The sequence below is a fragment of the Actinomadura sp. NBRC 104412 genome, assembly GCF_030269515.1.
In the GTDB taxonomy this organism is placed as follows: Bacteria; Actinomycetota; Actinomycetes; order Streptosporangiales; family Streptosporangiaceae; genus Spirillospora.
The window spans coordinates 1-57,671 of the sequence record NZ_BSTM01000012.1 but is presented as its reverse complement, the minus strand read 5'-3'; the positions used below and the strand labels follow the sequence as shown (position 1 = coordinate 57,671).

General features: G+C 71.2%; 47 protein-coding genes and 1 rRNA gene. 25 read left to right on the top strand and 23 right to left on the bottom strand.

Features of this window, described 5'->3' with window-relative positions; translation table 11 throughout:
* Positions 1–808: 808 nt before the first annotated feature.
* Positions 809–2,833: an acyl-CoA dehydrogenase family protein gene (locus QSK21_RS16980; RefSeq protein WP_285696878.1), complete on the bottom strand. Its 2,025-nt coding sequence runs from the start codon at positions 2,831–2,833 to the stop codon at positions 809–811.
* A 174-nt stretch (positions 2,834–3,007) separates the two neighbouring features.
* Between QSK21_RS16980 and QSK21_RS16975 the strand changes: the two genes are divergently transcribed.
* Entirely contained in the window at positions 3,008–3,766 is a 759-nt protein-coding gene (locus tag QSK21_RS16975; protein ID WP_285696877.1) for an IclR family transcriptional regulator, read from the top strand.
* Here the strand turns inward: QSK21_RS16975 and QSK21_RS16970 are convergent.
* Both QSK21_RS16970 and QSK21_RS16965 read right to left on the bottom strand, forming a co-directional pair.
* Positions 3,763–4,557 (bottom strand): enoyl-CoA hydratase-related protein, encoded by a 795-nt coding sequence (locus QSK21_RS16970; RefSeq protein WP_285696876.1) that lies wholly within the window; start codon positions 4,555–4,557, stop codon positions 3,763–3,765. The genes QSK21_RS16975 and QSK21_RS16970 overlap by 4 nt on opposite strands.
* Positions 4,558–4,669: 112 nt before the next feature.
* A complete protein-coding gene (locus QSK21_RS16965) occupies positions 4,670–5,815 on the bottom strand; it encodes an acetyl-CoA C-acetyltransferase (RefSeq protein WP_285696875.1) in 1,146 nt (381 codons plus the stop codon).
* Between the two features lie 454 nt (positions 5,816–6,269).
* Between QSK21_RS16965 and QSK21_RS16960 the strand changes: the two genes are divergently transcribed.
* The 4 genes from QSK21_RS16960 (at position 6,270) to QSK21_RS16945 (ending at position 14,820) form a co-directional block, all read left to right on the top strand.
* Positions 6,270–8,354: an AIPR family protein gene (locus QSK21_RS16960; protein WP_285696874.1), complete on the top strand. Its 2,085-nt coding sequence runs from the start codon at positions 6,270–6,272 to the stop codon at positions 8,352–8,354.
* A gap of 81 nt (positions 8,355–8,435) precedes the next feature.
* Complete coding sequence (locus QSK21_RS16955) at positions 8,436–11,945, top strand: DEAD/DEAH box helicase family protein (protein WP_285696873.1); 3,510 nt, start codon at positions 8,436–8,438, stop codon at positions 11,943–11,945.
* The gene (locus QSK21_RS16950; protein WP_285696871.1) at positions 11,942–13,318 is read left to right on the top strand and encodes a restriction endonuclease subunit S; all 1,377 of its coding nucleotides are present in this window, start codon (positions 11,942–11,944) and stop codon (positions 13,316–13,318) included. The genes QSK21_RS16955 and QSK21_RS16950 overlap by 4 nt, the downstream gene beginning before the upstream one ends.
* A complete protein-coding gene (locus tag QSK21_RS16945; protein WP_285696869.1) occupies positions 13,315–14,820 on the top strand; it encodes a class I SAM-dependent DNA methyltransferase in 1,506 nt (501 codons plus the stop codon). Before QSK21_RS16950 ends, QSK21_RS16945 begins: the two co-directional genes overlap by 4 nt.
* Before the next feature lie 20 nt (positions 14,821–14,840).
* On the opposite strand, the gene QSK21_RS16940 is transcribed toward QSK21_RS16945, so the two are convergent.
* Complete coding sequence (locus tag QSK21_RS16940) at positions 14,841–15,230, bottom strand: ATP-binding protein (protein ID WP_285696867.1); 390 nt, start codon at positions 15,228–15,230, stop codon at positions 14,841–14,843.
* A gap of 136 nt (positions 15,231–15,366) precedes the next feature.
* Between QSK21_RS16940 and QSK21_RS16935 the strand changes: the two genes are divergently transcribed.
* The 3 genes from QSK21_RS16935 to QSK21_RS16920 all read left to right on the top strand — a co-directional run bounded on the left by QSK21_RS16935 (position 15,367) and on the right by QSK21_RS16920 (position 16,826).
* Complete coding sequence (locus QSK21_RS16935; protein WP_285696866.1) at positions 15,367–16,167, top strand: helix-turn-helix domain-containing protein; 801 nt, start codon at positions 15,367–15,369, stop codon at positions 16,165–16,167.
* Positions 16,158–16,349 carry a DUF397 domain-containing protein gene (locus QSK21_RS16930; protein WP_285696865.1) on the top strand — a complete coding sequence of 64 codons (192 nt, stop codon included), beginning with the start codon at positions 16,158–16,160 and terminating at the stop codon, positions 16,347–16,349. The genes QSK21_RS16935 and QSK21_RS16930 overlap by 10 nt, the downstream gene beginning before the upstream one ends.
* A 192-nt stretch (positions 16,350–16,541) precedes the next feature.
* Complete coding sequence (locus QSK21_RS16920) at positions 16,542–16,826, top strand: DUF397 domain-containing protein (RefSeq protein ID WP_352231287.1); 285 nt, start codon at positions 16,542–16,544, stop codon at positions 16,824–16,826.
* 198 nt (positions 16,827–17,024) lie between these two features.
* Here QSK21_RS16920 and QSK21_RS16915 read toward each other — a convergent pair whose 3' ends face one another.
* On the bottom strand, positions 17,025–17,636 hold the full coding sequence (locus QSK21_RS16915; protein WP_285696864.1) for a hypothetical protein: 612 nt from the start codon (positions 17,634–17,636) through the stop codon (positions 17,025–17,027).
* A 19-nt stretch (positions 17,637–17,655) separates the two neighbouring features.
* Positions 17,656–18,978 carry a histidine--tRNA ligase gene (hisS, locus tag QSK21_RS16910; RefSeq protein WP_285696863.1) on the bottom strand — a complete coding sequence of 441 codons (1,323 nt, stop codon included), beginning with the start codon at positions 18,976–18,978 and terminating at the stop codon, positions 17,656–17,658.
* A 556-nt stretch (positions 18,979–19,534) separates the two neighbouring features.
* On the opposite strand from hisS, the gene QSK21_RS16905 reads away from it, so the two are divergent.
* Entirely contained in the window at positions 19,535–19,780 is a 246-nt protein-coding gene (locus tag QSK21_RS16905) for a hypothetical protein (RefSeq protein WP_285696862.1), read from the top strand.
* Between the two features lie 194 nt (positions 19,781–19,974).
* On the opposite strand, the gene QSK21_RS16900 is transcribed toward QSK21_RS16905, so the two are convergent.
* Positions 19,975–22,002, bottom strand: a complete 2,028-nt coding sequence (locus tag QSK21_RS16900) for an MFS transporter (protein ID WP_285696861.1) — start codon at positions 22,000–22,002, stop codon at positions 19,975–19,977.
* A 62-nt stretch (positions 22,003–22,064) separates the two neighbouring features.
* A complete protein-coding gene (locus QSK21_RS16895) occupies positions 22,065–22,460 on the bottom strand; it encodes a hypothetical protein (protein ID WP_285696859.1) in 396 nt (131 codons plus the stop codon).
* A 53-nt stretch (positions 22,461–22,513) separates the two neighbouring features.
* Here QSK21_RS16895 and QSK21_RS16890 point away from each other — a divergent pair, with 53 nt between their 5' ends.
* From QSK21_RS16890 to QSK21_RS16880, 3 genes are all read left to right on the top strand, one after another.
* Positions 22,514–22,672, top strand: a complete 159-nt coding sequence (locus QSK21_RS16890; protein WP_285696856.1) for a hypothetical protein — start codon at positions 22,514–22,516, stop codon at positions 22,670–22,672.
* 149 nt (positions 22,673–22,821) lie between these two features.
* A complete protein-coding gene (locus tag QSK21_RS16885) occupies positions 22,822–23,718 on the top strand; it encodes a class I SAM-dependent methyltransferase (RefSeq protein ID WP_285696854.1) in 897 nt (298 codons plus the stop codon).
* 46 nt (positions 23,719–23,764) lie between these two features.
* Positions 23,765–24,760 carry a zinc-dependent alcohol dehydrogenase family protein gene (locus QSK21_RS16880; RefSeq protein WP_285696853.1) on the top strand — a complete coding sequence of 332 codons (996 nt, stop codon included), beginning with the start codon at positions 23,765–23,767 and terminating at the stop codon, positions 24,758–24,760.
* 33 nt (positions 24,761–24,793) lie between these two features.
* On the opposite strand, the gene QSK21_RS16875 is transcribed toward QSK21_RS16880, so the two are convergent.
* Positions 24,794–27,091 carry an ATP-binding SpoIIE family protein phosphatase gene (locus QSK21_RS16875; protein WP_285696851.1) on the bottom strand — a complete coding sequence of 766 codons (2,298 nt, stop codon included), beginning with the start codon at positions 27,089–27,091 and terminating at the stop codon, positions 24,794–24,796.
* Between the two features lie 335 nt (positions 27,092–27,426).
* Positions 27,427–28,125: an iron-dependent transcriptional repressor DtxR gene (locus QSK21_RS16870; protein ID WP_285696849.1), complete on the bottom strand. Its 699-nt coding sequence runs from the start codon at positions 28,123–28,125 to the stop codon at positions 27,427–27,429.
* 100 nt (positions 28,126–28,225) lie between these two features.
* Between QSK21_RS16870 and QSK21_RS16865 the strand changes: the two genes are divergently transcribed.
* Positions 28,226–28,966: a UdgX family uracil-DNA binding protein gene (locus QSK21_RS16865; RefSeq protein WP_285696848.1), complete on the top strand. Its 741-nt coding sequence runs from the start codon at positions 28,226–28,228 to the stop codon at positions 28,964–28,966.
* Here the strand turns inward: QSK21_RS16865 and QSK21_RS16860 are convergent.
* Positions 28,963–30,300, bottom strand: coding sequence for an MFS transporter (locus QSK21_RS16860; RefSeq protein ID WP_285696846.1), 1,338 nt, complete (start codon positions 30,298–30,300; stop codon positions 28,963–28,965). The two genes, QSK21_RS16865 and QSK21_RS16860, sit on opposite strands and share 4 nt — an antisense overlap.
* A complete protein-coding gene (gene pdxH / locus QSK21_RS16855; protein WP_285696845.1) occupies positions 30,297–31,019 on the bottom strand; it encodes a pyridoxamine 5'-phosphate oxidase in 723 nt (240 codons plus the stop codon). Before pdxH ends, QSK21_RS16860 begins: the two co-directional genes overlap by 4 nt.
* Positions 31,020–31,141: 122 nt before the next feature.
* On the opposite strand from pdxH, the gene QSK21_RS16850 reads away from it, so the two are divergent.
* The 3 genes from QSK21_RS16850 to serC all read left to right on the top strand — a co-directional run bounded on the left by QSK21_RS16850 (position 31,142) and on the right by serC (position 33,909).
* Positions 31,142–32,245: a citrate synthase 2 gene (locus tag QSK21_RS16850; RefSeq protein ID WP_285696844.1), complete on the top strand. Its 1,104-nt coding sequence runs from the start codon at positions 31,142–31,144 to the stop codon at positions 32,243–32,245.
* A gap of 82 nt (positions 32,246–32,327) precedes the next feature.
* Positions 32,328–32,672 carry a hypothetical protein gene (locus QSK21_RS16845; RefSeq protein ID WP_285696841.1) on the top strand — a complete coding sequence of 115 codons (345 nt, stop codon included), beginning with the start codon at positions 32,328–32,330 and terminating at the stop codon, positions 32,670–32,672.
* Positions 32,673–32,772: 100 nt separating this feature from the next.
* Positions 32,773–33,909 carry a phosphoserine transaminase gene (gene serC / locus QSK21_RS16840; RefSeq protein WP_285696839.1) on the top strand — a complete coding sequence of 379 codons (1,137 nt, stop codon included), beginning with the start codon at positions 32,773–32,775 and terminating at the stop codon, positions 33,907–33,909.
* Here serC and QSK21_RS16835 read toward each other — a convergent pair.
* Positions 33,906–34,859, bottom strand: coding sequence for a class II glutamine amidotransferase (locus tag QSK21_RS16835; RefSeq protein ID WP_285696838.1), 954 nt, complete (start codon positions 34,857–34,859; stop codon positions 33,906–33,908). The genes serC and QSK21_RS16835 overlap by 4 nt on opposite strands.
* Before the next feature lie 289 nt (positions 34,860–35,148).
* Here QSK21_RS16835 and QSK21_RS16830 point away from each other — a divergent pair, with 289 nt between their 5' ends.
* Positions 35,149–36,231, top strand: coding sequence for a hypothetical protein (locus QSK21_RS16830; RefSeq protein WP_285696835.1), 1,083 nt, complete (start codon positions 35,149–35,151; stop codon positions 36,229–36,231).
* A 108-nt stretch (positions 36,232–36,339) separates the two neighbouring features.
* Positions 36,340–38,502, top strand: a complete 2,163-nt coding sequence (locus QSK21_RS16825) for a hypothetical protein (protein ID WP_285696834.1) — start codon at positions 36,340–36,342, stop codon at positions 38,500–38,502.
* On the opposite strand, the gene thpR is transcribed toward QSK21_RS16825, so the two are convergent.
* From thpR to QSK21_RS16805, 4 genes are all read right to left on the bottom strand, one after another.
* A complete protein-coding gene (gene thpR, locus QSK21_RS16820; RefSeq protein ID WP_285696833.1) occupies positions 38,503–39,081 on the bottom strand; it encodes an RNA 2',3'-cyclic phosphodiesterase in 579 nt (192 codons plus the stop codon).
* Between the two features lie 12 nt (positions 39,082–39,093).
* Positions 39,094–40,344: an MFS transporter gene (locus QSK21_RS16815; protein ID WP_285696832.1), complete on the bottom strand. Its 1,251-nt coding sequence runs from the start codon at positions 40,342–40,344 to the stop codon at positions 39,094–39,096.
* A gap of 38 nt (positions 40,345–40,382) precedes the next feature.
* On the bottom strand, positions 40,383–40,847 hold the full coding sequence (locus QSK21_RS16810; RefSeq protein WP_285696831.1) for a MarR family transcriptional regulator: 465 nt from the start codon (positions 40,845–40,847) through the stop codon (positions 40,383–40,385).
* Positions 40,848–41,035: 188 nt separating this feature from the next.
* A complete protein-coding gene (locus tag QSK21_RS16805; RefSeq protein WP_285696829.1) occupies positions 41,036–42,553 on the bottom strand; it encodes an NCS2 family permease in 1,518 nt (505 codons plus the stop codon).
* A gap of 166 nt (positions 42,554–42,719) precedes the next feature.
* Here QSK21_RS16805 and QSK21_RS16800 point away from each other — a divergent pair, with 166 nt between their 5' ends.
* Entirely contained in the window at positions 42,720–42,995 is a 276-nt protein-coding gene (locus QSK21_RS16800) for a DUF2530 domain-containing protein (RefSeq protein ID WP_285696828.1), read from the top strand.
* Between the two features lie 37 nt (positions 42,996–43,032).
* On the opposite strand, the gene QSK21_RS16795 is transcribed toward QSK21_RS16800, so the two are convergent.
* Positions 43,033–46,170, bottom strand: a complete 3,138-nt coding sequence (locus QSK21_RS16795) for a sacsin N-terminal ATP-binding-like domain-containing protein (protein WP_285696827.1) — start codon at positions 46,168–46,170, stop codon at positions 43,033–43,035.
* A 73-nt stretch (positions 46,171–46,243) separates the two neighbouring features.
* Positions 46,244–47,074 carry a DUF3027 domain-containing protein gene (locus tag QSK21_RS16790; protein WP_285697081.1) on the bottom strand — a complete coding sequence of 277 codons (831 nt, stop codon included), beginning with the start codon at positions 47,072–47,074 and terminating at the stop codon, positions 46,244–46,246.
* A gap of 258 nt (positions 47,075–47,332) precedes the next feature.
* On the opposite strand from QSK21_RS16790, the gene QSK21_RS16785 reads away from it, so the two are divergent.
* A complete protein-coding gene (locus QSK21_RS16785; RefSeq protein WP_285696826.1) occupies positions 47,333–48,892 on the top strand; it encodes an MFS transporter in 1,560 nt (519 codons plus the stop codon).
* A gap of 36 nt (positions 48,893–48,928) precedes the next feature.
* On the opposite strand, the gene QSK21_RS16780 is transcribed toward QSK21_RS16785, so the two are convergent.
* On the bottom strand, positions 48,929–49,324 hold the full coding sequence (locus QSK21_RS16780) for a cold-shock protein (protein ID WP_285696824.1): 396 nt from the start codon (positions 49,322–49,324) through the stop codon (positions 48,929–48,931).
* Positions 49,325–49,491: 167 nt separating this feature from the next.
* Positions 49,492–50,175 carry an HAD family hydrolase gene (locus tag QSK21_RS16775; protein ID WP_285696823.1) on the bottom strand — a complete coding sequence of 228 codons (684 nt, stop codon included), beginning with the start codon at positions 50,173–50,175 and terminating at the stop codon, positions 49,492–49,494.
* A 378-nt stretch (positions 50,176–50,553) separates the two neighbouring features.
* Between QSK21_RS16775 and QSK21_RS16770 the strand changes: the two genes are divergently transcribed.
* Complete coding sequence (locus tag QSK21_RS16770) at positions 50,554–51,033, top strand: hypothetical protein (protein WP_285696821.1); 480 nt, start codon at positions 50,554–50,556, stop codon at positions 51,031–51,033.
* 33 nt (positions 51,034–51,066) lie between these two features.
* Here QSK21_RS16770 and QSK21_RS16765 read toward each other — a convergent pair whose 3' ends face one another.
* On the bottom strand, positions 51,067–51,558 hold the full coding sequence (locus QSK21_RS16765) for a GNAT family N-acetyltransferase (protein WP_285696820.1): 492 nt from the start codon (positions 51,556–51,558) through the stop codon (positions 51,067–51,069).
* 169 nt (positions 51,559–51,727) lie between these two features.
* Here QSK21_RS16765 and QSK21_RS16760 point away from each other — a divergent pair, with 169 nt between their 5' ends.
* The 4 genes from QSK21_RS16760 (at position 51,728) to QSK21_RS16745 (ending at position 57,402) form a co-directional block, all read left to right on the top strand.
* Positions 51,728–52,363 (top strand): TetR/AcrR family transcriptional regulator, encoded by a 636-nt coding sequence (locus QSK21_RS16760; protein WP_285696819.1) that lies wholly within the window; start codon positions 51,728–51,730, stop codon positions 52,361–52,363.
* A gap of 248 nt (positions 52,364–52,611) precedes the next feature.
* Positions 52,612–55,005: a helicase-associated domain-containing protein gene (locus QSK21_RS16755; protein ID WP_285696817.1), complete on the top strand. Its 2,394-nt coding sequence runs from the start codon at positions 52,612–52,614 to the stop codon at positions 55,003–55,005.
* A 141-nt stretch (positions 55,006–55,146) separates the two neighbouring features.
* Positions 55,147–55,575, top strand: a complete 429-nt coding sequence (locus QSK21_RS16750) for a hypothetical protein (protein WP_285696816.1) — start codon at positions 55,147–55,149, stop codon at positions 55,573–55,575.
* 174 nt (positions 55,576–55,749) lie between these two features.
* Positions 55,750–57,402 carry a DNA repair helicase XPB gene (locus tag QSK21_RS16745; RefSeq protein ID WP_285696815.1) on the top strand — a complete coding sequence of 551 codons (1,653 nt, stop codon included), beginning with the start codon at positions 55,750–55,752 and terminating at the stop codon, positions 57,400–57,402.
* Positions 57,403–57,583: 181 nt separating this feature from the next.
* Here QSK21_RS16745 and rrf read toward each other — a convergent pair.
* Positions 57,584–57,671: ribosomal RNA gene (gene rrf, locus QSK21_RS16740) — 5S ribosomal RNA — on the bottom strand; the annotation flags it as partial.

Sequence of the window (57,671 nt, the reverse complement as noted above, 5' to 3'; positions counted from 1 at the left end):
GACAAGCGACAAGCCCCCAGGCGAGAAGCACAGCTCGTGCTTGCAATAAACACAGCCGCACCCACCCCAGCCCCCAACCCCAGCCCCGGACGGCGCCCAAGCGCTGCGATCGCGACCGAAGGCAGGGACGAGCGCCAGCGAGACCCTGATCGCGCAGCGAGCCCCCAGGGCGAGTCGAAGCGATGCAGCGATCGCACGCAAGCACGACAAGCGACGAGCCGTCAAGGCGAGGAGCGCAGCTCGCGCCTGCAAATGAACACAGCCGCACCCACCCCAGCCCCTCACCCCAGCCCCGAACGGCGCCCAGGCGTTGCGATCGCGACCGAAGGCAGGGGCGAGCGCCAGCGAGACCCTGATCGCGAAGCGAGCCCCCAGGGCGAGTCGAAGCGATGCAGCGATCGCACGCAAGCACGACAAGCGAGGAGCGCCAGCGACGAGCGCAGCTCGTGCTTGCCAATAAAACACAGCACCCACCCCAGCCCCCAACCCCAACCCCGAACGGTCGCCCAAGCGCTGCGATCGCGACCGAAGGCAGGGACGAGCGCCAGCGAGACCCTGATCGCGCAGCGAGCCCCTGGGCGAGTCGGAGCGATGCAGCGATCGCCGCAAGCACGACAAGCGACGAGCCGCCAGGCGAGGAGCGCAGCTCGTGCTTGCCAATAAAAACAGTCACGGGGCGCGCCACGGGGTAGCCGAGCCGGGCTCGGTTCACGCGCCCCGCTCCCGTTTTCGGCAGGTCGCCGGACGTGCCGAAATTTACCTAGCAATCACGAGCAGCACAGGAAGACCGTTTTCATACTGTGAACTGTCACGCTCCGGTGGTGGGCGTGTGCGCGGCGCCGGCGGGGATGCGGCGGTGTACGTTGTCGCGTTTGCTGGGTCCTGGTTCGGCTTCGGCGATCCAGGGGCCGGGGATGGACGGATCCAGCACGCCTTCCTCAAGCCAGGTGAACTCGCCGTCCAGGACCTGCTTGGCCAGTTTGGAGTCCAGTGCGTCGGTGTTGCGCCAGAGCCCGTCGAACAGTTCCTCGACGCGGACTCGTGCCTGGCGGCAGAACGCGTCCGCCAGCCTGATCGCCGAGGGGCCCGGGAGGGTGGCGGTCTCACCCGCCAGGGGTGTGCCGCCGCTCTGCCCGTCGGCGTGGGCGCGGACGCACACGGCGCTCATCGCGAACAGTTCGGCCCCGATGTCGACCATGCGGCCGAGGAAGCCTTGCTTGTATTCCAGGCGCCCTTGCCAGCGTCCGGCCGCATAGAACGTGGAACGGGCCAGCTTGCGGGAGGCGCGTTCGACGTAGCGGAGGTGTTTGGCCAGCGGGCCGAACTCTCCGTACGCGCCGGGCCGCTGCCCCGCGCCCGTCACGAGGGTCGGCAGCCAGCGGGCGTAGAAGCCACCGGCGCGGGCCGCGGCGCGTGCCTTCCGGGCGCGGGACGCCTCCGGGTCGATGATGTCCCCGGCCACGGACAGGTGCGCGTCCACGGCCTCCCGCGCGATCAGCAGGTGCATGATCTCGGTGGAGCCCTCGAAGATCCGGTTGATCCGCAGGTCGCGCAGGAGCTGTTCGGCCGGTACGCCGCGTTCGCCCCGGGCGGCCAGCGACTCGGCGGTCTCGAAGCCGCGGCCGCCGCGGATCTGCACGAGTTCGTCGACGACCCGGTAGGCCATCTCCGACGCCCACAGTTTGGCCAGCGCCGCCTCGATCCTGATGTCGTTGCGCTCGTCGTCGGCGAGCTGCGCGGACAGGTCGTGCATGGCCTCCAGCGCGTACGAGGTGGCGGCGATGAACGCGATCTTCTTCGCGATCGCCTCGTGCCGCCCGATCGGCCGGCCCCACTGGACGCGTTCCCGGCTCCACTCCCGGGCGATCTTGGTGGCCCACTTGGCGGACGCGGCGCAGATCGCGGGCAGCGACAGCCGCCCGGTGTTGAGCGTGGTGAGCGCGACCTTCAGCCCGGCGCCCTCGGCCCCGATCAGGTTGGCCTTCGGGACCCGCACCTGGTGGAACCGGGTGACGCCGTTCTCGATGCCGCGCAGCCCCATGAACGCGTTGCGGTTCTCGACGGTGATCCCGGGGCTGTCCATGTCGACAACGAACGCGGAGATGCCACCCCGGTGCTGCTCCCCCTGGGAGGGCACGGACTTGGGGACCCGGGCCATCACCACGACCAGGTCGGCGACGACGCCGTTGGTCGTCCACAGTTTCACGCCGTCCAGGATGTAGCCGTCGCCGTCGGGCACGGCGGTGGCGCGCAACCGCGCCGGGTCGGAGCCCACGTCGGGCTCGGTGAGCAGGAACGCGCTGATCTCCTTGGCGCAGCGCGGCAGCCAGGTCTCCTTCTGCTCGGCCGTGCCGAACAGCTTGATCGGCTGCGGTACGCCGATGGACTGGTGCGCCGACAGCAGCGCCGCCAGCGCCGGGTTCACCGAGCCGACCACCATCAGCGCGCGGCCGTAGTGGAGCTGGCCGAGTCCGAGCCCGCCGTAGCGTTCCGGGATCTTCATCCCGAGCGCGCCCAGCTCGCGCAGGCCGTCGATCACCTCGTCGGGGATGCGCGCCTCCCGTTCGATCCGCGCGGGATCGATCCGAGTCGCGCAGAACTCCTTGAGCCTGGCCAGGAACCGCTCACCCCGCTCGGCGGCGGCCTTGTCGGGGCGTGGGTGGGGATGGACGAGATCCAGCCGGAAGTCCCCGAGGAAGAGCTGTTTGCCGAAGCTCGGCAGGCGCCATTCGGCGTCGCGCGCCTCCTCGGCGACCTTCCTGGCGGTGCGCTCGTTCACGGTGGGCTTGGGCTGCTGGGCGTCTCCGGTGGCCGCGCCGCTCGTCTGGCTCATACCGGCTCCCTGGATCCGGGGCGTTGGTCCGGGCCTCTCTCGTAAGTTACTCCCGAGTCGTACCCCTGAGTAGACCCCATCATTCGGTTCCTGCCGACGGGCGCGGGCGGCCCGATGTGGCGAGTGTCGGCAAAGACCTTGACCTGGGCTTTGCGGAAGGGTTCGCTGTCCGTGATGGACGAGACACGGAAACCGACCCTCATCGCCTCGGTGCAGCGGGCGCTGCGCCTGATGGAGGCGGTCGCTTCGCATCCCAACGGCGCCCCGGCCAAGCAGCTCGCCCGCGAGGCCGGCCTTCCGCTCGCCACCGCGTACCACCTGCTGCGCACCCTGGCCCACGAGGGGTACGCGATGCGGCTGTCCGACGGCGTGTGGGTCCTCGGCGACCGCGTCCAATCCCTGCACGGGCGGAGCAAGGCCCAGCAGACCCTCGCCCGGATCCGCCCCACGCTGATCGCGCTGCGCGACGAGCTCGGCGTGGCGACGTACTTCAGCATGCACGTGGACGACGAGATCCGCGTCGTCGACATCGCCGACGGCCCTCGCGCGCCCCGGGTCGACCTGTGGGTGGGCTTCGACGAGGCGGCGCACGCCACCGCGATCGGCAAGTGCGTGCTGCGCCAGCTCAGCGAGGATCGCCGCCGCGACTACGTGGCCAGGCACCCGCTGGTCGACCTGACCCCCAACACCATCACCGACGAGCGGCGCCTGCTGGAGCTGCTGGCCGAGCCCGCCACGGTGTCCCTGGACCACGAGGAGTACGCGCTCGGCACCGGCTGCGCCGCCGTGCCCGTCGCCGACGCCGCCGGCACGGTCGTGGGCGCCCTCGCCGTCTCCTGCCGCGCCGGCCGGCTCCCGAAGATCCAGGCGTCCGCGCACCGCATCCAGGCCACAGCCGACCGCATCCAGCGGGCCCTCAGCCTGGCCGTCTAGCGGTCCTTGAAGTCGGGGATCCGCTTCTCCAGGAACGCGGCAACGCCTTCCTTGGCGTCCTCACTGGCGGCCAGGGCCACCAGTTCGCCCAGCAGGTACTCCACCTGCTCGTCCAGCGGACGGCCCTCGATGGCGAAGAACGCGTCGCGTCCCTTGCGCAGCCCGAGCGGGCTCTTGGCGGCGATCGCCGTGGCCAGCTCGTCCACGCGGGCGTCCAGTCCGGCGCGCGGGACGACCTCGGTGACCAGGCCGATCTCGCGGCCCTCGGCCGCGCTGATCCGTTGCCCCGTGTAGTACAGCTTGAACGCGTGCTTGGGCGGCACGTTCCGGTTGACGATCGCCATGATCATCATCGGCCAGAGCCCGACGTTCACCTCCGGCGTCCCGAGCGTGACGTCGTCCGCCGCGACCACCAGATCGCAGGACGCGGCGAGCCCGAGCCCGCCCGCGACCGCGTGCCCGGCCAGCCGCGCGATGATCGGCTTGCCGAGCGCGGGGAACGCCGTGAACAGCCGGTAGGGGGCGCTGCGCCGGATCGCGTCGGGGTCGGCGACCGGCCGCCCGTCCGCCTGGGCCTCGCCGAGCCCGCCGAGGTCCGCCCCGGCGCAGAAGGCCTGGTCGCCCGCCCCGGTGAGAACGATCACCCGCACGCCGTCGTCGTCCCTCGCGCGGGCGAACGCGTCCAGCAGTTCGTCGATCATCCGGTCGCTGAGCGCGTTGCGCGCCTCCGGCCGGTTGAGGGTGATCCGAGCGACCCGCTCGGCGACCTCGTAAAGGATCGTCTCGTACATGGCCCAGCCCGCTTCCCAGCCGTCCGACGACATCGGCCACCGCGAGACGATGGCGCGTCCGCGCGCTCCGGCGGCCGGTCCGCGAGCCGCCGGAGAGCGCGGGCAGGGGCCGCTAGATCCGCTCGATGATAGTGGCGTTGGCCTGGCCGCCGCCCTCGCACATGGTCTGGAGGCCGTACCGGCCGCCGGTGCGCTCGAGCTCGTGCAGCAGCTTGGTCATCAGGACGCCGCCGGTGGCGCCGAGCGGGTGGCCCAGGGCGATCGCGCCGCCGTTGGGGTTGGTCTTCTCCAGCGACGCGCCGGTGTCCTTGGCCCAGGCCATCGGGACGGGGGCGAACGCCTCGTTGACCTCGAATACGTCGATGTCGTCGATCTTCAGGCCGCTTCTGGCCAGCGCCTTCTCGGTGGCGGGGATCGGGCCGGTCAGCATGTAGACCGGGTCCGACCCGCACACCGCGAGGGTGTGGATCCGGGCCCGCGGGGTGAGGTTGTGCCGCTTGACGGCGGCCTCGGAGGCGATCAGCAGCGCCGAGGCGCCCACGGAGATCTGCGAGGCGACGGCGGCGGTGATGTCCCAGCCCTCGCGCAGCGGCTTCAGGGCCGCCATCTTCTCCAGCGAGGTGTCGGGACGGGCGCCCTCGTCCTTGGCGAGCCCGGCCAGCGGGGCGATCTCCCGGTCGAAGTACCCGGCCTCGATGGCCTTGCAGGCGCGCCGGTGGCTCTCCAGCGCGTACTCCTCCAGGTCCTGGCGCTTGAAGCCCCACTTCTCGGCCATCAGCTGGGCGCCGCGGAACTGCGAGATCTCCTGCTGGCCGTACCGCTCGGCCCAGCCGTCGCCGTACGGGAAGGGCATCCCCTTCTCCATGGCCATGGCGACCGAGGACCCCATCGGGACGATGGCCATCTGCTCGACGCCGGCGGCGACCACCAGGTCCTGGGTGCCCGACAGCACGCCCTGCGCGGCGAAGTGGACCGCCTGCTGGGACGAGCCGCACTGCCGGTCGATGGTCACGCCCGGCACGCCCTCGGGCAGCCCGGCCGACAGCCACGCGGTGCGCGCGATGTCCAGGGACTGCGGACCGATCTGCATGACGCAGCCCATGATGACGTCCTCGACCGCGGACGGGTCCGCCCCGGTACGGTCGATCAGTTCCTTGAGCACGTGCGCCCCGAGATCCGCGGGGTGGACATCTTTGAGGGCACCCTTCTTGGTGCCAACGGGGGTACGGACCGCGCCGACGATGTACGCCTCGGCCACTGCGCCTCCAATGTGGGTCGGGTTCCGTCCCGGAAACCGAGCGAGATTCGGTTAGCAGTATCAGAGTACAACGCCCCTGATGGTCAAGCCTCGGGGACCGTGGCGTTGCTTACCCGCCGGCCGGTTCGAGGGACGAGCCCGCCCCGTACCGCGGCCCTCTCCGAGGGATGCCGGACGCCTGTGGGCGCCCCGCCACCGTCCGCGCTCCCCAACCGAGATCACAACACTGTGGCCTGACCAGAATCCGAACCATTGCCGGATACACCCCTGACCAGATCCGGACCCGATGCGAGAAATGTCGGTAAGGTGCGGCCGACCGCCTAATCATTAAGAGGCCGCCGGTCGGTCCGCGAAAGCCCCCGGTCGACAGGGCGGTCGGTGAACTGCTGAGCACGACGAGCATGTGGGCGGGATGGACGCGAAGCAACCGAAGAGGCCGCTCCAGGTAGAGCACGTGCGCAAGGCACTGTTGGACAACTACAAGGGCCGTATATATGAGGCCGACCTGGAGGACTATCCAGAAAGTGAGTGGCAGCAGCGCTTCCTCTCGCGTGCGCTGGCGGCCGAGGCCATACGGCTCATGACCGGATGCGACTTCGAGACGGCCGGACGGTCGGTCATCGATGGTGACAGGGACCAGGGCATCGACGCCATCGCGGTAAGCGAGAACACCCGTGATGTGTGGCTCGTCCAGGCCAAGTGGAGCGACCTGGGCAAGGCAAAGATCGACAAGGCCGAAGCGCTCAAGTTCGCCGATGGAGTCCGGCTCATCGGCAACCGGAACTTCGAACCCTTCAACAAAGCCCGGATCGAGCCGTTCACCGCACGGTTGGACGCCGCCCTCGGAGATCCACGGCTGCGAATACGCCTCGTCATCGCCCTCTTGGGACCGGCCACACTGTACGAGTCCGCCGCCCAGGTCATCGACCGTCTCTGCTCGGACGCCAACGTGCACGGGCCCTTGCTCGAGCACAAGGTACTCGGCACGACCGACTTCCACGCCTTGTTGCAGCGGGACGTGGCACCCGCCCCGATCAACGTCAAGGCGAGGATGTGGAACTGGGGCAAGCGTGATGTCCCCTTCGAGGCATGGCAGGGATCGGTCGGAGTCAGCGACATCGCGCGCTGGTACGCCGAGCATGGTGACGCGCTCTACGAGGAGAACGTCCGCAAGTCACTCGGGGCGACCCGGATCAACGCCGGGATCAAAGAGACGCTCTCCAAAGAGCCGGAGAACTTCTGGTACTTCAACAACGGCATCACCGTGCTGTGCGACGGCATCAGCTACAAGTACCTCGGCAAGCGCATGGCGGGGGAGCCGATCGAGCTGACCCTGAAGGGTGTCAGCGTCGTGAACGGGGCGCAGACCGTCACGGCGATCCACGAGGTGATGGGGCAGGAGCCGGGCACCGCTCCCGAAGCCGAGGTGACCGTACGGCTCTTCTCCTTGGGAGACGATCGTCCCGAGTACGCCAAGCGCATCACCGAGACCACCAACACGCAGAACGACGTGACCCGGCGGGACTTCATCGCGCTCGACCCGGCTCAGGCGGAGATCAGGCAGGATTTCCTGCTGTCCCTCGGCAAGACCTACGTCTACAAGCGCGGCGAGCCGGACCCGGACTCCGAGGCGGGGTGCTCGGTCGTTCACGCGGCGACCGCGCTCGCCTGCGCCCACCGCACCCCGGAACTGGCCGTACGCGCCAGCCGGGACACCGATCTGCTCTGGGAGCGCGGTGCCGGGGGCGCGTACCCGCGCCTGTTCGGAGAGACCCCGACCGCCCACCGAATCTGGCGCTGCGTACAGGTACGCCGCGCGGTGGGCGTGGCGCTCGAGGCCGAACGCAGGAGCCTGCAAGGACGGGCGGCGGATATGGCGAGGCGAGGCGAGTTGCTCGTCACTCACATGGTCTTCCAGCTCATCGACCTGGACGAGATCGACGACCCGGCACTGGACTGGGAGGGCACGCTGGCGAGCGTTCCGGAGTTGACCGCTTCGATATTGCCCTGGCTGATCCACCACGTGGACGAGCAGTTCCCCGGCTCCTTCCTCAGCAGCACCTTCAATGACGAACGTCGCTGCCGGGAGCTCGCGCGGCTGGTGTTGGCGGACGTGCGCCGTGCAGGGTCGGCCCCCGTTCTTTCCGAGGACTACCGCCCGTCGGCGCCGCGGGCACGCAAGCCGCGGCGACCCAACGCAGTACCCACGCTGGTCAACGCCGGCGTGCTCGCCGACGGCACTCCGCTGACCTTCGAGCCCCGGAGCAAGAGCGAGAAGGCCGCCGTGCGCGACTGGCTCGCTGAGGACGGGCGCCGGTCCCAGGCCACCTGGGTGAACGACCGGCGTTCCTGCCTGCTGTGGGCGTACGACGAGGAGAAGTACTCGCCGAGCGGCCTCGTGCAGCGGATCTGGGAACTCGCCAGGTACGAGAATGCGCCGGTCTCCGTGCAGGGACCCGCCCGCTGGATGCTCGCGGACGGTCAGTCGCTCTGGGACCTGGCGCTTCGTGTGTTCGCCGACGAGGCCGAGGCCGACTGATATCCAAAGTCGGTGGAAATGACCTGCTGCTCCCTATATCCTGCAACGTTCTTCGCAACTTCCAGGGACGGACGAGGGGACATGCCGGAACCCATCGACGAGCTTGCGAAAAGATCAAGGAATTTCGGTTTCCTGTTCCAGCATGAACCGCTACTGGTGATCGACGGTGTCGCCGCCGAATCGTACCTCTACAGCGATCCCGACGCGGCGATGGGCAAGGCCCGCCGTTTCACCGAGACTCTGGTGCACTTGCTGATCAACCGCACCCAAACCCCGGTGAACGGGACGACGCACGGCCATCGCCTGCAGGCGCTCACGGCGGCCGGGGTGCTCGCTCCCAATATCCAGCAGGCTTTCGATGAGGTGCGGAAGTCGGGCAACCGGGCCGTCCACACGCACTGGGGCGATGTGCGGGAGGCGCTGAAGTGCGTCCGGACCTGCTTCGATCTGGGTGTCTGGTATCACCGTGCCGTCACCGGCGAGGCCGCTCCGGCTGCCTTCCTGCCGCCGCAGGAGCCCAGGGCCGGGGCTGAGACGCGGTCCTCGGCCGACCGGGCCGAGCTGGCGACGCTGCGCGAGGAACTGGCGCGCCTGCGGGAGCGCCTGGCCGAGGTCAAGGTTCACCGGGACGGCCAGGTCACGAAGCTGGAGGCCGAGCGCCGTGCCCGCCAGGAGGCCGAGGCGGAGCTGGCCCGCGCGGTCGCCGACCGGGAGCGGCTGCGCGTCCTGCTGGGGGAGAGCACGCGGGACGCCGCCGAGGCGGAGCGGCGGTTCGCCACGTCGGCGGCGTCCACGCGCCGGGTGAACGCCGCCGAGCGTGACGCCTTCGTCGCCCGCGCCCAGCAGGCGGCGACCGAGCCGCTGACCGAGGCCGAGGTCCGCGTCCGGGTGGACGAGATGATGGCGCTGGCGGGCTGGTCGGTCCAGGACGCCGCCACCGTCAACCTGTTCGCCGCCCAGGGAGTGGCCGTGCGGGAGGTGTCGACCGCCGACGGCGTCGCCGACTACATCCTGTACGTCGACCAGAAGCTCGTCGGGGTGATCGAGGCCAAGCGCGAGGGCACGGCGCTGACCCCGGTGGAGCGCCAGTCGGCCCGCTACGCCGACGGGCTCACCGCGTCCCAGCAGATGGCCGCCTGGAGGATGCCGCTGCCGTTCCGGTATGAGACCACGGCGGTCGAGACGCACTTCACCAACACGCTCGACCCGGCCCCGCGCGCCCGCCAGGTGTTCTCGTTCCACCGTCCGGAGACGCTGGCCCGCTGGATGCGCGAGGCGGACGCCGAGCCGGAGGCGCCCACGCTGCGCGCCCGGCTGCGCAGGCTGCCCGAGCTGGACACACGCGGCCTGCGCGCCGCCCAGGCCCGCGCCATCAACGGTCTGGAGGAGTCCCTCGCCCGGGACGAGCAGCGCGGGCTGATCCAGATGGCCACCGGGGCGGGCAAGACCTACATGGCGGTCACGCAGATCTACCGGCTGCTCAAGGAGGCCAAGGCCCGGCGGGTGCTCTTCCTGGTCGACCGCAACAACCTGGGCAAGCAGGCGTACACCGAGTTCGACAACTTCGTCACGCCCGACGACGGCCGCAAGTTCACCGAGCTCTACAACGTCGAGCGCCTCGGCGGCGCCGCCATGAAGGACTCGACCAAGGTCGTGATCTCCACCGTCCAGCGCCTGTATGCGCGGCTGCGCGGCCAGCCGGTGGACCCGGATGTCGAGGACGAGGCGTACGACTCCTACGACGCCGGCGGCGTGGTGGAGGTGGAGTACAGCGCGGACCTGCCGCCCGAGTCGTTCGACCTGGTCGTCGTGGACGAGTGCCACCGGTCCATCTACGGCGTGTGGCGGCAGGTGCTGGAGTACTTCGACGCCTACCTGGTCGGCCTGACCGCCACCCCGGTCAAGCAGACGTTCGGCTTCTTCCACCAGAACCTCGTCAGCGAGTACACCTACCGCGAGTCGGTCGCCGACAACGTCAACGTCGACTTCGACGTCTACCGCATCCGTACCGAGCACGCCGAGCAGGGCGCCACCATCGAGCGCGGCATGGTCGTACCGATCATGAGCCGCCCCACCCGCCGCAGGCGGTACGAGGAGCTGGAGGAGGACTTCACCTGGACCGGCGCCCAGCTCGGCCGCAAGGTGATCAGCACCGGGCAGCTCCGGCTGGTGCTGGAAACCTTCCGCGACCGGCTGTTCACCGAGATCTTCCCGGGCCGCAGGTACGTGCCCAAAACGCTGATCTTCGCCGTGGACGACAACCACGCGGAGGAGATCGTCCAGACGGTGCGGACGGTGTTCGGCAAGGGCAACGACTTCTGCCAGAAGATCACCTACCGGGTCGCCAACCCCGACGACCTCATCGCGGCGTTCCGCAACTCCCCGGATCTGCGGATCGCCGTCACCGTCAACATGATCGCCACCGGTACGGACATCCGGCCGCTGGAATGCGTGTTCTTCATGAACGAGGTCAAGAGCTGGGCCCTGTTCGAGCAGATGAAGGGGCGCGGCGCCCGCACCGTCGACCCGGCCGAGCTGAAGCAGGTCACTCCGGACGTGGAGGCGAAGACCCGGTTCGTCCTCGTGGACGCGGTCGGAGTCACGGACTCGCCCCGCGTGGACGCGACCCCGCTCGTCCAGCACAGCGAGAAGCAGATCAGCCTTGAGGCCCTGCTCAACAAGGCGGGCAACCTGACGATCACGCCCGACGAGGCGTCCACCCTCGCCGGCCGTCTCGCCCGCCTCAACAAGCAGATCAAGCCGGAGGAGCGGGCCGAGCTGGAGGGCCTTGCCGGACGGTCGCTGGAGTCGGTCATCAACTCGGTGTCGAGCTGCGCCGACCCCGACGCCCTGGAGGAGGCCCAGCGCACCGGTGGGAAGAGCGCCATCCATGATCTGGTCGTCCGGGCCGTACGCCCGCTGGCGGAGAACGTCGAGCTGAGGCGGCGCCTGCTGGAGATCCGCCGCGCCCACGACGTGTACTGGGACGAGGCCAACCGCGACACCCTGATCGAGGCCGCCGGCCAGGACCCGAGGGTTCGCGCGCAGGAGGTCATCACGTCGTGGCGCGCGTACCTGGAGGAGCACCGCGAGGAGATCACCGCGATCGAGACGGCGTACCGCAGTGGACAGCCCGGCCGCGCCGCGTACGCGAAGCTCAAGGAGCTGGCCGCTCGCATCGCCCGTCCCCCGCACCACTGGACGCCCGAGGACCTGTGGCAGGCGTACGAGCGCCTCGACCTGGCCACCCACAAGCAGAACACGAAGCACGACGTGGTCGACCTTATCGGCCTGATCCGCTTCGAGCTGGGGCTTGAGCGGGAACCCAAACCACACCGGAGTGTCGTGGAGGAGCGGTACGCTGCGTGGCTTGTGAAGCAGAGGCAGGCCGGAGTCGAGTTCACCGTCGATCAGAGGTGGTGGCTCGACCGCATCCGCGACGTCGTCATCACCCAGGCGTCGATCGACCACACGGAGCTGGAGAACGCCCCGTTCACCGAACGAGGCGGAATCGACGGCTTCCTGTCCACGTTCGGCGAGTCCAAAGCCGAAGAAGTCCTCTCCGACCTGAACCGGAGCCTCACCGCATGACCGACCTCCCTCCTGGTTGGGCTCGTGTTCCTATCAGTGATGTCGCTGATGTACGAGGCGGAATCCAGAAACAGGCAAAGCGGCGTCCTGTTAAGAACAAATACCCTTTCCTGAGGGTCGCGAATGTGGCGCGAGGGTCCCTGAAACTGGATGTAGTTCACGAAATCGAACTATTTGAGGGTGAACTTGAGCGTTACGCCTTGCATGCAGGGGACCTGCTCGTCGTGGAAGGCAATGGCAGCGCAAAAGAAATTGGTCGAGCCGCTATGTGGAACGGCGAGATTGAAAACTGCGTCCACCAAAATCACCTAATCTGCATAAGGCCGACACAGGCCATACTTCCCAAGTACCTGGAACTGGCCTGGAACTCGCCTGATGTGATCGACCAGTTGTGGCAGGTGGCCAGTACCACGAGCGGTCTTTATACACTGAGCACCGCGAAACTCAAGCGCATAAACCTTTCGGTGCCGCCGCTAGCTGAGCAGCGCCGCATCGTCGCCACCCTCGAAGGTCACCTTTCCGATCTGGTCGCAGCAAACCAGGCCGTTACCCTGGCTGGTAGACGTACGCAGGTTCTGTGGGCCTCCGTACTCAACGCACTTGCCAGCAAACCTTATGGTGAGAGCACGAGTGATGTGCCTTTGAGAGCAATTGCAGAGGTCGCCCAAGTGCAAGGTGGAATTCAGAAACAACCGAAGCGCCGTCCAGTAAACAATTTTTATCCTTTCTTGCGGGTAGCCAACGTATCGCGTGGCGGACTGAACCTCTCCGATGTTCATCAGGTTGAGCTCTTTGGCGCAGAGATAGAACGCTACCGCCTTAAAAGAGGAGACCTGCTCGTCGTGGAAGGCAACGGCAGTCCCGAGCAGATCGGCCGGGCGGCTATGTGGCATGACGAGATTCCGAACTGCGTCCACCAGAATCATCTGATACGCGTGCGACCCGGCCCGGAACTTGACCCGGGCTACCTAGAGCATATTTGGAACGCACCCCGAACAGCCCAAGAGATTAGGTCAGTCGCCAGTTCAACTAGTGGCCTGTTTACTCTCAGCACCGCAAAAGTAAAGTCAGTGAGGATTCCAGTCCCATCATTGTCTACGCAGAAAAGATTGGTTGCCGAGGTGCAGCAGTGGCGTACGCGCCTTGATGTCGCCGAGCAGGCGATCGGAAGTGGTTACCGTCGAGCGAATACTCTACGCCGCTCGCTCCTGAGGGAAGCGTTTGCGGGGCGGTTGGTGGAGCAGGATCCGGCGGATGAGCCTGCCTCCGTGTTGCTGGAGCGTATTCGGGCTGAGCGGGCGGCGCAGGGGCCGGTGCGGCGGGCGCGGCGTGGTAAGGGTAAGACGGCACCTCAGGAAGAGACGTTGGTGTGAGTACTCCCGAGACGCGGCGGCTGGTCGCGAAGCTGTGGAACTACTGCGATGTTCTGCGGGACGACGGCGTCTCCACGATCGACTACGTGGAGCAGCTCACCTTCCTGCTCTTCTTGAAGATGGGACATGAGCGCGCCACTAGGAGGAGCTTCCCGGACGAGTCGTTGAAGCCTGTCGCCAATGCATGGCAGACACTCTTGGACGCGGACGGGGAGGACCTGGAGGACGAGTACAACCACATCCTCCGCAGGTTCGGGCAGCGTGAGGACACGCTTGGTGTCATCTTCCGCAAGGCGCAGAACAAGATCCAGGACCCGGCCAAGCTCAAGCGGCTGATCGTCGACCTGATCGACAAGGAGCGGTGGTCCAGCCAGGGCGTGGACGTCAAGGGTGACGCCTATGAAGAGCTATTGGCCAAGGGCGCGGAGGACATCAAGTCCGGGGCGGGCCAGTACTTCACGCCTCGTGAACTGATCGCAGCGATGGTCGATTGTCTCCAGCCCGGCCCGGACGACACGATCAGCGACCCCGCCTGCGGTACGGGCGGCTTCTTGCTGGCGGCGTACGACTACATTCAGCGCCACCACGGAAGCGAGCTGACTCCTGAGCAGCGCGACCGGCTGGCCGGTGGCGGCATCAGCGGTACGGAGCTGGTGGACGGTACGGCACGGCTTGCGGCCATGAACATGCTGCTCCATGGCATCGGCAAGCCCACCGGCCAGTCACTCATCGAGGTGCGCGACGCATTGGCGGAGTCTCCTCGCAACTATCCGAGCGTCGTGCTCGCCAATCCTCCGTTCGGGCGCAAGTCGTCCATCACCATCGTGGGTGAGGACGGCCGGGCCAGCCGCGAGGACATCGAGTACAACCGCCAGGACTTCTGGGTCACCACCAAGAACAAACAGCTCAACTTCGTCCAGCACATCGCGTCCATGCTCGGCATCCCCGGCCGGGCGGCCGTGGTGTTGCCCGACAACGTGCTGTTCGAGGGCGGGGCCGGGGAAACGATCCGGCGGCGGCTGCTCAAGCAGTTTGATGTCCATACGATGCTGCGCCTGCCTACCGGGATTTTCTACGCGGGCGGCGTCAAGGCGAACGTGCTGTTCTTCGACAAGCAGCCGGCCCGGCCCGATGAGCCATGGACCGCAAACCTGTGGGTGTACGACTTCCGCACGGGCCAGCACTTCACGCTCAAGCAGAACCGGCTCACCCGTGAGCACCTGAACGACTTCGTCGAGTGCTATCGGCCTGGAGAGCCGCGAGAGAAGCGCGAGGAAACCGAGCGCTTCAAACCGTTCAGTTATGAGGAGCTGATCGCGCGAGACAAGGCCAACCTCGACATCACCTGGCTGAAAGACCCCAGCCTGGAGGACGCCGACGGCCTCCTGCCCCCCGACGTCATCGCGCGGGAGATCGTTGAAGATCTGCAAGCGGCCCTCGCCGAGTTCACCGCCGTCGCCGAAGCACTCGAACAGGCCAAAGACCGCTTGCCCTCCGAGTGATCGTCCGTCTGGTACGCCCCTCACGGGTTGAGAACGGCGAGGACGACCTTCCCGGCCTGGCCGGACAGGGGCCGGACGCCCCAGCAACGGGTGAACTGCTCGACCACGAACATGCCACGGCCTGATTCGCTGGTCAGGGCCGCGTTCACGATGCGCGGCATCTCGCAGGTGGAGTCCTGTACCTCCATCCAGAGCGCGCCGTCGGCAAGTCGCCCGAGCCGTACGGTCACCTCGTCGTCGGCGGTGCTGGCGTGCCGGATGGCGTTGGTGACGAGCTCGCTGGCCACTAGACACGGGTTGTAGTCCTCCATGCCCCACCGCCCCAGCGTGAGCCGGACGAACTTGCGTACCTCGGCCACTTCCTCCAGCCGCCGCTTGATCACGATCTGGTCGTGTGCTGCCTCGTCCATGAGATCCCCTCACATTGTGTGGCGTACAGCACACATTGAGCTACATTCCGCCTTAGCATGTCGTTGCTGGCTCGGACTGGAGAGCAGCGGCAAGGCAGCTGGTGCATTGGGAAGTTACCGAGAGAGGTAAGAGCTCATGGCCGTACGACGCACACGCCCCCGAGAGTCGGCCGCACTCGTCGCGTTCGGCCGACAGTTGCGCCGGACACGAGAGGCCAAGGACGTCAAGCAGGAGACGATCGCCAACCTGACGAAGATCAGCCCCGCCCAGCAGAGCCGGATCGAAGCGGGCAAGCGGCGCGCAACGCGACAATATGTCGAGATCGTGGACGATCACCTGGAGGCAAGTGGCTCCCTCATCAACCTGTGGGAGGACCTGAACAAGGACGGCCACCCGGTCCCCATCTGGTTCGACTGGCCCCAGATCGAGTCGGAGGCAACGGAACTGATCACCTGGCAACACAGCATCGTTCCCGGGCTCCTTCAGACCGTGAGCTACACCCGCGAGTTCCTCACCACAGAGGAAGCCGTGGAAGCGCGCATTGCGCGTCAAGGCATCCTGACCAGGGAGAGTTCACCTCCGACGGCGTTGGTCGCGCTCCTGAGTGAGGCGGTGCTCTATCACCTGGTGGGGTCACCCGAGGTGATGCGTGAGCAGTTGGAGCACCTGCTCACCATGAGCAAACTCCCGAACATCACGATCCAGGTCGTACGGAACAATGGACGTCCGGCGGGCACTGGGGGAGCATTCGTGGTGGCTACCATGGAAGACCGCAGCGAAGTGGCGTATCTGGAAACGACGATACGAGGTATCACGACCGACGCCCCAGCGGACCTCGGCGCCCTTTCCGACGCACAGAGAGAGTTGCGGGCGAGGGCGCTACCAGAAGATCAGTCGCAGGACGTCATAAGGAAGGCACTGGAGCAATGGACCTGAGTGACGCCGCCTGGCGTAAGGCCAGCCGGAGCGGTGAGAACGGCGGCGACTGCGTCGAGCTGGCGGGTGTAGGTGGCGTGGTGGGCGTGCGTGACAGCAAGGACCCGGACGGGCCCGTGCTGCTGGTGACTCCCGCTGCACTGCGTGAGGCCGTCCAGGCGGCCGCTCGTCCCACCGCCTGAACCGTCCCCTGATTTTCGTACCCGGCCCCGCACCTCACACCGGCCGGGCCGGGTTCGGCCGTCCTCACCTGTGGGTGACTCGTGGCATGTCGCCCTTCAGCGAGCCGGGTGAGGGCCGACACACCACGAGTCAACGCCGCACTACCGGCTAGGACCAGTGACCCCGGCGCCGGACGGAGATGTACTGGAGCGATGGACCTGACCGGCGCCGCCTGGCGCAAGAGCAGCCACAGTACTTCCAACGGCGGGAACTGCGTCGAACTGGCCAACGTATCCGCCCTCCTGGCCGACCGCGACGACGGCACCGCCTGGCGCAAGGCAACCCGCAGTCTGAACAACGGCGGCGAGTGCGTCGAGCTGGCGAGCGTAGGTGGCGTGGTCGCCGTCCGAGACAGCAAGGACCCGGACGGCCCCGTGCTGCTCCTCACCCCCGCCGCCCTTCGCGTAGCAGTACAGACGGCCTTCGTCGCAACCTGACTCTCTCTCTACTGCTCCTCAACCCTCTGACCTCCCTCACCGATAGGTCAAAGGGTTTCTTGGTTGCGGACGCGGCGCGCTTCCCATGAGCGGATGCAACTTGAGGACGGCCAAAATGGCTTCTCGCCTGGGCTCGCGGGGAGGCGATTGCCACCCGGCCTGCTGGCCGCGTCAGGCTCTGGGAGGTTCCTTCGAGGGCTACTCGCGGAGATAAATCAGCGCTGCGATGGTCTTCTGGCAGATGTCGCAGTGCATCGGGGCCTCTTCGGAAGCCAGATCGCATTCGACGGTAGTGAGCCGGTCGATGACGCCCGTTTCCGTTTCGGCCTTCCATGCCTCGGCCCAGCGGTGGGTGTTGGCGAGCAGGTCGTCGACGTAAACGGAGGTCATCTCGTAGAACGCGCGGACGCCGTGCTGCTTCATGTAGCGCCAGTTGAACTGGAGCGACAGCAGTCCGATCGGGAAGGGGTGCTCGACGAGGCCCCGAGCCCATCGCTCGGACACATCCTCGATGTCCAGGCGCGCGGCGCGCTCGTCGAGCAGCCGCCACATGCCGCTCTGGTCGTACTGGGCCAGGACGTCACCGAGGAGCTTGCGAGCGGCGGTCAGGTTGTCGACCTTGAGCCGGAACAGTTCATCGACCGTGGCCGTGGAATGAGGGTCGGTTCCCGCTCGGGCGGTCTCGATGGCCTGCTTGAGCTGGACGGAGTAGGCCGACTCCCACGATAGGCACTCCCCGAAGTCCGACCAAGGGGCCGGGAAACCCCGCTGCCTCATCTCGGCGAAGATGCGATCGCCTTGCACGCCCATCGATGGCCTCCTGACAGTTCTACCGTTCCGGCGCGCACCTCCGGATGAGGTACGCGGCAAGCTCGCCAGCGGGGACCTGCTCCTGCTCACCCGAATCCAGGTCCTTGACCGCCACGACCCCCGCTTGTTCGTCGGCCGCCCCGTAGATGACAGCGAACCGCGCCCGGCGGTCGGCAGCCCACTTGAGCTGCTTGGCCAGCTTGCGGCTGGCCGCCAGATACACCTCCGCACGCAGCCCCGCGTCCCGCAGCGCCGCGGCGAAGCCCATCACCTCGGCGGCGGTGTCTTCGGCGATCACCGTCAGCGCGACGTCCGTCCGCTCGACCTGCCCGGCGTCATCGCCCAGCAACCCGATGATGCGCTCCACGCCCAACGACCCGCCGCAGGCCGCAACGTCCGGACCGCCCAGCGCGGAGATCAGGCCGTCATAGCGGCCGCCGGAGGCGATCGAACCGGGCATCCCCTCGGCGACCACCTCGAAAATCACGCCGGTGTAGTAGTCCAGCCCGCGCACCAGGCTGGGCGTGAACGCGATCCGCGCCTGCCCGATCTTGGGCGCCGCCAACTCCAGCAGCCGGTCGATCTCCTCCAGCCCGGCCCGGCCGTCCTCGCTGTCGCACAGCGCGGCACGCATCCGCTCCACCGCGTCCTGCGCGGTCAGGTCGTTCACCAACGCCTTGGCGATATCGGCCGGCAACGACCGCGCCTCCACCAGCTCGGCGGCCACCTTCTCCGGGGCCAGCTTGTCGAGCTTGTCCAGAGTGATCAGCACACCCCCGCCCAACTGCGCCGGAACCCCATAGGCATCCAGCAGCCCCGACAACGCCCGCCGCGAGTTCACCAGCACCCTGAACCCGCGCACCCCCACCGCATCCAGCGCATCGGCCAGCGCGCACACGATCTCCGCATCCGCCAGGGGGGACGCCGACCCGACCACGTCCACATCACACTGAGCGAACTCGCGGAACCGCCCCCGGCCCGGCCGGTCGGCGCGCCACACCGGCCCCATCGCATACCGCTTGTAAGGGGTCGGCAACTGCGAGCCGTAGCCGGCCACCACCCGTGCCAGCGGCACGGTCATGTCATACCGGAGCGCAAGATCGGCCTCCCCGGTCGCCTCATGCTCACCGCGACGCAGGATCTTGAAGATCAGCTTGTCACCCTCGTCGCCGTACTTGCCCGTCAGCGTCTCCAGCCGCTCGAACGCCGGCGTCTGCAACGGCTCGAACCCGTACCGCTCGAACACCTCACGGATCCGCCCGAACACCAGCTCACGCATCCGCAGGGCCCCAGCGAGAAAGTCACGGGTGCCCGAGGGGGGCTCAAACTGCTGCGAAACCATGGGAACTCCTGACCACCGTAACCCGGGCAACATGGCGCGACGATTGACCACATGCGGACGCTGAGACGCTCTTGAGCGCGGTGACAACGCATCACATCGCCCTTCGATCGTATCGACGATTACTCCGAGGTCAGCGTCGAACAGTCGGGTGCCGTGACGAACCTCGTCAAAGAAGCTTCCCAGCGCGGAGCCAGGTGCGGCACGGTCAGCCCGTTCGTGCCTGTACGGGACGGGCCGGGCGGCGGCCGGTCCGACCGGGGAGGTCTCACACGGTGCGTGCGGTCGGGATGTATGGCCGTGGGCACGTCCATGACTCCTCGCCGGCCGATATCCTCGGCGGCGCGGCGATGGCAGGGGCGAACGACCAGGTCAGTCCGCGCCCCGTTCGAGCGTTCGTTCACCGTCAAGGAGCTCGGCCGACTCATGACCGCGCGACCAGACTCGATGCCCGTCCGCGCACACGAGATGGGAATCTACAAGCGCTATTTCGACCTGATCGCCAGCGGCCGGAAGACCATGTATCAGGGTCAACGACTCCAGCCGCCGCAAGATCAAGGTGGGTTCGCTGATCCGGTTTCGCTGCCAAGGTGAAGAGGTGCTGACCCGGGTGACCCGCATCGCACGGTATGTCAGCTACGACGAGATGTTCGACCATGAGCCCGTCACCTCGGTCAACCCGCACGCTACTCGGGACGAACAACTCGCCGACATTCGCCAGATCCACCCACCTGAACGTGAAGCCCTCGGGGTTTTCGCGATCGGCATCGAACTGGTCGATCCGCCACCCCTATCGTCCGAGTGAGCAGCGTCCGTCGTCCAGCAGACCGCCGCCGGCGCTCACCGCCGCCTGCATCGAGCCGGCCGACGCGGGCGGATTTGGGTCGGCACGCAGGGACAACGCAGTTCTTGCCGGTGCGTGAGGAACAGTGTGCCTCGGGTCATGAGGAAGGTCGAACTTGTCGACGGTGCTGTAGCCGCTCCGTCCTGGCCACCAGGTTAGGGGGCGGGGTGCATGGCCCTGGCGCCGTCTTCGCCCCCGAGCGACTCCTCGGCCAGCCGGGTGAGCAGCGACGCCAGCTCGGGATGCTCCTCGGGCGACCAGCCGGACAGGTGCCGCGCCAGGGCGGCGCGCTGGGCCTCGACCAGCTTGCGTTTGACCTCCCTGCCCCGCTCGGTGATCGTCAGCGTCCCGTCGTCCTCCCGGACGACCAGGCCGGCCTCGACCAGGCGGTCGACGCACGGGCGGCCCCGCTCGACCGGCACGTCCGCCAGCTCGGCCAAGTCGGTGCCGGCGATGGGTCCGCGGGAGATCCGGCACAGCGCCCACATGCTGCCCGCGGGGAGGTCCACGCCCGCCAGGGAGCCGAGCCGCGCGTACATCTCCTTGGCATGCGGGTCCCTGCGCATCAGCTCGCTGAGCGCGCGCAACATCTCGTCCCTTGACGAGCCGGTGGTCGGCGCCGGCCCGACCGCGTCCTCGACGCCGCGGGCCTGCGCGGTCTCCCTCAGCGGCAGCTCGCGCAGGAACCAGGTCAGCACGAACGCGACGGCCGCCACCGGGACCGCCCACAGGAACACCGACCCGATGGACTCGGAATAGGCGTGGATCAGCATGGCGTGCAGCCGCGGCGGCAGCCGGTTCAGGGTCGTCGGGTCGGCCTGTGCCGCCTCGGGGCTGAACCCCGGCGGCAGCCTGACGCCGCGTAGCAGCTCCTCGGTGTTCCGGGCGAGGGCGTTGCTGAAGATCGAGCCGAACACCGCCACACCGAACGACCCGCCGATCTGACGGAAGAACGTCACCCCGGACGTGGCCGCGCCCAGGTCCTCGTACGAGGACGCGTTCTGCACGGCGATGACCAGCACCTGCATCACCATGCCGAGGCCGAGGCCGAGCAGCGCGAAGCGCAGGCTCGCCGACAGCGCGCCGGTGTTCTCGTCCATCCGCGAGCACAGCCACAGCGCCACCGCGATCAGCGGGGTGCCCAGCACGGGGAACACCTTGTAGCGCCCGGTATGGCTGATCACCTGGCCCGAGGTCACCGAGGCCGCCAGCAGCCCGGCCATCAGCGGCAGCAGGTGCAGCCCGGACGTGGTCGCCGACACGCCGTTCACCACCTGGAGGAACAGCGGCAGGAAGGTGAGCGCCCCGAACATGGCGAAGCCGACCACCGCGCTGATGGCCGAGCCCACTGGGAACGTCGAGTGGGCGAACAGCCGGGGCGGCATCACCGGCTCGGCCGCCCGCCGCTCCACCAGCACCCACGCCGCGACCAGCACCACCGCCACCACCGCCAGGCCGATGATCTGCGGCGACAGCCAGTCGTACTGGGTGCCGCCCCAGGTGGTCAGCAGCACCAGCGCGACCGCCCACCCCACTAGCAGCACGATGCCCGCGTAGTCGATGCGGTGCCGCTCCCTCCGGGTCTCCCCGTGCAGGACGGCGGCGATGGTCACCAGCGCCAGGATCCCGATCGGCAGGTTGACGTAGAACACCCAGCGCCAGGACAGGTTGTCCACGAACCACCCGCCCACCAGCGGCCCGACCACGCTGGCCACCCCGAAGACCGCGCCGAACATCCCCTGGTAGCGGCCGCGCTCGCGGGGCGGCACCACGTCCCCCACGATCGCGATCACCAGCACGATCAGCCCGCCGCCGCCCAGCCCCTGCACGGCCCGGAAGATGATCAGTTCGAGCATGTCCTGGGCCAGCCCGCACAGCGCCGACCCGGCCAGGAAGATGACGATCGAGGTCTCGAACAGCCGCTTGCGCCCGTACTGGTCGCCCAGCTTGCCCCACAGCGGCGTGGACGCGGTGGCCGCCAGCAGGTACGCGGTGACCACCCACGACAGGTGGTTCAGCCCGCCGAGCTCACTGACGATGGTCGGCAGCGCCGTGGACACGATCGTCTGGTCCAGCGCGGCCAGCAGCAACGTCAGCATCAGCGAGCCGAGGATCACGTACAGGTCCCGGCCCTTCGGCGTGGACGCCGGCGGCCCACCGAGCGTCGCGCCCCCGGTAGTCATGCCGGTCCCCTACCCAGCCGAGATCCCCAATCACGGGCGGCCACGCGCCCCGGGGACCGCGCTCAAAGGAGGTCGCGTGTCACCTTGGCGGTGCCGAGGGCGGTGCAGCCCCCGGCGACGGCGGTCGCACCCGCGGTGACCCAGAGCGGCAGTCCCTTGCGCGAGCGCAGGGCGTTGAGCGTGTCCAGGCCGTCCACGGCCAGCCCGAGCCGCGCCCACAGCCTGCGGTTCGGCTCCTTGCTGAGCAGGTAGCCGGCGCCGAGCGCGATCTCCCTGGCGGCGAACATCCGGGTGACGAAGTCACGGCCCGGGTCGCGGCCCTTGCCCATCCCCATGAGCCGGACGGTCAGTCCCGGAAGGGTGAACGCCGCCACGCCCAGGACCACCCGTCCCCGGGCCAACTGGAGCATCAGCTCGTCCACCGTGTCCCGCTTCTGGTCTTCCTTCGCATCTGCCACGCTGCGAGGCTATCCCCGCACCGAACGAAATTCGACCGTCTAGTCTGTCGGTCATGGAAGGGATCCTCTCCCTCGCCGTCGTCGCCGTGCTGGGCGCCTTCGTGGTGCGCTGGACCGCGTCGAGGCTGCGCCTGCCCGTCCCAGGGCGCGCGGCGGTCATCACCGTGTTCGTCCTCGTCGTCCTGGCGCTGTGGGGACAGAGCCTGGACTGACAAATCCGTACCGGGGAGGTGAACAAACCTCGGCGACGGGGAGTCATAACCTTCGAGACCGGCTTCGACCCGGCTCGGCCGCCGGTTCGCGACGCCCGCGGTCCGAGCGCCCCGCACCGTGAAGCCGCCCGGAGCCGAGGAGAGCAGACGTGCCGAGACCGGCGACGATCACGCAGGCCCCCGCGGCCCCCATCGCCCCCCACCTCCGGCGCCTGCTCGACTTCGCCGAACCCGAACCCGACGACGTCTGCCTCGATGTGGCGCGCGGACGCGGGCCGATGCCCGCGGCCCTCTCACCGCAGGTCCGCCATGTGACCGCGGTGGACGCGCTGCCCCACCGGCCCCCCGGCGGTGGACGCGACGCCGGCGGGCGCATGTCCACCGTGACGTTCGGCACCGGCCCCGTACGGCTCCCCGGGGTCCCGGAACACCGCGCGAGCAGGGGCGACGGCGGCGGCTCCGGGCAGGGCGGGGATCCGCCGCGGACCGGCGGCGCGCGACGGGCCGACGCCACGCGCCAGGACATCGCGATCGCCAGGCGGGGCACGCCCGACCCGGTGCGGGTCCGCGCCGACGCCACCGCCCTCCCGTACCGCGACGACAGCTTCAGCCTGGTCACCGCCCGGTTCTCGCTCTACACGCTGGGCGAGCCCGAACGCGTTCTGCGCGAGCTGTTGCGGGTGTGCAGGCCCGGCGGGCGCCTGATCATCGCCGATCTGGTGCGCGGCAACCTGGCCCAGCCGGACCGGGACAGGCTGGAACGGCTCCGCGACCCCGACCATCCCGGCACCCCGTCCATCGCCGCCGTCACCGACCTGATCACGTCCGCCGGCGCCAGCATCCGCCGCCTGGACGTGTTCACCGTGGAACGTCCCCTGGAACCGTGGCTGGCCGGGGCGCGCGACCCGCAGGCCGCCGACCGGATCCGCGCCGCGCTGCTGGACGAGGTCGACGGCGGCCCCCGCACCGGCGCGAAACCCCGCATCATCAACGGGGAGCTCTGGTTCACCCAGTCCTGGGCGCATGTGGCCGCCGAACCCATTTGACCGGCCCCTTCCGGTCCCGTGGGCGCCGCGGGCGTAGCGTTGAGGCATGCGGGCTTGGGTGGTGGAGAAACCGGGACCGATACAGGACGGGCCGATGCGGCTCATCGATCGGGACGTCCCCGAGCCCGGTCCCGGCGAACTGCTGGTACGGGTGCTGGCCTGCGGCGTGTGCCGCACCGACCTGCACGTGGCCGAGGGCGACCTGCCCGTCCACCTGCCGCGGGTGACGCCGGGCCATCAGATCGTCGGCGAGGTGACCGCCGCCGGACCCGGCTGCCTGCACGGCGTCGGCGACCGCGTGGGCGTGGCCTGGCTGCGGGGCACCGACGGCGCCTGCACGTTCTGCCGCCGGGGCAGCGAGAACCTGTGCCCCAACTCCCGCTACACCGGCTGGGACGCGCACGGCGGGTACGCCGAGTACGCCATCGCCGTCGACGCGTTCACCTACAAGCTGCCGGAAGGGCTCGACGACATCGAGGCCGCGCCGCTGCTGTGCGCGGGGATCATCGGATACCGGGCCTTGCGCCGTGCCGAGCTGCCACCCGGCGGGCGCCTCGGCCTGTGGGGGTTCGGCGGGTCCGCGCATCTGGCCGCTCAGGTCGCGCTCGCCGAGGGCGCCGAGGTGTACGTCTTCACGCGCGGCACGGCGGCCAGGGAGCTGGCGCTGACGCTCGGCGTCGCGTGGGCGGGCGACGTGTACGACGCGTCGCCGTGCCCGCTGGACGCGGCGGTCACGTTCGCCCCGGCCGGGGAGACCGTCCCGGCCGCGCTGAGCGCGCTCGACCGCGGCGGCACCCTCGCCATCGCCGGCATCCACCTCAGCGACGTCCCCGTGCTGAACTACGAGAAGCACCTGTTCCAGGAACGGCAGGTCCGCTCGGTCACCTCGAACACGCGCGCGGACGGGGAGGAGTTCCTGCGGCTCGCGGACCGGATGCGGGTGAGGGCCACGACCCGCCCGTACCCGCTGGACGAGGCCGACACCGCCCTGGCGGACCTGTCCGCCGGGCGGTTCACCGGGGCGGCCGTGCTCGTCCCCTGACGCGGGTCAGGCCGTCACGGGCACGAGGCGGCGTCAGGAGGTGAGCGGCAGCTCGAACCAGACGGCCTTGCCGTCGGCGGTGGGACGGGCGCCCCAGCGGCTGGCGAGCTGGTCGACCAGGTAGAGGCCGCGGCCGCCCTCGTCCGTCTCGCCCGCGCTGCGGATCCGGGGCAGCCTCATGTCGGAGTCGAACACCTCGACCCAGATCGCCTTGGCGCCGCGCCGCAGCCGCAGCCGGAACTCCTTGGACGGCGGCTCCCTGCGTCCCAGGTCGGCGCCCAGGTTCCAGTCGTCCTCGTCGAACGCGCCCGCGCCGTACCCGGGGCCTCCGGGGTCGCCGTCGCCGAACTCGCCGGGCCCGGTGTTGAACTGCACCAGCGGCATCCCCTCCAGCACCAGCTCGCGGCGCGGCGCGGGACTGGTCGAGGCGTGCAGCACCACGTTCGTCACGATCTCGGAGACCAGCAGGCAGGCCAGCTCCGCCTGCTCGTCCAGCATGCCCCACGCCGCGAAGGTGTCGGCGGCCAGGCGGCGCGCCTCCGACACCATGATCGGCTCAGCCGGGAAGGTGCGCTCCTCCACGGCCAGTTCCTCGGCCGCGGTACGGATCACCACGATCGCGACATCGTCGTTGATCTCGCCGGGGATGGCGTCGTAGGCGGCCCTGGCGATGTCCTCCACGTCCCCGCGCGCGGCCTTCTCCACGGCGGCCCGCACCTGCTCACGGGCCTCCTCGCGGCTGTGGTAGTCGCCGTCCTCCCGGGCCCGCCGGTCCACCAGGCCGTCGGTGTAGAGCACCAGCGTGGCGCCGGGCTTCAGCTCGGCGGTCTCCTCGGTGAAGAAGATCTCCCCGCCCATCCCGGCGGCGCGGACGCCCAGCATGGCGCCCTCGCTCTCGAACGTCAGCTCGCCGACCTCGCCATCGGCGATCAGCAGTGGCGGGTCGTGCCCGGCGTTGGCGAACTCCAGCACCCGCGACCAGGCGTCGTACACGAAGTACGTGCACGACACCAGCGGGGGGCGGACCAGATCGTCGCTGTTCCAGCCGGAGCTGATGCGCTCGGGACGGGTCATCGTGCGCACCCACTCGTCCAGCTTGCGCAGGATCTCCGCGGGCGGCTTGTCGTCCTGGGCGAACGCCCGCAGCGCCGCCCGGAGCTGGCCCATCACGGCGGCGGCGCGGGCGCCGCGGCCCTCCACGTCGCCGATGACCAGCCCGACCCGGCCGGCCGACAGCGGGATCACGTCGTACCAGTCGCCGCCGACCTGGGTCTGAATGCCGTGCCCGTGCGACTCCAGCGGCCGGGCCGGCTCGTACCTCCAGGCGATCTGCAGGCCGTCCAGCCGGGGCGGGCGCTCCCCGGGCAGCAGGTGCTTCTGGAACGCCAGCGCGGTCTCCCGCTCCTCCTCGAACAGCAGCGAGTTGTCGACCGCCAGCGCCACCCGGCTCGCGATCGCGCCCAGCAGGTCGCGGTCGAACCCGTCGTAGTGCGGGTCGGCGCGCTTGGTGAGGCTGGACAGCGCCAGGCTCATCACGCCCAGCAGCTCGCCCCGCACCAGCAGCGGCGCGGCGATCACCGAGGTGATGCCCAGCTCGTCGCCCAGCCGCTTGCCGGCGTCGTTGGGCGCGGAGAACCGGTGCTGCACCATGTCCTCGACGAGCACCGCGTCACGGCGCTTCATCGCCTTGGCGTTGAAGTGGTCGGGCGGGTAGTTCACCGGCTCGCCGACGTCCGCCCAGGTGCCCGGCGGCGGCTCCCACCCCCTGGCGTGCCACGACACCCGGCGGTAGAGCCGGTCGCCGCTGAACAGGTCGATGAAGCAGTGGTCGGCGAACTGCGGCACCAGCGTGTCGGCCACCCGGCGCAGCGTGGTCTGCAACTCCAGCGAGCCGCTCAGCCGCTCGCCGATACGGTCCATCAGGCCGTAGCGCTCCTGCTCGCGCTGGTTGCTGCGCAGCGCCTCACGCGCGAAGATCACCACCCCGTCGACCGCGCCGGAGGGATGGCGCAGCGGGACGGCGTGCGCCCGGGTGTAGACGGAGGTGCCGTCGGCCCGCAGGTTGCAGAAGGTGCCCTCCCACACGTTCCCCTTGAGCACGTGCCGGGCCAGCTCGGTGGCCTGCTCGTGATCCTCCTCGGCGATGCCCAGCGACAGCACCGAATGCCCGATGATCTCGTCGCCGCCGATGCCGAAGAGCTGCCGCGCGAAGGCGTTGGCGTAGATGACGTTGCTGAAGCGGTCGCACACCACGACCGCCATCTCCATCTGGTTCAGGACGGTTTCGGGCGGCAGGTGCGCATCGAACGGCGACTCCCCCCAACGCTTCATACGCTCACCCTGCTCACCGAAGTCACTGCGGTACGGCTCCTGTCGAAGATGCCGTCGTCGTTGCCTTCGCCGCCCTCGTCGCTGCCGTACGCCGCGGCGCGGACGTCCGCGGAGCCCCCCGGAACGCGATCACCGGGCTTCGCACCGCCGATGCCGCGCGCACCTCACTGGTATTGAACGACGAAGTCGCCGCCCGGATACGCGCGATCCGCACGCCGATATGGAGATCTTCGGTATAGACCGCTCCAGGGACGGCTCCGGCGAAGCGTCCACAGGGGTGAAGCGGGGGAAGGCCCGCGCTTTCCCGCGGGCGTGGTTCCGCGGGCCTCGGGTCGTCACCGGGGGCTGACGAACACGTGCTCGGCGATGTCGCGGGAGAGCTCGGTCGCCGGACCGCCGTCCTCGTCGTCACAGGTCACCCGCACACCGTCGTCGCTCTCCAGGAGGGTCACCTCCCGTCCGGGCTGTATCCCGATCTGCTTGAGTCTAAGCATCAGATCGCTGTCGCTCTGCACCTGCTCGCTGATCCGGCGGATCACGGCGGGCGCACCGGACGCGGTGGCCACCTCGGTCATCACGGAGACGGGGGCCTGCGACTCCTCACCGTGGCCGCCCAGCTCGTCCAGGCCGGGGATGGGGTTGCCGTGCGGGCACGAGGTCGGGTTGTCCAGCAGGGCCACCAGCCGCCGCTCGACCTCCTCCGACATCACGTGCTCCCAGCGGCACGCCTCGATGTGGACGTCCTCCCAGGGCAGGCCGATCACGTTGACCAGCAGGCACTCGGCGAGGCGATGCTTGCGCATCACACGGGTGGCCAGCCCGCGCCCTCTCTCGGTCAGTTCGAGGTGACGGTCGCCCTGGACCCGCAACAGCCCGTCGCGCTCCATCCGAGCCACCGTCTGACTCACCGTGGGACCGCTCTGTGAGAGCCGCTCGGCGATGCGCGCGCGGAGGGGGACGATCCCCTCCTCTTCGAGCTCGAACACCGTCCGGAGGTACATCTCCGTGGTGTCGATCAGGCCGTGTGAGGTCACAGCTCCCTCCAGTCTTGTGAGCACGAGTTTACTTGCCCGGACCCGTCCAGGGAGTGCGCGCGAACATATCCCCGGCACGGCGGGTAGGACGTAACGCACGATGAACGCCGATTCTTCCCATGACGCCACCCCCTACCTGCCGAAAGACCCCGAGGCGCGACACGATCTCGGAGCCCTGAGACGGGCCTCGGAGCGGTGCGAGGGATGCCCTCTCCACGAGAACGCCACCCAGACGGTCTTCGGCGCCGGTGAGCCGGGCGCCCGGGTCGTCCTCGTGGGCGAGCAGCCGGGCGACCAGGAGGACCGCAGGGGCGCCCCGTTCGTCGGCCCGGCCGGGCGGATACTCGACCGGGCCCTGGCCGAGGCCGGCATCGACCGGCACGACGCCTACGTCACCAACGCCGTCAAGCACTTCAAGTTCAAGCACACCGAGAGCGGCGGCAAGCGCCGCATCCACGAGACGCCGAACGCCGGTGAGATGCGGGCCTGCCGCCCCTGGCTGCTGGCCGAGCTGCGGGCGCTGGACCCCGAGGTCGTGGTGGCGCTGGGCGCGGTCGCCGCGAAGGCCCTGCTGGGCGGCTCGTTCCGGGTGACCAGGCAGCGCGGCGAACTGCTGCCGCTGCCCGATCTCGACCTCATCGGACGGCCCAAGGCCGCGAAGGTGGCCGCGGAGACGGCCGCGCGGGAGCGGCGCGCCCGCAGCCCCGAGGAGGCGACCGGCGCCGAGATCCGGCTGCTGGCCACCATCCATCCCTCGGCCGTGCTGCGCGCGGACGACCGCGACGCCGTCTACGCCGGCCTGGTGGACGATCTGAGGGTCGCCGCCGAGGTGCTCGCCTAGTCCGCGGGACGGTCGGTGGCGGTGGCGTCGGCGTCGGCCCGTACGGGCCGTACCGTACGGGTGTCGTACCGCAGGAGCGCGGGCACGGCCAGTCCCGCGATCACGACGAGCACGGCGCAGGCCAGGCCGCCGCCCACCCAGGAGACGGTGGCGCCCGCCACCGCCGCGGTGGCGCCGGCGCGCACGTCCCCCAGCCGCGGGCCGCCCGCGACGACCACGACGAACACGCCTTGCAGGCGGCCGCGCATCTCGTCGGGCGCGTACGTCTGGAGCATCGTCTGCCGGAAGACCGCCGACACCAGGTCGGCCGCGCCGCCGACCGCCAGGAGCACCACGGCCGGCCACAGGCTGTGCGCCAGCCCGGCGGCGGCCACGGCCAGCCCCCACACCACGATCGAGGCGATCAGCGCCAGGCCCTGGCGGTGCACACGGCCGATCCAGCCGGACACCAGCCCGCCCGCGAACGCGCCGATCGCGATGGACGCGAAGAGCCAGCCCACCGCCTCCTCACCGCCGAAGCGGGTGTCGGCCAGCTCGGGGAACAGCGCCCGGGGCATCGCCACGGCCATCGCGATGACGTCGACCACGAACGACATCAGCAGCACCGGCTGGGTGGCCAGGTAGCGCAGGCCCTCGATCACCGAGCGCAGCCCCGGCGTGCCGGTGATCCTGCCGAGCGGCGGGATGGGCGGCAGCCGCAGCGCCGCGTACAGGCCGACGGTGAACAGCACGGCGTCCAGCGCGTAGGCGGCCGGGAAGCTCCACCGGGCCAGCAGCACCCCGGCGAACAGCGGCCCGGCCAGCATGCCGATCTGGCTCGCGGTGAAGTTGAGCGTGTTGGCCGCCGGGACCAGCGGCGGCTCCAGCAGCCTGGGGATGATCGCGTTCCGGGTCGGCGAGGAGATCGCGAACCCGGTGGCCTGCACCGCCACCACGCCCATGATGAGGCCGAGGTCCTCCAGCCCCAGCAGCGCCTGGACCAGGAGCAGCAGCGTCGACACCCAGGTCACGCAGGACGAGACGAACAGCAGCCTGCGCCGGTCCATGTGGTCGGCGACCGCGCCGCCCCACAGGCCGAAGACGATCAGCGGCACCAGGTTGACCACGCCCAGGACGCCGACCCAGAACGACGAGCGCGTCATCTCGTACACCTGGACCGGCACGGCGACGGCGGTGACCTGGAAACCGATGAACGACACGCCTTGGCCGAGCCACAACCGCCGGTAGGCGGGGGAGCGCAGCGGCCTGACGTCGATGGCGATGCCGCTGAGCCCGATCCCGCGGAGCCTGCGGCGGTCGCCGCGCCCGGCGGAATCGGGTTTGTCTGACTTCACGGAGAAAGTCTCTCCACCTTCCAGATCGCGCCCCGTCCCGGGGTGCCCGGCGGAACGCAGCGGTAGCGCAGCCGGTCGTGCAGGCGGTTGGGACGGCCCTGCCAGAACTCGACCGTCTCCGGGACGACGCGGAACCCGCCCCAGAAGTCGGGCAGCGGCACCGCGTCCTCACCCGCGCCGTCCTCCGGGGCCGCCCCGGGCGCGGTGGCCGGATCCGGCCACCGCCGGGCCAGCTCGGCCCAGCGTTCCTCCAGTTCCGCGCGTCCCGAGATCACCGCGGATTGGCGCTCGCTGGCCCACGCGCCCAGCCGCGAGCCATAGGGACGGGTACGGAAATAGGCCGCGGTCTCCTCCCGGGAAAGCCGTTCGACGGGCCCGTTCACGATCACCTGGCGATGCATCGAATGCCAGGGGAACACCAGCGCGGCCCTGGGGTTCTCGGCGAGCTCCCGTCCCTTCCTGGAGGTCAGGTTCGTGAAGAACCTGAACCCGTCCGGGCCGTATCCCTTGAGCAGGACCGTCCGCACGCTCGGCACCGCCCGCGCCGACGCCGTGGCGAGCACCATCGCGTTCGGCTCCGGCAGCGCCGCGAGCCCCGCGGCGTCGGCGAACCAGGCCGCGAACATCTCCAGCGGGTCGGCGGGAAGGGCCTCCTCCACGAGCTCCCCGCCCTCATAGGTTTTCCGGAGCCCCGCCGGGTCGGGTGTCGGTTTTTCCACGAAGACCGACTCTCTCACCTGCGGTAGTGCATCTCAAAGGGACCTGGGTACTCCTCAGTAGGACGGACAGGGTTCAATGGCACGGCACCGCCTTATCACTAGCAGGAGAAAGGCAGGACACCATGTCCGACTTCAAACCCGGTCTCGAAGGGGTCGTGGCCTTCGAGACCGAGATCGCCGAACCGGACAAGGAAGGAGGCGCCCTCCGCTACCGCGGCGTCGACATCGAGGACCTGGTCGGCCGCGTCTCCTTCGGTGACGCCTGGGGCCTGCTCGTCGACAACAGCTTCACCCCCGGCCTCGCCCCGGCCGAGCCCCACGTGCTCCCGGTGACCTCCGGTGACGTCCGCGTGGACGTGCAAAGCGCGCTGCCGATCCTGGCCCCCGCGTACGGGATGCGCCCCCTCCTGGACATCTCCGACGAGGAGGCCCGCGCCGATCTCGCCCGAGTATCGGTCACCGCGCTGTCGTTCGTGGCGCAGTCGGCCCGCGGCGTCTCCCAGCCGATGGTGCCGCAGTCGCGCATCGACGAGGGCGACACCATCACCGAACGGTTCATGATCCGATGGCGCGGCGAGCCGGATCCCAAGCATGTCCAGGCCATCGACGCGTACTGGGTGTCGGCCGCCGAGCACGGGCTCAACGCCTCCACCTTCACCGCCCGCGTCATCGCCTCCACCGGAGCGGACGTGGCCGCCAGCATCTCGGGCGCGATCGGCGCCATGTCCGGTCCGCTGCACGGCGGCGCGCCCGCGCGGGTGCTGCCGATGATCGAGAAGGTGGAACAGCTCGGCGACGCCCGCAAGGTCGTCACCGGCATCCTCGACTCCGGCGAGCGGCTGATGGGCTTCGGCCACCGCGTCTACCGCGCCGAGGACCCGCGCGCCCGCGTCCTGCGGCGCACCGCCAAGGAGCTCGGCGCCCCCCGGTACGAGGCGGCCAAGGCCCTGGAGGACGCCGCCCTGGCCGAGCTGCGCGAACGCCGTCCCGACCGCGCGATCGAGACCAACGTCGAGTTCTGGGCGGCGGTCATCCTGGACTTCGCCGAGGTCCCGACCGGGATGATGCCCGCCATGTTCACCTGCGGCCGCACCGCCGGGTGGGCCGCCCACATCCTGGAGCAGAAGCGCACCGGCCGCCTCGTCCGCCCCAGCGCCCGGTACGTCGGCCCCGGCACCCGCTCCATCGACGAGGTCCCCGGAGCCGCCGAAGTTTTGAAGAAGTAGGCCCAGTCCCCCGTACAGCGATCCCCAACGCCCCACGAGCCCACGGTTTCCGAGCACGACCGCGTTTTGCCATCCTTGGCATGTGACCGACGACGATGACGCCGACCCCCTCGAAGGGGCGCTGGAAGGCGACATCGGCCCGGCACCCGGCGTCGGTGAGGGACGCCGGGCGGACCCGGCCGAGGAGCTGCGGCGGTACGAGGCGGAGCGAGAAGAGAGGCGGCGCCGCACCAACGCCGTTGCGGGGCGCCTCACCCTCGTCCTCGTCGCCGGTCTGCTGGGCTTCCTGGCCTACGACTCGATCACCACGGCCGTCAAGGCGCACGGCCGCGACGACCCCTGGCTCTACCCGCCCGCCACGATCGCCGCGCTCTGCCTGATCGGCCTCGCGGCCCTCACCACCTGGACCCTCCGCCACCGCCGATGACCCGCGCGCAGGTCATGGCGTCCGCAGGGCCGCGGGACCCGCGTCCGCACGTCAGGGGTCCGCGGCTGGAGCTTGCGGGAGACGCTGTAGCCTTTTTCGGGTGACCGAGAGCGCCAAACCAGCCATTGTCCTTCCCGACGACCTCAAGCCCGCCGACGGGCGGTTCGGGTGCGGCCCGTCCAAGGTGCGCCCCGAGCAGCTCGCCGCGCTGGCGGAATCCGGGGCGACGTACATGGGGACCTCGCACCGGCAGAAGCCGGTCAAGTCCCTGGTCGGACGGGTCCGCGCGGGCATGTCGCGGCTGTTCTCGCTGCCCGAGGGGTACCAGGTCCTGCTCAGCAACGGCGGCACCACGGCGTTCTGGGACGCCGCCGCGTTCGGCCTGGTCCGCTCGCGGTCGCAGCACCTGACGTTCGGCGAGTTCTCCAGCAAGTTCGCCAAGGTCACCAAGGGCGCGCCCTGGCTTGAGGACCCGTCGGTGATCGCGTCCGACCCCGGCACCCACCCGCTGCCGCGCGCCGAGGACGGCATCGACGTCTACGCCCTCACCCACAACGAGACCTCCACCGGCGTCGCCATGCCGATCAAGCGGCCGGCGGGCACGAGCGCCGAGGAGGCGCTGGTGCTGGTCGACGCCACGTCCGGCGCCGGCGGGCTGCCCGTGGACGTGAGCGAGACCGACGTCTACTACTTCGCGCCGCAGAAGAGCTTCGCCGCCGACGGCGGGCTGTGGGTCGCGCTGGCCTCCCCGGCCGCGCTGGCCAGGATCGAGGAGATCGCCTCGTCCGGTCGGTACGTCCCCGAGTTCCTCAACCTGAGGACCGTGGTCGACAACTCCGCGAAGGACCAGACCTACAACACCCCGGCCGTCGCGACGCTGCTGCTGCTCGCCGAGCAGGTCGAGTGGATGAACGAGCAGGGCGGCCTGGCCTGGACCACGGCCCGCACCGCCGACTCCGCGCAGCGGCTCTACACCTGGGCGGAGAAGTCCTCGTTCGCCACGCCGTTCGTGGCCGACCCCGCGCAGCGCTCGAACGTGGTCGGGACCGTCGACTTCACCGACGAGGTCGACGCCGCCGCCGTCGCCAGGACGCTGCGGGCCAACGGCATCGTCGACACCGAGCCGTACCGGAAGCTGGGCCGCAACCAGCTCCGCATCGGGATGTTCCCGGCGGTCGACCCCTCGGACGTGGAGGCCCTGACCGCCTGCATCGACTACGTCGTCGAGCGCCTCTAGACCACGGTCGGCAGGGGGCCCGTGCCGTTGCCGCTGATCATCTCGTGGCGCAGCTCGGCGCGGTCGCGGGCCATGTCCTCCGGGGTGAAGCCGGTCCACACCCGTTCGTCCAGGTCGATGGGACGGATCAGCGGCCTGAACGTGGCGCCGGCCAGCACCTGCGGCCGCCCCTTCACCAGGCCGGTGTGCAGGTACGTGCCCTCGCGCAGCATGACGACGGTGGCGAAGCGGACACGGGTGTGCCGCTCGACCTCCCGGAACCAGCGAGGGTTGGACGCCCAGTAGAGGTTGTGCTCGGTGTCCACGGCGACGTACAGGGGGCTGAGCGCGGCTCGGGCCAGGTGCACCCGGTCGGGACGTGACCGGTCGACCCAGGCCAGGGCCGCCCGCCCGATCAGTGTGGACAGCGCGCCGGTGATCTCCTCCGGGGTGCGCCTGCGGGCCAGCACCTGGAAGATCCGCTCACTGTCGGTGGTGCCGGTCGCGGGCGGCAGCTCGTACAGCGTGCGCAGCAGTTGCGCGTCCACGTCCCCGTTGTGGGTGGCGACGATGCCGGGAGGGGCGGGCACGCCGGGCGCCGGGCTGGGAGACGGGACGAGCAGCGGGCCGGCGTTGGCCAGCTCGCGCGGGGAACCCTGGGTCGCCCAGCGGGTGTGGCCCATGGCCACCGGCGCCTCGTCCAGCAGTTCGAGGAGGTCGGGCCGCCAGGTGCCGGAGAACGCGCCCCGGCCCTTCACGACGCGGCAGCCGGCGTGCAGCAGGTCGGACCGGACGTCGTCCACCTCGCCGACCGGGGCGAGGGCCTCGCCGTCCTGCGCCGGGTGGCCCGTGAACAGGGCGATGCCGGCGGAGTCACGGCCGCGTTCCTCGGCGAGGGTGCCCAGCGCCACGAACGCGTCCGACGCCTGGGCGGGGTGCTCGGCCCCGGCCGAGCGCAACAATCCGAACAAGCCGCACATGCATTCTTCGACGCCGATCACCGGAGTCCGGTTCGCCCGCCCCGGCACGGGCGCGGGATGGCGTGCGTCACGTACCGGCCTGGTCAGCGCGGGGCGGAGGGGTCGCCGCCGGACGTGGATTAAGCTCGGTGCCGTGAACCGTGCGCCCCGGTGGCTCCTCCCGACCGTGCTGACCGCGCTGATCCTGTGCGTGGTCGCCGGCGCCGTGTTCGGCTGAGGGAGGCCCGGCCACGGGGCATGCGGTGATCGTTTCGGCGCGGGAACGGGGGATGATCGGAGTATGCCAGCGCGCCCGTCACGTCCCCGGCGACGACCCGGCCCGGGACCCAGGGTCACGCCCGCCCTCCTCGCCCTCCCCGCGGTTTCCGCCCTGCTCGCCGGCTCGGTCCTGATCGCCGCCCCGCAGCCCGCGTCCGCCGCGCACGCCTCCGGCAGGGGTTCGCGGGACGACGCGAAGGTCGCGTTCACCGTCGCCGATCCGCGGATCAACGAGTCCAGCGGGCTCGCGGTGAGCCGCAGGCACCCGGGCATCGTCTACACCCAAAACGACTCCGGCGGCGTCGCCCAGATCTTCGCCCTGGGCCCGGACGGCAGGACGCGGGCCGTGCTGAGCCTGGCGGGCGCCCGTGCCCGCGACTGGGAGGCGATGGCGATGGGGCGGGACGAGCGCGGCAGACCGGCGATCTTCGTGGCGGACATCGGGGACAACCTCGGCGGGGCCTGGCCGTACGTCACCGTGTACCGGGTCACCGAGCCCGCGAGCCTGCGCACCAGGACGGTACGCGCGACCGCGTTCCGGTTCACCTACGAGGACGGGCCGCGCAACGCCGAGGCGATGATGATCGACCCGCGGACGAACCGGCTCTACATCGCCAGCAAGCTGTTCACCGGCGCGCTGTACCGGGCGCCCGCGAAGCTCAGCACGGAGCGTGCCAACACCCTGCGCAAGGTCGGCGACGCGCCCACGCTCGCCACCGACGCGGCGTTCGCGCCGGACGGCCGCACCTTCGTCATCCGCAACTACTTCGGGGCGCGGATCTACCGGATGGGCGCCGACGGGCGGCCCGGCCGCTCGCTGACCTCGGTGGGAATACCCGCGCAGGAACAGGGCGAGTCGATCGCGTACACGGCGGACGGGCGGTGGCTGCTGGCCGGTTCGGAGGGCGTCTCGCAGCCGGTGTACCGCGTGCCGGTTCCCGAGGAGGCGCGGCCGTCCCCCAGCGCGACCTCCAGCGCGTCCCCGCAGGCGCGGCGGGACGCCACCGAGGGCCGGCGGGACTCGACGGGGGCGAGCGTCGGGCTGTTCCTCGCCCTGGGCGCGACGGCGGCGCTGGGTTACGCGCTGCTGCGCAGGCGATCATGATGGAGGGGCGGGACGTCCGCCGCCTCCGGGAGGGAACGGGGTGCGTCCCGGACCGGGCGTGCCGCGGAGGGCAGCGAAGGAGACCGGACGCGCGAGAGGATGCCTGCTGTGGAGCATGAGCTGGTGGGCCTGCGCGGGCCCGGCGGCCGGTGGCGTCCGGTCGCCGCGGGACCGTTCACCCTGCTCGCGGTGGTCCTGGCGTTGCTGCCGATCCGTCCGGTCTGGCTGTGGGCGGCGCTGATCGTCGCGGTGGCGGCGCTGCCGTGGGCGCTGGGCGCGTCCCCCGAGGCCAGGCGGCGGCGCCCGCGCCCGTACTGGCGGCTGTCGGCCGAGGGGCTGGAGCGGCTGGGGCCCGGCGGCCTGCCGATGATCCGGTACGAGCGGGCCCGGGTCGAGGGCCTGGCCGTGACGACGGGCGACAACGTCCTGACCGTCCTGCACAAGTTCGGCCGGACGCCGATCGGGACCCTGGACTCGATGGGGTTCGAGCCGCTGCCGCTGTTCGTGACGGCCCGGCGGCTGGGCATCCCGATCCACCTGCTGGACGGTGACGCCGCCGAGCTGGCCGAGGCGCCCGTCCCGTCCGGCGACGGCCCCGGCGACCTGGGCCTGCCCCGCCATCAGGTCGCCGAGCAGCGGCTGCTCGACCAGGAGGCGAAGCTGCTGGCCGCCGCGCACGAGCCGCCGCGCGGCCCCGTCGCCACGGCCGAGCCCGCCGAACCGGCGGTCGCCGTCGAGTCCTCCGCGTCCGGGAAGGACGCCGAGAGCCCCGCCGGACCGGCGGAGACACCCGGGGCGCCGGCCAACCCCGTGGGGACGGTGGAGCTGGAGCCCGCGGCCTCCCCCGCGCCGCGCGAGCCGGTGCGGCTGGCGACGCCGGAGCCGCTGCCCAGCCGCCGCAGGGTCGTGGCGCTGGGCGTGCTGACCGTGCTGCTCGGCACGATCATGATCGCGCGGATCGCGGTGGAGGGGACCGGCGGGTTCGGCGCCAGGCTGGCGGCGGCCTGCTGGGCGCTGGCGGCGATCGGCGCGGTGCTGCTGGCGCGGCGGCGGCTGCTGCGGGACGCGCGGATCCGGTGGACGATCTCCGGCGACCGGCTGGAGGTGCGCGGCGTCCCGCGGACGCGGCAGCCCGTGCGGCTTCCGGCGGCGCGGATCGCGGCGCTGGTCATCGGTCCCGGGCTGCGGCCCGACCCGCTGACCGGCGAGCCCCGGCGCGCCGACCCGGCGGTGCTGGCGTTCGACCACCGGCTCCGGCTGGTCGCCCGGCTTCCCGCGCACGGGCTGGACACCTTCCAGCTCGCGCACGCCCTCGACGACCACGGCTACCGGGTGATCACGCCAGGCGCGCGGCAGCCGCGCACGCCCGAGTACGGCCTGGACGGGCTGCCCGAGATCTTCGCGCAGGTCCCCGGCGGGCGGCTGGTGGTCGCCGATGGGGGCCTCGGCTGGGCGGACGCGGCGGGCGACGTGGTGCTGCGCATGCCGGAGGACCGGATCGGCGGCATCGAGCTGCTGACGATCTCCGGGCACGCCTGGGTCCGGCTGTACGACTCCGACGGCGACGAGTTCTTCGCGGCGCCGCTGTCCACGCTGCGCATCGCGCGTACCGACCTGCGCGAGTCGGCCCGCCGGGCGGGGCTTCCGGTGACCGACGCCGAGTACGACGCCTATCTGTCCGCCGCGTTCCATTCGGCCGTGGCCACGCTGTCCTCGCCGGAGCCAGGCTCGGCCGTTCCCCCGGCGGAGGGGGGCACGGCCGCCCAGGCGGAGCGTGCCGGCCCTGTGGACGCGCCGGGCACCCTGCTGGACGCCACGCGCCGTTCCCGGCTCGGGACGTACCTCGTGAGCGTCCTGCTGTGCGAGCTGGTGGCGCTGCTCGGCGCGATCTGGCTCGGCCCGGACGTCGGCGGGTTCACCACTGCGGCGAGCTGGTCGGTGCCGTCCGGGGTGCTGGTGGGCCTGGGAGGCTACTGGCTGTACGACCGCAACCGGTCCCAGTTGCGCGTCTCGGCGGCGGGGCTGGCGGTCGTCACCCGCCGCGGCCGGGTCGAATGGGACCTGGCCCGCGACCGGGTCGGCGGTGTCGGCATCGACGAGACCGGCGACCGGATGCCGCGGCTGGTGGTGTGGAGCCCCGCGGGGCGGGTGCTCCGCCAGGTGGGGTTCCCGCCCGACCTGGAGGAGCTGCGCCGCGCCTGCGAGCGGTACGGGCTTCCCTGGGGACCGCCGGACGCCGACCGTCCCGCTCCCCCGCCGCCCGAACTGTGATCAGACCTCCTTGGGGGGACGCAGCGACCAGGTCTTGATGGGCTGGTACTCGACCTGGGTGCGTCCCTTGCCCGGCAGGCGGCTCTCCATCAGATGGACCGAGTCGGCCGTCCACGGGCTTCCGGCGAACGTTTGCAGCGGTTCCAGCAGCGGCCGGACGTCCACCGGGACGCGGGCGCGGGCCAGCGTCAGATGGGGACGGAACGTGCGGTGAGTGTCGGGCGGCGTGCCCGCCCTGCGTCCCGCCGCGCCCGCCGAGGCCGCCAGCCGGGCCAGCTTGCGGCGGTCGCCGTACAGACCCGACCACAGCACGCGGGCGTGCTTGCCGTTGCCGGGGAACGCGCCGGCGCCCGCCAGCGACAGGGACAGGTGTTCGTGGCGGCCCACGGCCCGCTGGAGCCGCGGAAGCAGCCGCTGCAGGGTGCGGTCGTCGACATCACCGAGGAAGGCCAGGGTGACGTGCAGCAGGTCCCGGCGAACCCAGCGAAGCTGTGGCGGCCCCGCGTGGAGCGGGGAGATGAACTCCTCGATCTCGTCGAGGACCTCCGGTGGCGGCACCAGCGCCACGAAGAGTCTCATGAAAACGAGAGCTTACTTCGGCGCCGTCTCCAGTGCGGGCGTGCCATCGCGGCGGACGGCGAGGCGGCGGAGGCTGCCACGAGGCGCCGCCAGCGCCCCCACGGCCAGGGCGGCGAGCAGGGCCACCAGGCCGCCCAGGACGATGGTCATGCGGGGGCCGAACGCCTCGGAGAGCCAGCCGATCATCGGGGCGCCCAGCGGGTTGGTGCCGAGGAAGACGAACATGTACAGCGCCATGACCCGGCCGCGCATCTCCGGCGCCACGCTCAGTTGCATCGTGGCGTTGGCCGAGGTGGTGAACGTCATCAGGACGATGCCCGTGGGCACCAGCAGGACCAGGAACGACCAGTAGGACGGCATCACACCGGTGATCATCTCCAGCGCGCCGAACAGCGCCGCCGCCCCCACCAGCAGCCGCAGCCGGGGCCGGGACGCGCGCCGCGCCGCCAGCAGCGCGCCGATGAGCGCGCCGAGCGCGAGCATGCTGGAGGCCAGCCCGAACGAGGACGCCCCGCTGTGGAAGACCTGCCTGGCCACCAGCGCCGTGGTGATCTGGAAGTTCATTCCGAACGTGGCGACCATCCCGACCAGCACGAGCACCAGCAGCAGATCGCGGCGTCCGCGCACGTACCGCAGGCCCTCGACGAGCTGGCCCTTGGCGCGCTTGACCGGTTCGGACGGGTTCAGCTCGCTCGCGCGCATCGCGTACAGGCCGAACAGCACGGCGCCGAACGAGGCGGCGTTCAGCAGGAACACCGGGCCGGTGCCGAGCACGGCGATCAGCACCCCGGCCACGGCGGGCCCGACCAGGCGGGCGCCGTTGAACGTGGCGCTGTTGAGCGCGATGGCGTTGGGCAGGTCGCGCCGCCCGACCATCTCGACCACGAACGACTGGCGGCTGGGGTTGTCGATCACGGTGGCCAGCCCGAGCCCGAACGCCAGCAGGTACACCTGCCAGACCTGCGCGGTGCCGGTGACCGCCAGAACTCCCAGGATCAGTGCGAGCAGCCCCATCGACGCCTGTGTGATCATCAGCACCCGGCGCTTGGGGTAGCGGTCGGCGACCACGCCGCCCCAGAGGCCGAACAGCAGCATCGGCAGGAACTGCAACCCGGTCGTGATCCCCAGCGCGGTGCCGCTGCCGTGGGTGAGGTCCAGGACGAGCCAGTCCTGGGCGACCCGCTGCATCCAGGTCCCGGTGTTGGAGACGACCTGGCCGGACGCGTACAGCCGGTAGTTGCGGATGCGCAGGGAGCGGAACATGCCACCGGTCTTCCCCGAGCCGGCGGCCTTCCCCGTGGTCAGGAGCGGCTGATCTTGTCCAGGATCGGGGCCGCCCGCCTCAGGATCTCTCTCTCCTCCGCGCTCAGCTCGGCCAGCCTCCGGGACAGCCACGCCTCCTTGTGGCGCCGTGCCTCCGTCAGCACCGCCTTGCCGGCCTCGGTGGCGCTCAGCACCACCTGCCGGCCGTCCGTCGGATGCGGGCTGCGCTCCACCAGGCCGCGCTCCTCCAGGAACGCGATCACCCGGGTCATCGAGGGCGGCTGCACCTTCTCGTGGTCGGCGAGCTCCCGCGGCGTCATCGAGCCGTGCCGCTCGATGGCCGCGAGCGCGGCGGACTGGGTGAGCGAGAGATCCCCTTCGGGACCTCCGCCCGCCCTCAGGGTGCGCAGGCGGCGCGACAGCCGGGCGATCGAGATGCGCAGGTCTTCGGCCAGGCCCGGGGCTCTGCCCCGGGTGCGCCGTGGGTTGGTTGGCGTGCTCATGGTCGTTCGCAGAAGTCATTGCTTTTGCTAACGATACGCCGGGCGGTACTATTCCGCGAACGCCGCGGCCCAGGGGCCGCCGGCCGTCCGCACCACCCGCCCGGCGCCCGTGACGCGAGCGACTTCAACCTCCGATCGCTGCTGGTGAGGCCGTCGGAACCCCATCGTGCCACGCGCAGGCGCCGATCTCAGACACCCAGCAGCTCCCGCAGCGGGGTCAGCGCGAAGTAGACCACGAACAGCGCCGCGATCAGCCACATCAGCGGATGGATCCGGGCGACCCGGCCGCGCACCGCCTTGATCGCCACGTACGAGACGAAGCCCGCCCCGATGCCCGCGGTGATCGAGTACGTGAACGGCATCAGCACGATGGTGAGGAACGCGGGGATCGCCACCTCGTAGTCGTTGAAGTCGATGGCGCGGATCTGCGCGACCATCAGGAACCCGACCACCACCAGCGCGGGCGAGGCCGCCTCGAACGGCACGACGCTGACCAGCGGCGCCAGGAACATCGCCAGCAGGAACAGCACCCCGGTGACCACGGCGGCCAGCCCGGTGCGGGCGCCCTCGCCGACACCGGCCGCCGACTCGACGTAGGTGGTGTTGGACGACACCGAGGCCGCGCCGCCCGCCGCGGCGCCGACCGAGTCGACCAGCAGCACGTCGCGGATGCCCGGCAGGTTGCCGTCGTCGTCGAGCAGGTCGCCCTCCGCGCCGACGCCCACGACCGTGCCCATCGTGTCGAAGAAGTCGGCCAGCATCACCGTGAACACGAACAGCAGCGCCGCCGTCACCCCGACCCGCTCGACGCTGCCGAGCAGGCTGAACTGGCCGAGCAGGCTCAGATCGGGAGTGCCGACGATGGTGTCGGGCAGCTCGGGGACGTTGAGCTGCCAGCCGTCGGGGTTGATCCGCGGCCGCCCGTCCGGGCCCCTGCCCTGGTTGAACGGGCCCACGTTCGCGATCGCCTGCACGATGATCGCGACCACGGTGGTGACCAGGATGCCGATCAGGATCGCGCCCCTGACCCTGCGGGCCACCAGCAGGACGGTCAGCAGCAGGCCGAACACGAACACCGCCGTGGGCCAGCCGGACAGGCTGCCCGTCGCGCCGAGCTGGAGCGGCACCGACGACTCGCCGAGCAGGCCGGGGATGCGCCGCACGAACCCCGCGTCCACCAGCCCGATCAGCGCGATGAACAACCCGATCCCGACCGCGATCGCCGTCTTCAGCGGGGCGGGGATGGCGTGGAACACCGCCGTCCGGAACCCGGTCAGCACTAGCACGGTGATGACCAGGCCCTCCAGCACGATGATGCCCATCGCGTCCTCCCACGACATGTCCGTGACGAGGGTGAACGCGACGACCGCGTTGAGCCCGAGCCCGGCCGCGAGGGCGAACGGGTACCGCCCAACCAGGCCCATGAGCAGCGACAGCACCCCGGCGACCAGCGCGGTCGCGGCCGCCACCAGGGGGATGGCGGCGCCCGGCTCGGACACGTCCCCGACGAACTGGCCGTCGTGGTCGGCCACCGTGCCGATGATCAGCGGGTTGAGGACCACGATGTAGCCCATGGTGAAGAACGTGGCCAGTCCGCCACGGACCTCCCGCGCCACGGTCGACCCGCGCTCGGAGATCTTGAAGTACCGGTCGAGGGCGTTCCGCGGGGCCCGTTCCTGGGCGTCTGTAGCGTCGTCAACGGTCACGGGCGCAGGGTGACAGACCGAAGCGCTCGAAAGGAACCCCTCAAGGCACCGAAACGGCAACGGATCGGCAAGCGAGGACGATCCTTTACGCCGGGGTTCGGCTTTACGCCGGGGTTCGCGCGGGCGCGCCGTCCGCCGCGCGCGGGCGGCTGACTAGGCTGATCACATGACCCGTGCCCGCAGGCCCGATCCGCCCCCGATGCGGACCCACGACGTCCGCATCGCCGCGGCGGGCACCGCGGGCTGGACGGTCGCGCTCGTCGTCCTGCTGATCGTGGATCTGCCGCCGTCCGACCGGTGGTGGCTGTGGACGTGCGTGGCGGGCATCGCCATCGGCGTCTTCGGCATCTGGTACATCCCCCGCCTCCAGGCGAGCCGCGCCCGCCAGGCCGAGGCCCGCGCCGCCCGCCGCGCCCAGCGGCCGGAGGACCCGGCCCGCTGAGCGGCCGGGCGGGCGGAGCGGCCGAACGGGCTGAGCGCTAAGGCTCGTCCAGGTCCGCCTCGGCCTGGAGGGTCGGCAGCGCATCGGGGTCGCGCAGCAGCGTCTCGGCCAGGAGCCTGTCCTCCCACCGGCCCGCCGCCCACGCGAGCGCCCTGGCCAGTCCCCACGGGCCGTCCGCGTGGATTTCACCGTCGTCGCCGTACCACCAGGGGACGGCCTGCCCGTCCACGACCAGGGATTCGTGCTCGACGTACGACCCGGGCGCCTCCGGCAGGACCGCCCGTACCGCGGGTGGAACGGCGCGCCGCTTTCCCGCCGACTCGACCTCGCCGGGGATCTCCTCCCCCGCCAGGGGCAGGTCGAGGAGTTCGGCGAGCGTCCCCGCCCGGCCGCCCGCGGCGATCACCAGCGGCTGGCCGGCGAGCAGCGGCAGCGCGTCGGGACGGTCCAGGACGAGCGCGTCCACGGCGTCGGCCACCTCCGCCTCGCCGTCCACGATCGCCCGGACGCGTTCCGGCGGCTCCACACCGTCCCCGCCGGCGGTGGACGCGTCGGCGAGGGCCGTCCACAGCGCGCTCAGGTGCTCCCTCGGGACGCTACGGGACGGGTCGCCGAGGCGTTCCAGCAGTTCCCGCGCCCCGTCCGGCTCATCCAGCAGCTCGGCCAGGGAGGTCCGGACGCCGAGGGCGAGAAGCAGTTCCCGATCCTTGGGCGCGCCCGCCGGGACGGGGTCGTACAGCCCGTCGAGCAGGTCGTCGCCGTCCGGCCCGCCGAGACGGAACTCGCCGGGGCGCCGCCCGTCCAGCACGGGGTGGGTGCGCAGCCACCAGGCCGTGTAGGAGGGGACGGCAACGCGCCGCCCGTCGTGCAGCAGCACGTGGGCGGGCTGGACGATCGCGGCACGCCAGGGCGGCGCGGCCAGCAGGCGCAGCGCCCGATCCCAGTCCCCGACCAGCTCCAGGTCCCTGACCGCCTGGAACTCGGGAACGATCGGCGGCACCTCCTGCGGGCCCAGCCGTTCCAGGACGTCCTCGGCCCACGCGTCCTCACCGTCCAGGTCGTACTCCTCGGCGAGGTCGGCGAGCGCGGACAGGCCGACGTCCTCGGCGTGCGCGAGCGCGAACCCGTCCAGCACGCCGGCCGCCGCCAGCGGTCCGGTGCCCCACCGCTCCACCGGCTCGTCCGCCACGACGCCGAACGGCGCGTCCGCCGCCATCAGGTCGCGCAGCGGGCTGCCGGGCAGGAGCAGCTCACCGGCCGGGTAGAGATCGCCGTCGGTGCCGGGCAGCGCCAGCCCCGCCAGCCACGGCTCCTCTCCCGGCTCCAGGCCCGCCGCCGCGACGAGGCTCAGCACCGCCGACGCGATCTCCTCCGGCTCCTCGGCCTCGTACGACCCCTCCACGGCGGCCCGCACGGCGGGATCGGCGAGAACGGCGCGCGGCCCCGCCTCCACGGCGCCCAGCCGGAGCAGCAGCGGATGCACCGCGTCCGGGTGCACGAACCGCAGGCCCAGAGCGCCCAGCCCGGCCGGGTCGACGCCGTCCGCCGCCACGAGGAGGCCGCGCGGCCCGCGGACGACCCGTACGTCGCGTCCCGGTTCGTCCCCCGCCGCTGCCTCCGGCGCCAGCGGAACGGGCAGCGCGCCCAGCGCATCCGTGGGGGCGTCCGCGAGCGCCGCGTACAGGCGCCGCCACCAGTCCGGGGGCCGATCGAGCGCGGCGAGCTCGTCCACCACGTCGGCCAGCTCCACGCGCCGCACACCCAGCGCGTCGAGGGCCTTGTGCCGCACCGGCCATCCGCTCGGCAGCAGTCCCGGGACGACCGCCTCGCCCGCCAGGAGATCGATCAGGGGGAAGGGCGCGTCCAGCGCCACCGCGTCCCGTCCCCGCACCCGGGTCTCCTCCTCGCCCGGGACGGGCAGCAGCGGCACCTCGGGGACACGGGACCGGATCGCCCTGCGGATCCGCGCGTCCAGCTCCCCTTCGGCCACCGGGCCGGGGACCAGGTCCAGCAGGCGCGGAGTCGCCGGCAGCCCGCGTAGCAGGGACGTGTACGCCTCGGCGGCGCGCTCCACCAGGAAGTCGGTGAGGGGTCCGGGCGCGACATGGCGGCGGTCGGGCGCGAGCGGGAAGGACGCGATCAACAGGGCGGGCAGCCCCAGCCGCTCGTCGCTGGGCGTCGGGGCATGCACGACCCCCGGCACGCCCTCGGGAAGCCCCGCGCCGGCCTCGGGAAGCCCCGCGCCTGCCTTGGAAACGGGGGCCGCCCAGCGGACCTGCCAGCCGGGACGGCCGCGCTCCTCCACGGGACGATCGGCCAGCAGCTCCGGCGGCGCCTGGCCGTGCGCCTCCGCCGTCCGCCACGGCAGCCCGTCGATCACCACCGTCCCGTCCGATTCTTTCTCGGCCGTCAGCGTCCTGACGCGGACGCCGCCGACCTCGATCTCGACCGTGGTGAGCGCGGGCAGGGCGAGCAGCAGCGCGGGACCCGCCTGCTCAAGCTGCGCCCGCACGGACGCGACGGCCGCGGCGTCACGCAACGGCAACCGCACGACCGTGTCGAACCCCTCCGGAACCTCCGCCTCCGCCGCCGTCGCCGGAACCGCGAAGGGCAGCCGCAGCACCGGCACCTGCCCCCCGCGCCGCTCCAGCTCCCCGGCCAGCGAGGGGACGTCCCTCACCAGCTCCTGAGCCCGCTTCCGGGACCACTCGACGCCCGCGCGTCCGGGAGGCCCCGCCTCGGCGGGCTCCAGGGCCGGGACGGCCGAGACGATGGACGGGGCGTCGCTGACGGCGATGACGGCGGCGAAGCCCACGCCGAAGCGGCCCGTGGTCTCCGGCTCGTCGCGCTTGGCGGACGCCCGCAGCGTGGACAGGGACTCCACTCCGGCGGCGTCCAGGGGCCGGCCGGTGTTGGCGGCGGTCAGGACCGGCGGGCCGTCCCCGCCCCCGTCGTCCAGGACGAGGCGGAGGCGGCCGGGGACGCCCGCGCGCACGGCGGCGTCGGCGGCGTTCTGCGCCAGCTCGATCACGACCCGGTCGCGGTAACCGCCGAGGGCGTAGTCCTCCTCCGCGTTGGCGTCCTCACGGAAGCGCGCCGGGGACTCGGCCCACGCCCGCAGGACCCGTTCCCGGAGCGCCCCGGTGCCGAACGGATCGGAAGCCGTGCCGGTCACGCACACCCCTCACAAGAACGATCATCATCATGGCGGCCGGTCATGGCGGCCGAGGGGCACGTGCGGGGCCGGGTCAGCTGTGCCCCAGCGTCTCCTCGGCCTCCAGGTCACGGGGGCTCTCGACCTCGCTGGCCCGTTCCCCGGCAGGCTCGGCGGCCTCGGCCTCCTGCTCGGCGGCCTCCGCGTCCCGCTCGGCCTCGGCGTTGCCGGTCGGGACGATGTCGTAGCCGAGCTCGTCGATCACCGGGGGGCCGTGCTCGGACGCCGGTGGGATCACCACCGCCTCGGAATGGGCGCCGCAGCCGTGGTCGGCGGAGACCACCCGCCCGTCGTCGGGAGCGTACTCGTTGGCGCACACCCCGAAGACCTGGCGGAGCTCACCCGCGAGCGACACGAAGAAGCCGCAGGTGGAGCACTGGGCCGGGGCGGAGATCGCGATGGGCGCGCGGGGGCCGGCGATGCCCTCGTACCAGCGCGTGGCGGCCTCGTCCCGCCCCTGCCGGGACAGGACGCGGGGACGGCCGAGGCCGAGCTCCCAGTGGGTCGCCTGGTCGATCGAGTCGTCCACCTCGGTGAAGCCCGGCGCGAGCCGGACGTCGTCGGAGGGGGTCGGCAGCAGGTCGCCGGGCCCCAGGTCGCCGGGACGCAGCCGTTCGAGCCACGGCACCCATTCGGGCGCGAGCAGCGCGTCCTCGCCGGGAAGCAGCACGACCTCGTCGACGGTCACCTGCTTGGCGCGCGCCGCCCTGGCGACCGTGACCGCCCAGCGCCACCCCCGGTACGCCGGGTCGAGGCAGTCGAAATAGTGCGTGACCACTCGGTCTCCCTCGGCCCTCAGACCGAGATGCTCCCCGACCGGCAGGGGGCGCGCCGTCTCCTCCGCCGCCTCGCGTGCGAGGTCGATCGCGTCCGCAGCGGCGGCGTCGACGGCAGGGGTACGGGTGCGGCGCGCGGGCCCGCTGGTGGCGCGCGCGGTGGAGGAACGCGCGGAACTGGACTGACGGAGTGGGCTCACGTTCCAATTCTCGCCCATGCGATGGCGTGGCCGCGCACATCACCCTCCCCTTTCCACCCTCCCCATTCGTTTCCCTGCGGGGTGACGGCGTCACGGCCCCGGGAACGTACCCTGCATCGTGTGCCCAGGTCTTCCTGCTGGGGAGGGATGAGCCTGATGGGATTGCGGGCGGGGACCGAGGCGGCGGGGCGAGCCCTGCGCACCGGCGCGCGCCGCACGGCTCGCGCCGCGCGGTCGGCGAGCCGTGGCGTCCGCGGTGTTGGCGGGCTCGCCCGGCGGGTCGCCCACGCCCAGGGCGCGGGGCAGAGCGGCCTGGGACGCCTGATCGAGATCTCCGCGCTCAACTCGGCCGGGGACGCGATGCTCACCGTCGCCCTGGCGGGAACGCTGTTCTTCGGGCTGGACGTGGAGCAGGCGCGCGGCCAGGTCGCGCTCTACCTGCTGGTCAGCATGGCCCCGTTCGCGCTGGTGGCACCGCTGATCGGGCCCGTTCTGGACCGGATGAGCCATGCCCGCAGGTTCGCGATGGCGGGCACGTTCGGCGCCCGCGGCCTGCTCTGCTGGGGCATGGCCGGCGCCGTCCTCCACGGGGACGAGATCACCTTCCTGCCCGCCGCCTTCGGGGTGCTGGTGCTGTCCAAGGCGTTCGGCGTGCTGCGCGCGGCGGTGACCCCGCGGGTGCTGCCCGACCAGATCACGCTGGTGACGGCGAACGCCCGATCCGCGTTCGCCGGGCTGATCGCCGCCTCGGTCACGGTGCCGGTCGCCGCCGCGCTGGGCACGCTGATCGGCGCCGACTGGCTGCTGCGCCTGGCCACGGTGACGTTCCTCGCGGGCGCCCTGTTCAGCATGGGGCTGCCCCGGCACGCCGACGTCCCGGAACCGGAGCCGGAACCGGAGGCGGAGGCGGAGGCGGAGCCCGAGGCCAAGCCGGGGCTGGAATCGGGCGGCGACTCGGGCGAGGCCCACGAGGGCGGGCGGCGGCGCCGCCGGCCGCGTCCGCTTCTGCGGGTCGGGCCGGTGGTGGCCGAGGCGATGCTGGCCAACGCCGCGCTGCGCGCCTTCTCCGGCTTCCTGATCCTCTATCTGGCCTTCCTGCTGCGCGAGGAGTCGTTCGAGCCGGTGTCCGGCAACGTGGCGCTGGGCCTGCTCGCCGCCGCGGCCGGGGCCGGCGGCATGGCGGGCACCTCGCTGGGCGCCTGGATGAAGGCCCGCGCGCCCCGTGCCATCGTGCGGAGCACGCTGGCGTTCGTCACGGCCGCCGCCGCGGTGGCCGCCGCCCTGTTCGGGCTCTGGGCTGCACTGGGGGTGGCGGCCGCGGCCGGTCTCGGCCAGTCCCTCGGAAAGCTGTCCATGGACGCCGTGGTGCAGCGCGAGATCGGCGAGGACGTGCGGTCGTCCACGTTCGCGGTCTCCGAGACCCTGCACCAGTTGGTGTGGGTGCTCGGCGGCCTGTTCGGGCTCGGGCTGTCGATCGTCGCGGACGGGCGGCCGGCGATGTCGATCGTCGCGGCCGCCCTCGCGGCGGCCCTGGCGCTGCTCGTCCTCCAGGATCGCCGGAGGAAGGCCACGCTTCGCGCGCGCCACCGGGAGTACAGGGAGCAAGGGGAGCGCGGGGAGCCGAGGAGGAAGCGCCCGGCGCGCCGCGCCGACCCGCACCCGGCCGAAGCCCACCACGGCGAACCCCATCCCGGCCCCGCCCCCTAGACCGCCTGCGCGACGTCCCGGACGGGCGGCCCGCGGTCAGGGGTTCAGGTCGTCGGCCACCGCGCGCAGCACCGTCGCGATCTTCTTGGCCTCGCCCGGAGACGGGTGCTTGCCCCTGCGATAGGTGTTGGAGATCCCGTCGAGCAGCTTGATCAGGTCCTCGACGATCACCACCATCTCGTCGGGCTTCTTGCGGCGGGCCTTGGCCACCGACTTCTCCACCGACGGCAGTGTCTCCAGGACGCGCACCGACAGGGCCTGCTGGCCGCGTCTCCCCTCGACGACCCCGAACTCCACGCGCTGCCCCGGCTTCAGCGTGGAGACCGTACCGGGAAGCGCGGAGGAATGCACGAAGACCTCACCACCGTCATCGCGGGTGAGGAAGCCGAAACCCTTGTCGGCGTCGTACCACTTGACCTTGCCAGTGGGCACGGGAGACCTCGTTCAGCTCTCGTCCTGAATTGGGCTAAAGATTAGTGCCTCGCCACGAAGCGGTGAAAGCGACGACCGCTGCGAGCCGACGCACCGAAGCTATCGGTACACGACCGGGGCGGCACCCGAATATCCGACGGTTCGGACGGATCCGGCGACCACCCTTCTCATCCCGGTCTACCCCCGCCGGTGGCGAACGTGCCGAGCCAGCCGGGGAAGGCCAGCAGATCGGGAAGGACCACGTCGGCCCCATAGGAGGTGAGCGCGGCGGCGTCGAACGCCCCGGTGGCGACGGCGACCGAGACCGCCCCGGCTGCGCGTGCCGCGTCCACGTCGCCCGTGTGGTCGCCGACGTAGGCGGACGCGCCGTGCAGCCGCAGCGCGACGGCCTTCTCCGTCCCGAACAGGCCGCCCACGACCCCGTCCACGGGAAGGCCCAGGAACCGGACCGTGCGCTCGGTGTCGGCCTGGTTCTTGCCGGAGACCACGACGACGCGGGCCCCTTGCGCGCGGACGGCCTCCAACGCCTCCGCGGCGCCCGGCATCGGGACGGTGGCGGGCACCGCGATGCCCGCGTACAGGGCGCGGTAACGCTCGGCCATGGCGGGGACGTCCGCCGGCGGGAACCAGTAGGCCAGTTCCGTCTCCAGCGGCGGGCCGATGCGCGCGACGACGGCGGCGACGTCGATGGCGACGCCGGTCTCGGCGGCCAGCGCCTCGTACACCGCTCCGATCGCGTCACGGGTGTCGGCCAGCGTCATGTCGAGATCGAACCCGACCACCGTCCCCGGGCGCCCGGTCGCCTGGACGGGTCCGATGTCGGCAATTCGCGTCGCATCTGGCTCCAGCACGTTCCACAGGGTAAAGGGATAGGTATGGCGGCTTTGCCACGCGGGTGTGCCTGCTGGGAAGCCGGAGCGCCGCGGGCGGCCACGACGCTCCGGCCGCTGGGCAGGGCATCGCCCGGTCTGCCTGGCCGTACATCGGATGCCCGTGCGCGGACGTGCACCCGCGCTCCCCCGGTAGTGGCGATGCGACGGGATCCGAGTGAGGGAGCGCGGGAGTCTTGTGCGTGATCAGTTGTGGTTTATACGTATTCGAAGCTGTAATTACGCACTGTCCGAAACGTTCTTTCGTTGAGGGATATACCCCCGTCCCTGGCCACGAACCTCCGACCAGGCAAAACACCGGGCTCGACACCACCACGACACTCCCAAGAGGGCACCGCCATGGCCGACGACCATGACCGACCTACGGACCAGCAGACCAGTGAGGCCCCCGACACGGCGGCCGCCGGCGCCGCGACGGCCGTCCCTCGACCGCCCCGCCACGCGTCGCGTATCGCGTCCCCCATGCCCCCGCCCGGAGGGGACACGGGTCCGGCGGCGAAGGCCGAGCCGGGCGCGAGCAGGCTCGGCGCCGTGCGCAAGCGGGCCGCCCGCGTCCTCACCACGGCCGTCTCCGCCGTCACCACGGTGGTGGTGGCGACGCTCGCGGTGCACATCGTGTTCGTGGCCTTCGAGGCCAATCCCGCCAACGAGATCGTGAACACGGTCGCCGAGTGGGCCGAGGGCATGGCCTGGGAGTTCAAGGACGTCTTCCAGCCCTCCGACCCCAAGGTGGGCATCGCGGTGAACTACGGCCTGGCCGCCGTCGTGTACCTGGTGATCGGGCGGCTGCTGACCGGCCTGGTCCGCCATCTGGACTGACCGGTCCGGCCCCGCGGCGGGGCGCGGCGCGTGTCAGCTCATCAGGTCGCGGCCGGGGAACCGTACGGTCTCGAACGGCCAGGCGGTGACCACCCACTCGCGCACGAACTCCTCCAGCTCCTTCTCGATGCTGGGGTCCTCCTCGTCCGCGCGCACCCAGAACACCACCACGGCGTCGGCCGAGGGCGAGTCGGACGGGGCGACGTGGATCCGCCCGAGCTGCCGTTCCTCGTCCGGCGTCATCACCGCGTAGCTGAACGAGCGCCGTAGCTGCCCCTCCTTCTGCAGCCACGCCACGTCGATCAGCGCCTGCTCGAAGGTGAACCGGCCGTCCGGCCACCCCCACTCCGGCCCGAACCGGCCCTCGAGTTGTTCCAGGCTGCCCCGCACCGCGTCGTAGTCCTTCACGACGTCATGGATGGCGATGGGACGGATCCGGAACCTGGGCCCGGCGACCAGGGTGGGCACGACGAAGTCCTCCGGCAGGAAGGTCCCCCGACCTCCCTTCCGCGGAGTTACGAACATCGTCACCCCTTCCGGCGGACGCCCCTTCCGGCGACAGGGACGTCGTCCCAAGAACTGTAGCCGCCCGCCGTCCGGTGCGAGCCGCATCACGAATTCGGGCGCGCCGTAGCGCGTGGCCGGAAACCCCGGGCCGCCATGCCGTACTGTGCTGTCGGAGGACTCAACGACCATGACGATGACCACGCGCGAGCGGATCGTGAGCGAGTCGCTTCGGCTGTTCGCCGACCGCGGCTACGCCGCCACCTCCGTCGCGGAGATCGAGGCCGCGGCGGGGCTGTCGCCCGGGGCCGGGGGGCTGTACCGGCACTTCCGCTCCAAGGAGGAGGTGCTGGCGTCCGCCATCCGCGAGCACATCGAGCGGACCCGCAAACAGATCAGCGACGTCCTGCGGCACGCCACCGCCTACCAGGACCGGCCGCTGGAGATCCGGCTGCGGATGACCTGCCAGGCGGGCCTGGCGAAGATGCGCGAGGAGCAGGACCTCGTCCGGGTGCTGTTCCGCGACCTCGACCAGTTCCCGCATCTGATCGCCGAGATGCGCGAGGGGATCGTCAACCCGCTGTACGACGGGATCGCCACCTGGCTGTCGAAGCAACCGGAGTACGAGGGCCTGGACGAGGACTGGCCGGCGATCGCCTCGATCCTGGGCGGTGCCGTGGTCAACTACTGGCTGGCCAACGAGTCGCTGTACGAGCCCCCCACCCGCATAGACGAGACCCGGTTCGTCGAGGCGTGGGCACGGCTGGGCCTGGGCCTGGTCACCGTGGACCGCGCCCCCGCAACCGACACCCACGCCGCTAGCTGATACCCTTCGCGAGCCGACACCCTCCGCTACTGACACGGTTGCGCACCCGCCAACCGATAAGCGCCAACCGATAAGCGCCCGCACGCCGGCCCCTCTGGATCGCCTCCACCCAGCCCGCCCGCGTGTGACCCAGCCAGATGCGCCGACCCGCATCGGGCACGCCCAGCGGCTCCTACCCTGGTGACAGGCGCCCGCACGTTCACCTGCAAGCGCAGGCGTACGGACACCGCCACGAGGTTGGGAGAGGGATGGAAACGTTCGCGGACTGGCTGCGCGCACGCGAGGACGCTGCACTGCGCGCACTGCTGACCGCGAGACCGGAGCTGGTCACGCCCGTCCCCGCCGACCTGACCGCGCTGGCGGCCCGCGCGGGCACACCCGTCGCCATCTCGCGCGCCCTCGACCGCCTGGACCGTTTCACCCTGGCCGTCCTCGAGGCGCTGCTGGTCCTTCCCCGTCCCGTGTCGCCGCAGAATCTCGCCGACGCCATGGACGCCACCCAGGACGATGTGCACCAGGCCCTCAAACGCCTCGAACTGCACGCGTTGATCTGGGAGAACGGAGGCGGCGGCGCGTTCGCCCCAGCGCCCGGGGTCCGGCCGCAGCTCCCGCATCCCGCGGGCCTGGGACCGCCCGCACGGGAGGTCTTCGCCGGCTACACCACCGAGCGGCTGGCCGGGATCATCACCGACCTGGAGGGCGAGGAGCCGCGCGGGTTCGCCGACTCCGCAAGCCTGCTGGACCGCCTGAGCGCCCTTCTCACCGCCCCCGAACCGCTCATCCAGGACGCGGGCCCCGAAGCCAGGGACGCCCTCCTGCAACTCGCCTGGGGCCCTCCCGTGGGCCGTGTGGCGGACGCCCGGCGTCCCGTACGGGTCGGAACGGCCACCACCCCCATCGAACGGCTCCTGGCACGCGGGCTCCTGGCCGCCGAGGACGACCGGACCGTCACCCTCCCCCGGGAGGTCGGACTCCACCTGCGCGGGGGCAGGCTCTTCCGGGACGTCCCGGCGCACCCGCCCGAACTCACCGGAAGCGTCTCCACCCCCGGCGGCGGTGACGGGGACGAGCTGGCCGTCAGGACGGCCGCGGGAGAGGCGTTCACCACCGTACGGCTCGTCGAGGAACTTCTGGAGCGGTGGGGCACCGAGCCTCCGCCCGTCCTGCGCAGCGGCGGCCTCGCGGTGCGCGACCTGCGGGCCGCCGCGGCCCTCCTGGACGTGGGCGAGTGGCGGGCGGCGCTGCTGTTGGAGGTCGCCCATGCCACCGGGCTGCTGACCCGCAGCGGCACCGTGGACGGCGAGTGGCTGCCCACGCCCGCCTACGACCTGTGGCTGGCGCGCGACACCGCCGGACGCTGGACGGAGCTGGCCCGGGGCTGGCTGACGTCCGACCGCGTGCCCGGCCTGGCCGGTGAGCGCGACGACCGCGACCGGGTGATCAACGCGCTGAGCGAGGCCACCGTGCGCAGCAGCGCGCCCGCCGTCCGCGCCGCCGTCCTGAACGTCCTCGCCTCCGCCGACCCCGGCCTGGCGGTGGACGAGGAGTCGATCCGCGCCCGGCTGTCCTGGCTGCATCCGCGCCGCACGGGCGCCCTGCGCGACCGCCTGATCGGCTGGACGCTGCGGGAGGCCGCCGCGCTGGGCCTCACCGGCTTCGGACGCCTGGCCCCGTACGCGCGGGACCTCCTGGACGGCCACGACCCGGAGCCCGGCCTGGAGAAGCACCTGCCGGAACCGGTCGACGAGATCGTCATCCAGGCGGACCTGACGGCGGTCGCGCCCGGCCCCCTGGTCACCGAGCTGGCCCGGGAACTGGCGCTGTCGGCCGACGTCGAGTCGACCGGCGGCGCCACCGTGTACCGGTTCACGCCCACCTCGGTCCGCCGCGCCCTGGACGCGGGCCGTACCGCGGCCGAGCTCACCGAGCTGCTGTCGCGGCACTCGGTGACGCCGCTCCCGCAACCCCTCACCTACCTGATCGAGGACGTGGCGCGCCGCCACGGGCATCTGCGGGTCGGCTCGCTGGCCTCGTACGTGCGCGGCGACTCGCCCGCCGTCCTCGACGAGATCCTCGCCGACCGCCGCTCGGGCGCGCTGCGCGCCCACCGGCTGGCGCCGACCGTCCTGGCGTCCGCGCTGCCCCGGGGCGAGCTGCTGGACGCCCTGCGCGGGATGGGCCTGGCCCCGGTCGCCGAGGAGCCCGGCGGCGGGATCATCATCACCCGCCCGGACGTGCTGCGCGCCGACCCGCCGCCCACCGCCGAGATCGTCCGTGTCAGGCCGGGCGGCGACACCGCCGACGACTCCGTGATCGCCGCGGCGGTGCGGGCGCTGCGGGCCGGGGACGAGGCCGCCCGGCACGGCGCCGAGCAGGCCCGGCGGCGCGGCGACGCGCCTTCCGGCGAACCGCCCCGCTCACCCGCCGCCGCCACCGTGGAACGGCTGCGCGCGGCCGTCCAGAGCGGCACCCGCGTCTGGATCGGCTACCTCGACCAGCAGGGCCAGTCCTCCAGCCGCATCGTGGAGCCGGTACGGGTCGAAGGCGGCTTCCTGACCGGATACGACGCCACCCGCGCCGCCGTCCACCGGTTCGCCCTCCACCGCATCACCGGCGTCGCCGAACTCGGCGAGGACTCCTGACGCACCGGTCCGGCGAGCGATACGGATTCGCCACGGGATCGAACCAACGGCTAGCCTGCACGGTCCAAGTACCTAAGCGGCATTCCGCGAAAATCCGGACAGCCCTGGGGTGTGGCGCTCCGGCGGTACGGGAGGTGGCCAATGAGCGGGTACGACGAGCAGCCACCCGCTTGGAACGACCCCTACGGGCCGGATCCATACGGGCAAGCACAGGGCTGGAACGACCCCAACGGCCCCGGCACACAGCCGAGCTGGGGCGCCTACGGCCAGCCCTCCGGCTACGGCCCTCCAGGCGTACCCCGATCCGGCGGCGGCGCCCCGGGATCCACCATCGCCGCGTTGATCTGCAACGCCGTGGCCACCGGGATGTGCTGCAACCTTCTGGCGATCCCCGGCATCGTCACCGCGGCGCTCGCGATGAGCCGAAGCCAGACCGACCCCGACAGCACCCGCACGCTCACGACCTGGAGCTGGGTCATCTTCGCGGTCGCCCTCGTCCTGCAGATCGCCCTGTTCATCGTCATCGGCGTCCTGGACGCCGCCGACGGGCCCGACTACGACGGCGTCTAGGCGGCCACCGCCCCCGGGGGGAAGAGCGAACCGTTCCGCGCCGTTGGTAGAAGTGGCCGCGTTACCCTGCGCTGCGCACGCCCCGCCCTCGGGTAGCGTGCAGCACCTGACGCCCAGGGGCCGGGACGGGCCAACGGGCCATCCACACCGAACGCCTGATGGGGGCTGCCTGCCGTGTCCGACGGACCGCTCATCGTCCAGTCCGACAAGACCCTGCTGCTCGAAGTCGACCACGTCCTGGCCGACGAGTGCCGCAAGGAGATCGCACCGTTCGCCGAACTGGAACGGGCACCCGAGCACATGCACACGTACCGCATCACCCCGCTGGCGCTGTGGAACGCCCGCGCCGCCGGGCACGACGCAGAGCAGGTCGTGGACACACTCCTGAAGTTCTCCCGCTACCCCGTCCCGCACGCCCTGCTGGTGGACGTGGCCGACACCATGGCCCGGTACGGGCGGCTGCGCCTGGAGAAGCACCCGTCCTACGGCCTCGTCATGCACTCCTCGGACCGGTCCGTCCTAGAGGAGGTGCTGCGGTCCAAGAAGCTGAAGGGCATGCTGGGCGAACGGATTGGGGACGACTCGGTCATCGTCCACCCCAGCGAACGCGGCGCGCTCAAACAGAACCTGCTCAAACTCGGCTGGCCCGCCGAGGACCTCGCCGGGTACGTGGACGGCGAGGCGCACGCCATCTCCCTGGTCGAGGAAGGCTGGACGCTGCGCTCCTACCAGCGGGACGCCGCCGACGCGTTCTGGCACGGCGGCTCCGGCGTCGTCGTCCTGCCGTGCGGAGCTGGCAAGACCATCGTCGGCGCGGCCGCCATGGCACGGGCCGAGGCCACCACGCTGATCCTGGTCACCAACACCGTGTCCGCCCACCAGTGGAAGCAGGAACTACTGCGCCGCACGTCCCTCACCGAGGACGAGATCGGCGAGTACACCGGCACCAAGAAGGAGGTCCGCCCGGTCACCATCGCCACGTACCAGATCATGACGACGCGGCGGAAGGGCGCCTACACCCACCTGGAACTGTTCGACGCCCGCGACTGGGGCCTGGTCGTGTACGACGAGGTCCACCTGCTGCCCGCGCCGATCTTCCGGATGACCGCCGACCTCCAGGCCCGCCGCCGCCTCGGCCTCACCGCCACCCTCGTCCGCGAGGACGCCCGTGAAGGCGACGTGTTCTCCCTCATCGGACCCAAGCGTTACGACGCGCCGTGGAAGGACATGGAGTCGCAGGGCTGGATCGCACCCGCCGACTGCGTCGAGGTCCGCGTCACCCTCACCGACTCCGAACGGCTCGCGTACGCCACCGCCGACCCCGACGAGCGCTACCGCTTCTGCGCCACCACCGACACCAAGACCCGCCTCGTACAGGCCCTCGTCGACCGCCACCGCGGCGAGCAGACCCTCGTCATCGGCCAGTACATCGACCAGCTCGACGAACTCGGCGAGCTGCTCGACGCCCCGGTCATCAAGGGCGAGACCCGCGTCCGCGAACGCGAACGCCTCTTCGACGCCTTCCGCGCCGGCGAGATCGGCGTGCTGGTGGTGTCCAAGGTCGCCAACTTCTCCATCGACCTGCCCGAGGCCACCGTCGCGATCCAGGTCTCCGGCGCGTACGGTTCCCGGCAGGAAGAGGCGCAACGCCTGGGACGCCTGCTGCGTCCCAAATCCTCAGGGCAGACCGCCCGCTTCTACGCCGTCGTGGCCCGCGACACCCTGGACCAGGACTACGCCGCCCACCGCCAACGCTTTTTGGCCGAACAAGGCTACGCCTACCGCATCATCGACGCCGACACCGTCCTCTCCGGCGACGAATTCTAGGCAGACCGCCTTCACCGGACTTGGACTAGGTCGTTGATCAACCCCAAGGCCCTCAAGCCCGCGCTCGCCGACCACCACTGACCGCTACAGCACACCGCCACTCAACGGCGGGCCCGGCAGCTAGAACGCCACAATAAAGAGGAGGGCCCCGCCGTTTCCGGCGGGGCCCTCCCTAATATGAGTCCGGCGGCGTCCTACTCTCCCACACAGTCTCCCATGCAGTACCATCGGCGCTGGAGAGCTTAACTACCGGGTTCGGAATGGGACCG

Coding starts and splice junctions, on each gene's coding strand:
- QSK21_RS16980 (WP_285696878.1), bottom strand. CDS start 2,833: ATGAGCCAGACGAGCGGCGCGGCCACCGGAGACGCCCAGCAGCCCAAG.
- QSK21_RS16975 (WP_285696877.1), top strand. CDS start 3,008: ATGGACGAGACACGGAAACCGACCCTCATCGCCTCGGTGCAGCGGGCG.
- QSK21_RS16970 (WP_285696876.1), bottom strand. CDS start 4,557: ATGTACGAGACGATCCTTTACGAGGTCGCCGAGCGGGTCGCTCGGATC.
- QSK21_RS16955 (WP_285696873.1), top strand. CDS start 8,436: ATGCCGGAACCCATCGACGAGCTTGCGAAAAGATCAAGGAATTTCGGT.
- QSK21_RS16950 (WP_285696871.1), top strand. CDS start 11,942: ATGACCGACCTCCCTCCTGGTTGGGCTCGTGTTCCTATCAGTGATGTC.
- QSK21_RS16940 (WP_285696867.1), bottom strand. CDS start 15,230: ATGGACGAGGCAGCACACGACCAGATCGTGATCAAGCGGCGGCTGGAG.
- QSK21_RS16935 (WP_285696866.1), top strand. CDS start 15,367: ATGGCCGTACGACGCACACGCCCCCGAGAGTCGGCCGCACTCGTCGCG.
- QSK21_RS16930 (WP_285696865.1), top strand. CDS start 16,158: ATGGACCTGAGTGACGCCGCCTGGCGTAAGGCCAGCCGGAGCGGTGAG.
- QSK21_RS16920 (WP_352231287.1), top strand. CDS start 16,542: ATGGACCTGACCGGCGCCGCCTGGCGCAAGAGCAGCCACAGTACTTCC.
- QSK21_RS16915 (WP_285696864.1), bottom strand. CDS start 17,636: ATGGGCGTGCAAGGCGATCGCATCTTCGCCGAGATGAGGCAGCGGGGT.
- hisS (WP_285696863.1), bottom strand. CDS start 18,978: ATGGTTTCGCAGCAGTTTGAGCCCCCCTCGGGCACCCGTGACTTTCTC.
- QSK21_RS16900 (WP_285696861.1), bottom strand. CDS start 22,002: ATGACTACCGGGGGCGCGACGCTCGGTGGGCCGCCGGCGTCCACGCCG.
- QSK21_RS16890 (WP_285696856.1), top strand. CDS start 22,514: ATGGAAGGGATCCTCTCCCTCGCCGTCGTCGCCGTGCTGGGCGCCTTC.
- QSK21_RS16880 (WP_285696853.1), top strand. CDS start 23,765: ATGCGGGCTTGGGTGGTGGAGAAACCGGGACCGATACAGGACGGGCCG.
- QSK21_RS16875 (WP_285696851.1), bottom strand. CDS start 27,091: ATGAAGCGTTGGGGGGAGTCGCCGTTCGATGCGCACCTGCCGCCCGAA.
- QSK21_RS16865 (WP_285696848.1), top strand. CDS start 28,226: ATGAACGCCGATTCTTCCCATGACGCCACCCCCTACCTGCCGAAAGAC.
- QSK21_RS16850 (WP_285696844.1), top strand. CDS start 31,142: ATGTCCGACTTCAAACCCGGTCTCGAAGGGGTCGTGGCCTTCGAGACC.
- QSK21_RS16830 (WP_285696835.1), top strand. CDS start 35,149: ATGCCAGCGCGCCCGTCACGTCCCCGGCGACGACCCGGCCCGGGACCC.
- thpR (WP_285696833.1), bottom strand. CDS start 39,081: ATGAGACTCTTCGTGGCGCTGGTGCCGCCACCGGAGGTCCTCGACGAG.
- QSK21_RS16815 (WP_285696832.1), bottom strand. CDS start 40,344: ATGTTCCGCTCCCTGCGCATCCGCAACTACCGGCTGTACGCGTCCGGC.
- QSK21_RS16810 (WP_285696831.1), bottom strand. CDS start 40,847: ATGAGCACGCCAACCAACCCACGGCGCACCCGGGGCAGAGCCCCGGGC.
- QSK21_RS16800 (WP_285696828.1), top strand. CDS start 42,720: ATGACCCGTGCCCGCAGGCCCGATCCGCCCCCGATGCGGACCCACGAC.
- QSK21_RS16785 (WP_285696826.1), top strand. CDS start 47,333: ATGAGCCTGATGGGATTGCGGGCGGGGACCGAGGCGGCGGGGCGAGCC.
- QSK21_RS16770 (WP_285696821.1), top strand. CDS start 50,554: ATGGCCGACGACCATGACCGACCTACGGACCAGCAGACCAGTGAGGCC.
- QSK21_RS16765 (WP_285696820.1), bottom strand. CDS start 51,558: ATGTTCGTAACTCCGCGGAAGGGAGGTCGGGGGACCTTCCTGCCGGAG.
- QSK21_RS16760 (WP_285696819.1), top strand. CDS start 51,728: ATGACGATGACCACGCGCGAGCGGATCGTGAGCGAGTCGCTTCGGCTG.
- QSK21_RS16755 (WP_285696817.1), top strand. CDS start 52,612: ATGGAAACGTTCGCGGACTGGCTGCGCGCACGCGAGGACGCTGCACTG.
- QSK21_RS16750 (WP_285696816.1), top strand. CDS start 55,147: ATGAGCGGGTACGACGAGCAGCCACCCGCTTGGAACGACCCCTACGGG.